This window comes from Pseudomonas sp. 3A(2025), assembly GCF_054589175.1.
In genome coordinates, this window is the sequence record NZ_BAAILM010000113.1 from 832,061 (window position 1) to 876,810 (window position 44,750).

Annotated in this window: 40 protein-coding genes; 15 read left to right on the forward strand and 25 right to left on the reverse strand. The window is 59.4% G+C overall.

Annotated elements, in window-relative coordinates; genetic code table 11:
• Window positions 1–87 precede the first annotated feature (87 nt).
• From ACYP2A_RS30450 to ACYP2A_RS30485, 8 genes are all read left to right on the forward strand, one after another.
• Window positions 88–1,467, forward strand: coding sequence for an imelysin family protein (locus tag ACYP2A_RS30450; RefSeq protein ID WP_459749629.1), 1,380 nt, complete (start codon window positions 88–90; stop codon window positions 1,465–1,467).
• Window positions 1,468–1,666: 199 nt separating this feature from the next.
• Window positions 1,667–2,545, forward strand: coding sequence for a DUF4123 domain-containing protein (locus ACYP2A_RS30455; RefSeq protein ID WP_459749630.1), 879 nt, complete (start codon window positions 1,667–1,669; stop codon window positions 2,543–2,545).
• Window positions 2,542–6,000 carry a toxin VasX gene (locus ACYP2A_RS30460; RefSeq protein ID WP_459749631.1) on the forward strand — a complete coding sequence of 1,153 codons (3,459 nt, stop codon included), beginning with the start codon at window positions 2,542–2,544 and terminating at the stop codon, window positions 5,998–6,000. The genes ACYP2A_RS30455 and ACYP2A_RS30460 overlap by 4 nt, the downstream gene beginning before the upstream one ends.
• Window positions 5,987–7,105, forward strand: coding sequence for a DUF6708 domain-containing protein (locus ACYP2A_RS30465; RefSeq protein WP_459749632.1), 1,119 nt, complete (start codon window positions 5,987–5,989; stop codon window positions 7,103–7,105). The genes ACYP2A_RS30460 and ACYP2A_RS30465 overlap by 14 nt, the downstream gene beginning before the upstream one ends.
• A gap of 164 nt (window positions 7,106–7,269) precedes the next feature.
• Window positions 7,270–8,352 (forward strand): hypothetical protein, encoded by a 1,083-nt coding sequence (locus ACYP2A_RS30470; protein WP_459749633.1) that lies wholly within the window; start codon window positions 7,270–7,272, stop codon window positions 8,350–8,352.
• A 103-nt stretch (window positions 8,353–8,455) separates the two neighbouring features.
• A complete protein-coding gene (locus tag ACYP2A_RS30475; RefSeq protein ID WP_459749634.1) occupies window positions 8,456–9,883 on the forward strand; it encodes a di-heme oxidoreductase family protein in 1,428 nt (475 codons plus the stop codon).
• Between the two features lie 28 nt (window positions 9,884–9,911).
• Window positions 9,912–10,976: an imelysin family protein gene (locus ACYP2A_RS30480; RefSeq protein WP_459749635.1), complete on the forward strand. Its 1,065-nt coding sequence runs from the start codon at window positions 9,912–9,914 to the stop codon at window positions 10,974–10,976.
• A 17-nt stretch (window positions 10,977–10,993) separates the two neighbouring features.
• A complete protein-coding gene (locus ACYP2A_RS30485) occupies window positions 10,994–12,097 on the forward strand; it encodes a DUF1513 domain-containing protein (RefSeq protein WP_459749636.1) in 1,104 nt (367 codons plus the stop codon).
• Here ACYP2A_RS30485 and ACYP2A_RS30490 read toward each other — a convergent pair.
• The 10 genes from ACYP2A_RS30490 to ACYP2A_RS30535 all read right to left on the reverse strand — a co-directional run bounded on the left by ACYP2A_RS30490 (window position 12,094) and on the right by ACYP2A_RS30535 (window position 20,461).
• On the reverse strand, window positions 12,094–12,774 hold the full coding sequence (locus tag ACYP2A_RS30490; RefSeq protein ID WP_459749637.1) for a PspA/IM30 family protein: 681 nt from the start codon (window positions 12,772–12,774) through the stop codon (window positions 12,094–12,096). The genes ACYP2A_RS30485 and ACYP2A_RS30490 overlap by 4 nt on opposite strands.
• Window positions 12,775–12,990: 216 nt before the next feature.
• Window positions 12,991–13,218, reverse strand: coding sequence for a hypothetical protein (locus ACYP2A_RS30495; protein ID WP_459749638.1), 228 nt, complete (start codon window positions 13,216–13,218; stop codon window positions 12,991–12,993).
• The gene (locus tag ACYP2A_RS30500) at window positions 13,218–13,922 is read right to left on the reverse strand and encodes a lipopolysaccharide kinase InaA family protein (protein WP_459749639.1); all 705 of its coding nucleotides are present in this window, start codon (window positions 13,920–13,922) and stop codon (window positions 13,218–13,220) included. Before ACYP2A_RS30500 ends, ACYP2A_RS30495 begins: the two co-directional genes overlap by 1 nt.
• 18 nt (window positions 13,923–13,940) lie before the next feature.
• Window positions 13,941–14,633 carry a class I SAM-dependent methyltransferase gene (locus ACYP2A_RS30505; protein WP_459749640.1) on the reverse strand — a complete coding sequence of 231 codons (693 nt, stop codon included), beginning with the start codon at window positions 14,631–14,633 and terminating at the stop codon, window positions 13,941–13,943.
• Between the two features lie 195 nt (window positions 14,634–14,828).
• Entirely contained in the window at window positions 14,829–16,118 is a 1,290-nt protein-coding gene (locus ACYP2A_RS30510; RefSeq protein WP_459749641.1) for a sensor histidine kinase, read from the reverse strand.
• Window positions 16,108–16,791: a two-component system response regulator ColR gene (gene colR, locus ACYP2A_RS30515; RefSeq protein WP_459749642.1), complete on the reverse strand. Its 684-nt coding sequence runs from the start codon at window positions 16,789–16,791 to the stop codon at window positions 16,108–16,110. Before colR ends, ACYP2A_RS30510 begins: the two co-directional genes overlap by 11 nt.
• Before the next feature lie 138 nt (window positions 16,792–16,929).
• Window positions 16,930–18,573: a chaperonin GroEL gene (groL, locus tag ACYP2A_RS30520; protein WP_459749643.1), complete on the reverse strand. Its 1,644-nt coding sequence runs from the start codon at window positions 18,571–18,573 to the stop codon at window positions 16,930–16,932.
• Window positions 18,574–18,625: 52 nt separating this feature from the next.
• Complete coding sequence (locus ACYP2A_RS30525; protein WP_004881479.1) at window positions 18,626–18,919, reverse strand: co-chaperone GroES; 294 nt, start codon at window positions 18,917–18,919, stop codon at window positions 18,626–18,628.
• 243 nt (window positions 18,920–19,162) lie between these two features.
• The gene (locus ACYP2A_RS30530; protein ID WP_459749644.1) at window positions 19,163–19,663 is read right to left on the reverse strand and encodes an FxsA family protein; all 501 of its coding nucleotides are present in this window, start codon (window positions 19,661–19,663) and stop codon (window positions 19,163–19,165) included.
• A gap of 66 nt (window positions 19,664–19,729) precedes the next feature.
• Window positions 19,730–20,461: a HugZ family pyridoxamine 5'-phosphate oxidase gene (locus ACYP2A_RS30535; RefSeq protein ID WP_459749645.1), complete on the reverse strand. Its 732-nt coding sequence runs from the start codon at window positions 20,459–20,461 to the stop codon at window positions 19,730–19,732.
• Window positions 20,462–20,576: 115 nt separating this feature from the next.
• Here ACYP2A_RS30535 and ACYP2A_RS30540 point away from each other — a divergent pair, with 115 nt between their 5' ends.
• The gene (locus ACYP2A_RS30540; protein ID WP_459749646.1) at window positions 20,577–21,335 is read left to right on the forward strand and encodes an SDR family oxidoreductase; all 759 of its coding nucleotides are present in this window, start codon (window positions 20,577–20,579) and stop codon (window positions 21,333–21,335) included.
• Window positions 21,336–21,352: 17 nt separating this feature from the next.
• Here the strand turns inward: ACYP2A_RS30540 and ACYP2A_RS30545 are convergent, their stop codons facing one another.
• Window positions 21,353–22,360, reverse strand: a complete 1,008-nt coding sequence (locus ACYP2A_RS30545) for a DUF481 domain-containing protein (protein WP_459749647.1) — start codon at window positions 22,358–22,360, stop codon at window positions 21,353–21,355.
• 149 nt (window positions 22,361–22,509) lie between these two features.
• On the opposite strand from ACYP2A_RS30545, the gene ACYP2A_RS30550 reads away from it, so the two are divergent.
• Both ACYP2A_RS30550 and ACYP2A_RS30555 read left to right on the forward strand, forming a co-directional pair.
• A complete protein-coding gene (locus ACYP2A_RS30550; RefSeq protein ID WP_459749648.1) occupies window positions 22,510–22,881 on the forward strand; it encodes an MGMT family protein in 372 nt (123 codons plus the stop codon).
• A gap of 42 nt (window positions 22,882–22,923) precedes the next feature.
• Complete coding sequence (locus ACYP2A_RS30555) at window positions 22,924–24,471, forward strand: AmpG family muropeptide MFS transporter (RefSeq protein ID WP_459749649.1); 1,548 nt, start codon at window positions 22,924–22,926, stop codon at window positions 24,469–24,471.
• 3 nt (window positions 24,472–24,474) lie between these two features.
• On the opposite strand, the gene ACYP2A_RS30560 is transcribed toward ACYP2A_RS30555, so the two are convergent.
• Both ACYP2A_RS30560 and ACYP2A_RS30565 read right to left on the reverse strand, forming a co-directional pair.
• Entirely contained in the window at window positions 24,475–25,329 is an 855-nt protein-coding gene (locus ACYP2A_RS30560) for a mechanosensitive ion channel family protein (RefSeq protein ID WP_459749650.1), read from the reverse strand.
• Window positions 25,330–25,409: 80 nt separating this feature from the next.
• Window positions 25,410–25,895 carry a YajQ family cyclic di-GMP-binding protein gene (locus ACYP2A_RS30565; protein ID WP_459749651.1) on the reverse strand — a complete coding sequence of 162 codons (486 nt, stop codon included), beginning with the start codon at window positions 25,893–25,895 and terminating at the stop codon, window positions 25,410–25,412.
• 174 nt (window positions 25,896–26,069) lie between these two features.
• Between ACYP2A_RS30565 and ACYP2A_RS30570 the strand changes: the two genes are divergently transcribed.
• The 3 genes from ACYP2A_RS30570 to ACYP2A_RS30580 are packed head-to-tail and all read left to right on the forward strand — an operon-like array spanning window position 26,070 to window position 29,653.
• Window positions 26,070–26,990: a putative 2-dehydropantoate 2-reductase gene (locus ACYP2A_RS30570; protein WP_459749652.1), complete on the forward strand. Its 921-nt coding sequence runs from the start codon at window positions 26,070–26,072 to the stop codon at window positions 26,988–26,990.
• 45 nt (window positions 26,991–27,035) lie between these two features.
• Window positions 27,036–29,072, forward strand: coding sequence for a sensor histidine kinase (locus ACYP2A_RS30575; RefSeq protein ID WP_459749653.1), 2,037 nt, complete (start codon window positions 27,036–27,038; stop codon window positions 29,070–29,072).
• 14 nt (window positions 29,073–29,086) lie between these two features.
• Window positions 29,087–29,653: a cob(I)yrinic acid a,c-diamide adenosyltransferase gene (locus tag ACYP2A_RS30580; protein WP_459749654.1), complete on the forward strand. Its 567-nt coding sequence runs from the start codon at window positions 29,087–29,089 to the stop codon at window positions 29,651–29,653.
• Here ACYP2A_RS30580 and ACYP2A_RS30585 read toward each other — a convergent pair.
• From ACYP2A_RS30585 to secA, 3 genes are all read right to left on the reverse strand, one after another.
• Entirely contained in the window at window positions 29,648–30,592 is a 945-nt protein-coding gene (locus ACYP2A_RS30585) for a Nudix family hydrolase (RefSeq protein WP_459749655.1), read from the reverse strand. The two genes, ACYP2A_RS30580 and ACYP2A_RS30585, sit on opposite strands and share 6 nt — an antisense overlap.
• A gap of 80 nt (window positions 30,593–30,672) precedes the next feature.
• Window positions 30,673–31,890, reverse strand: a complete 1,218-nt coding sequence (gene argJ / locus ACYP2A_RS30590) for a bifunctional glutamate N-acetyltransferase/amino-acid acetyltransferase ArgJ (protein ID WP_459749656.1) — start codon at window positions 31,888–31,890, stop codon at window positions 30,673–30,675.
• Between the two features lie 110 nt (window positions 31,891–32,000).
• On the reverse strand, window positions 32,001–34,736 hold the full coding sequence (secA, locus tag ACYP2A_RS30595; RefSeq protein ID WP_459749657.1) for a preprotein translocase subunit SecA: 2,736 nt from the start codon (window positions 34,734–34,736) through the stop codon (window positions 32,001–32,003).
• Between the two features lie 307 nt (window positions 34,737–35,043).
• On the opposite strand from secA, the gene ACYP2A_RS30600 reads away from it, so the two are divergent.
• Window positions 35,044–35,499: a DUF721 domain-containing protein gene (locus ACYP2A_RS30600; protein ID WP_459749658.1), complete on the forward strand. Its 456-nt coding sequence runs from the start codon at window positions 35,044–35,046 to the stop codon at window positions 35,497–35,499.
• Window positions 35,500–35,577: 78 nt separating this feature from the next.
• Here ACYP2A_RS30600 and lpxC read toward each other — a convergent pair whose 3' ends face one another.
• From lpxC to ACYP2A_RS30645, 9 genes are all read right to left on the reverse strand, one after another.
• Window positions 35,578–36,489 (reverse strand): UDP-3-O-acyl-N-acetylglucosamine deacetylase, encoded by a 912-nt coding sequence (gene lpxC / locus ACYP2A_RS30605; RefSeq protein WP_459749659.1) that lies wholly within the window; start codon window positions 36,487–36,489, stop codon window positions 35,578–35,580.
• 112 nt (window positions 36,490–36,601) lie between these two features.
• Window positions 36,602–37,792, reverse strand: coding sequence for a cell division protein FtsZ (ftsZ, locus tag ACYP2A_RS30610; RefSeq protein WP_459749660.1), 1,191 nt, complete (start codon window positions 37,790–37,792; stop codon window positions 36,602–36,604).
• A 59-nt stretch (window positions 37,793–37,851) separates the two neighbouring features.
• Entirely contained in the window at window positions 37,852–39,111 is a 1,260-nt protein-coding gene (gene ftsA, locus ACYP2A_RS30615) for a cell division protein FtsA (protein ID WP_459749661.1), read from the reverse strand.
• A gap of 14 nt (window positions 39,112–39,125) precedes the next feature.
• Window positions 39,126–39,992 carry a cell division protein FtsQ/DivIB gene (locus tag ACYP2A_RS30620; protein WP_459749662.1) on the reverse strand — a complete coding sequence of 289 codons (867 nt, stop codon included), beginning with the start codon at window positions 39,990–39,992 and terminating at the stop codon, window positions 39,126–39,128.
• A 3-nt stretch (window positions 39,993–39,995) separates the two neighbouring features.
• Window positions 39,996–40,955, reverse strand: coding sequence for a D-alanine--D-alanine ligase (locus ACYP2A_RS30625; RefSeq protein WP_459749663.1), 960 nt, complete (start codon window positions 40,953–40,955; stop codon window positions 39,996–39,998).
• Window positions 40,952–42,391, reverse strand: coding sequence for a UDP-N-acetylmuramate--L-alanine ligase (gene murC / locus ACYP2A_RS30630; protein WP_459749848.1), 1,440 nt, complete (start codon window positions 42,389–42,391; stop codon window positions 40,952–40,954). The genes ACYP2A_RS30625 and murC overlap by 4 nt, the downstream gene beginning before the upstream one ends.
• Window positions 42,392–42,404: 13 nt before the next feature.
• Entirely contained in the window at window positions 42,405–43,475 is a 1,071-nt protein-coding gene (gene murG / locus ACYP2A_RS30635) for an undecaprenyldiphospho-muramoylpentapeptide beta-N-acetylglucosaminyltransferase (protein ID WP_459749664.1), read from the reverse strand.
• Window positions 43,465–44,679, reverse strand: coding sequence for a putative lipid II flippase FtsW (gene ftsW / locus ACYP2A_RS30640; RefSeq protein WP_459749665.1), 1,215 nt, complete (start codon window positions 44,677–44,679; stop codon window positions 43,465–43,467). Before ftsW ends, murG begins: the two co-directional genes overlap by 11 nt.
• On the reverse strand, window positions 44,676–44,750 hold a 75-nt coding region (locus tag ACYP2A_RS30645), incomplete at its 5' end, for a hypothetical protein (RefSeq protein ID WP_459749849.1). The genes ftsW and ACYP2A_RS30645, both read right to left, overlap by 4 nt.

A 44,750-nucleotide genomic window follows, 5' to 3' on the forward strand; every position in this document is an offset into this window, starting at 1 on the left:
TTTACACCGAATGTGAATGTTTCGCATTATGTCGCAGCTTTTTCGGGCGCCCTCGCCACTTCCTCCTCCTAGACGCAGGATTTCGTCATGATTCGTATGCCCCTGGCTAGCGCCAGTCTGCTGGCCATCGCTATCTCTCTCGCCGGTTGCGGCGAAGGCAAGGACAAGGCAGCCGCCCCGGCACCTGCCGCAGCCCCTGCTCCGGCTGCAGCACCTGCACCAGCGCCCGCTGCGGCAACTCCAGCACCGGCTGCCGCAGCCCCCGCAGCGGCACAGACCAACGATGCTGCCGCCAAGGCCGTGGTCGCCAACTACGCCAATATCGTGCATGCCGTATTCAGCGATGCCGAGGCTGGTGCAAAGAAACTGCAGGTCGCCATCGACGAATTTCTCGCGACACCGAACGACACCACCCTCAAGGCTGCTCGCGATGCCTGGGTTGCCGCACGCGTGCCTTACATGCAGTCCGAAGTGTTCCGTTTCGGCAACACCATCATCGACGACTGGGAAGGTCAGGTTAACGCCTGGCCGCTGGACGAAGGCCTGATCGACTACGTTGCCAAGGACTACCAGCACGCACTGGGCAACCCCGGCGCCAGCGCCAACATCATCGCCAACACCGAGATTCAGGTCGGCGAAGACAAGGTCGACGTCAAGGAAATCACCGCCGAGAAACTGGCCAGCCTCAATGAGCTGGGCGGCTCCGAAGCCAACGTTGCCACCGGCTACCACGCTGTCGAATTTCTGCTCTGGGGCCAGGACCTCAACGGTAACGGTCCAGGTGCAGGCCAGCGTCCGGCCAGCGACTACCTGGAGGGCGCCGGCGCCACCGGTGGCCACAACGAACGTCGTCGCGCGTACCTGAAAGCCGTGACCGAACTGCTGGTGAGCGACCTCGAAGAAATGGTCAACAACTGGAAGCCGGGCGTTGCCGACAACTACCGCGCCACACTGGAAGGCGAGTCCGGCGAAAACGGCCTGCGCAAGATCCTGTTCGGCATGGGCAGCCTGTCGCTGGGCGAACTGGCCGGCGAGCGCATGAAAGTCGCACTGGAAGCCAACTCCAGCGAAGACGAGCACGACTGCTTCAGCGACAACACCCACAACTCGCACTTCTACAATGGCCTGGGCATCCGCAACGTCTACCTGGGCGAATACACCCGCACCGACGGCAGTAAAGTCAGCGGCCCGAGCCTGTCGTCCCTGGTCGCCAAGGCTGACGCCGCCACCGACACCACCCTGCGCAGCGACCTGGACAACACCCAGGCCAAGCTTCAGGTGCTGGTCGACCGCGCCAACAAGGGCGAGCATTTCGACCAGTTGATCGCCGCCGGCAACACCGAAGGCAATCAGGTGGTACGCGACGCCATCGCAGCCTTGGTCAAGCAGACCGGCGCCATTGAACAGGCCGCCGGCAAACTGGGCATCACCGACCTGAACCCGGACAACGCCGATCACGAGTTCTGATCACGTCGCAAGGCGCTGCACAGAATGCCGGTCAGTTCGCTGACCGGCATTTTTTATGGCTTCTTTTCGTAAAAAGCCGCATTGCATCGTGATCCGTCTGCAAATGCTGTAGGGCTATTCCGAAACGCTGTTCAGCGTATTGTTTGTCTTACCACTCCTGTCGACTATCGCGCCTTGATCCTGTTCAAGGCGCACCTGCATGTCTGATTTCGAGTCTGGTCCCGTCGACCTGCCATGGTCCAGGCCTGCCTGGCTGCTGTTCAACGGCGTCAATGTCGAGCATCTGGCCCGAACCTTGTACCGCTGCAAATCCGGCATCGACCCGCAGCCGGTTTTTCTGCAGACACGCTTCAAGGACCTGCTGAACAAGTCGCCCATGCTGGTGGCCATCGACGGGCCTTGCGATCCGCTGTACCGGATGTTTCTCAAGCATGTCTGGCAGGACTGGGGCCTGCTGCTGTTCAGTGACGCCCCGATGCAGTCCATTCTTGATCACCTGCGCTGGCTGGTGTTCGTCGACGAACCCGGGCGCAAGCCCACTCACCTGAACCTCTCCGATCCGATGGTGGCCAACGCCCTGTTCGGACTGCATCCCCGGCACACCGACAACCGCCTGTTCGGCCCCATCGACGAGGTGCATGCCGCCGACATCATCCACGCACGCTGGCATCGCCATGTGCGTCAGGGCTTGGCGCCACCTGCACAAAAAATGCCGCTGTACGGCCTCAACCCGGCGCAACTGCAAGCCCTGGGTGAGAGCAGCCTGAATATCGTGGTCATCGAACTGGAAAAGCACATGCGTCAGTTCGTTGCCGACTACCTGCCGCACGCCAGCCTGCCCGACCGTTATCAGCGGCTGCATGCCCTCGCCTGCCAGGCCTACGAGCAAGGCTTCAACACCGAAGTGGATATCTTCCACTACGCAAACGTCAGCCACTTTCTCGATACCCGGCCCATTGATGCCGACAGCGACATTCGCCAACTGCTGAACACCCCCTCGCCACTGACCCATTCCCAGCGCATCCAGAAGGCCAACTGGCTGGTCGTTGAGCGAAGCCGCACCGGAGAAACCTCATGAGTCGCAAACAACTGTCGCCCATCGAAAAGGCCCACTGGGAGTCACGTGCCCGAAGCCACGTCGATGTAAAGGACGGCGTCAGCGCCTGCCCATTGATGGGCAAGAAAGTGCAATTGATTCCGGTGCGTTACGGCCGCGTCGAGCGCTTGCACAGCAAGCCTGACGGTGATCGCTATGCCGACCTCAAACGCCCTCTGGGACTGCGTCTGGTGCGCGATGGTTATCTGTATGTGATCGATGAAGACAGTGCAGAACTGCACGAATACCGCCTCGACAATGGCCGGCCCGTCGGCCTGCTGTGGCAGGGCACACAGGTGACTCAGGATATCCGGCTGGAACCGGGCGGCACAGCGGATCTGATTTTCTCTCGCGACAGCCTTCTGCACGTGGCCTGGTCACCGATCCAGTGGACGGCAGCCAAGTGCAACCATCTATTGAACAGTTCGCCTGACCGTTATTACTTCATGCAGCAAGTGCACCTGGCGAAAGCCGACTGCGAAAAAGGCGGCCAGCACCTGCGCGTAGAAAGCCAGATCAAGCTGCAACTGGCCGAAATCGCCGAACAGCCGGCACCGCAGAACTTCACGCCGGGCATGCTCGAACAGGAAAAGCAGGATTATCACTGGGAAGACCCGCCGCTGTTTCGCGAAGCGCACATCGGTGAGCTTAAACAGGTGCTCAACCCGCTCTACGAGAACGACCATCTCTATCTGTTACTTGAAGACAGTCTTGGGATTATCGGCGATCTGGCCGATGAGCAAGACAAGGTGGTCGAGTGGATCAGTCACTGGCGCGAAGCGCACGACAATGAACAGCGTTATGTCACCGCCAGCTATATCGACACCTTGATGACGGTGGGCGAACACACCGCGCAGCAAACAGCCGGCAGCGACTCGGCACTGCTCAAGAAAACCACGCCTGATCAACGCACGTCCATTTACGCCTGGATCAATGCGCGCAACAACTGGCGCTGGGAAACAAGCAAAGGCTACCCCGCACGTGAGCACCGCTTTGATGCTCCCGACGTACCTGTACAAACCCGTTTAGCCGAACAGGAGATGACGCAGTGCAAGTATGAAATGATCAAATCGCTGGGCGACGAACGTTACAACGAGCTGAAAAACGAAATCGAAGCGCTTGAGGACAGCAGCAAAGGCACCCTGAACGGTATTGGACTGGGCGCGCGCGGCATACATGACCTGGTCCGCCATGAAGAAATGCAAGGTTACCTGAAGCGTGAACGCGCCCACCTCAAGCGCTGGCAACAGCTTCTGGAGGAAATAACCGAAGACCGCACTCACCTGCTGTGCAGCAGCGAATTTCACCGTAGCACCTGGTACTTCGACACTGAACATGTCGAGCAAATGGAACAGGCCCTGGTAGTCGAGCAGAACTGCATGCGCGATCTGTGCCGGACAGAAGAAAGCATGAGAAAGGTCGGCGAGTTCTTTCACCAGAATCCGCACTACATCCTGCCGGTGTTTCAGGGGCGGATGGATTTTGCCTTTCTCCAGGGCAGAGCCGGTGACCTGATCAAGTGGCTGGACGACATTCGTAACTTCGCGCAGGGGCTGGTCGATGCTAATAGCCGGGTAAGTGAAATCGACCGGATCATGAATAATCATTGGTCCAGAAGTCTGAGTTTGCCGCCGCATTTGCAGGGCCTGCATCAAGCAGTGTTGGCCTGTTACATCCCTGCTATTGCCAGGGACCTGAGCGAATGGATGAGCAAGCTGCAAAGCCGGCTCGACGACAGCGACCTGAGCCGCCAGTTGAAAAGGCTCACCAGCGCTACCAATCGCGCCCACCGTCTGGGCATGCTGGTGGCTCTACAGACTGAGGGGATAGTGCTGAAGGTCGCCACTCAAGAGGGTCTTGCCGAGTTCAGGGACCGCGTCATTCATTTCAATCAATTGATCGACCGAGAGGAGCATCTGAGGAAAAAGGTCGAGAAACTGAAGAAACAGGCTCGCCAACGAGGGCTGTCCCCAGATGAGAAATTGCAGCTCAAGCACGCCCAGCATGTGGCCGCTCAGGAGTTGCTGAATACACGTAACGAGCGTGCGGCGGTTCGACGCCTTATTGAGGAGAGCATTGAGCCGACCAATACATTGCCCAAAGGCTATATCCAGATACGCCTGGAGATGAGCGATGCGCAACGCGCGGGATTGCAGGAAGAAACCCGACGGATGCAGGCCGGGATGCGGGGTGGGTATGCCACGCCGGGGGCGTATAGAGCGGCATTCAAGAGTAGCTGGGCACCGTTGTTGTTGGGAACGTTGCAGATTGTGAATTTAGGGGCGGCCTTGAAGGTTTGGCGCACGGAAGAAGATGAGGGATCGGGTTTTACCAGAGCAAGTGTGTTATTGCTTGTTGCATTAACTGGCGCTACAGCAAGCACTCTGACTGCCTATCAGCTAGCCCATATTTCCATGCTGGACAGAGCCATGCAGGAAATTCTTGTCACTCATGCTGAAACGGCGGGTGGATTAAAAGCAGTGAGGATTGGAAAACTGGGATTGGGACTGGGAGGCTCTATATCTCTATTACCTTTGCTCCTTAACATGTTCGGCGCGTGGAACAACTACTCTGAAAAATGGCGAGTATCAATAGCACAAGGTACCACCGGAGAGAAGATAGGGGCATGGATCGGACTTTCTGGAGATCTTGGCGCAGTTAGCACTTCTGCAATGATTACTAGTATGGCTGCGAAAGAGTTTATTGGCTTGCGCCGAGAGGTACGCAATGCCACCCCAGCCCTGAGAAAACTAGTTGCCAGCCAAGCGTGGGCCACTCGCGGCTCACGCTTTCTAAGCTTTTCGGCACGCTTGAATATCTGGGGACTGGCTTTCTTGGCTTTGCAAATGGCCGGTGAAGCCATTCATAACTATTACCATCTGGATGATTTGCAACGCTGGTTGTCTGGTTGCCTATGGGGCAAGCAACCACAAAATTGGAGTGAGGCCGACTCAACGCAGAAACTGGCCGAATCAACTCTGCGGCCTACCGTGATCGATCAGGGTATCGTCATGAATGCTGCCACAAATGAACCGGTTCGCAGTCTCCACTTGATTCTACCGGGGATGACTCCAGATGCTTTGGAGATCGACTCTCTGCGCTGGAAAGTGATTTGGATCTGTCTTTCTGAAAAGCTGGATGTCAGTGATTTTTTCAGACATAAATTGAGTCTGATTAATGCTTCGCCCCTGACGCTAGAACTTAAGCTTCCACCTGAATATCTGGGACATCAGGTCTATTTGGATCTATGCCTAGCAGTCAAGCCGTCGATGGCAGAAAACTTCCTGAAGTTCGATAAAGGCTATCTGAATTACCACTTCCCATTAAGCATGGACACCGTCAACAAACCGATGACAGCAATGGCGCTTGCTCCCGACACCTCAGCCGCGCTGCCAGAAATAAAAATCGCCAAGAGTTTTATTGATGATCAGCAATAAATACGGACGACCTCCAAAAGCAGGGGATATTGAAGACGAAGGCGATCAGCATGCTTTCTATTTATCCCCACTTCCGCTACCCACTGGAACCAATCCCTTTAGCTCACGCAACCCTCAACAACAGACCAATGACATCTACATGGATTTCGCATTGCGCGGCGTACCGTTTGAGTTCGCCATCAGAATAATGACGACCATAATATCAGGAATAACATTTTTGCTATTTTTGATAGAACTACTTCTAGGAGCCTACTCTAACCTGAACGTTGGACGCCCCATCCTCGAAGAATCTTATCTTTCATTTATCTCCCACTGGCTTATCCCATCCTTTCTGTTAAGTGCTTCAATGCTTTACGTCGGCCCTCTCGCTTGGCAAATATTCCTCACAACCCGCACCCCCCCCATCCGCTTTAATCGTCAACGCCGAGAAATCGCCTATGTCGCTAAACGTGGACAGCCGCCTCGAATCGCTCCTTGGGAAAGCGTGGTCGCCTGTGTCAGCACTCGTACGATCATTACGGAATATGGCAGCCAGCAATACCATGCATTGATGATCTGCCTGTGCGACTCCAAGGAAGATCCGATCGTCTCGCTGACGATCGCCAGTTATACTGCGGCCGATGCTCTAAGAGAATGGGAAGCCATTCGCTTTTATATGGAAGAAGGCCCGTACACAACTAGCACGCACTATGGTCTTAGCGAGCTGGAATTTCAGGAAGGGACGGTGGAGCATTTCCAATTGTGTCGACGCGTCTATCGCAAAGATAACGGCTACCTGATGTATCTGTTTGGCTTTGTATTGCTCCAGTGTCTTGGAGGCTGGACGTTGCCTTGCCATATCACCGCCTGGATACAGCGCCTGCCCAGAACCAGTTTTCCCAAGTCGATCCGTGAGTGGTCAAAACCTCTACCCGAAGATCAATGGCAACAACCGAGTGCCGAGCTGGTTGAGCAAAGTAAGGAGGTGCGCAAGGCACTGCGCTACGGACGTACCTTGATCGACTACTGTAAAAATCCGCCCAACCCAAACACCGAACCTAAACCTGGCTCAATCACAGCCAGACGCAAACAACGCAAACAGGCCCGTTTGAAGCTTCATGAGTGATTCGCTGACCCGCATTTTCAAGGTCAACAGGCATGGAAAATCCGCGTCACACGGTGATCTTTCTGCAATTGCTGTAGGGCTATTCTGAAACGCTGCTTAGCGTCTTGTTTGTCTTGGCATGCCTGTCGACTATCGCGCCTTGATCCTGTTCAAGGTGCACCTGCATGTCTGATTTAGAATCCGGCTCTCCCCCTCAAAACGTACCTGCTCATGAAGCAGAAGACGATGAATACAGGCATATCGTCTCTCTATCATCGCTTCCTACCGGTTTTCCGGCCTACCGGTCACCGGGGCTGACCCTGCCAAAAGACAATGACGTTTATCTGGATTTCATTCCGAAAGCGCGCGAGCCTGAAAAAGTGATCCGCCGCTGCACAGGACTGGCACTCACACTGATCATGTTATGGCTGACAGCCACTCTGTTGCTCGATATCAGCGCCACGCTTACCGAGGGCCGTCCTGCGTTTGAAACCTTGCGCCTGCGGCTATCGGACAGCGGGTTCGTTCTGCGTGGTGTCGCGTTGGCAGGCATCGCAATGGCCGGTTCAATCGCGTGGGGCATCTGGTCATGGACGCGCCCTCACCCAGTGCGCTTCAACCGCCAGCGACGAGAGATGGCCTATGTCAACGACACTGACCTACCGCCTTTTTTCATGCCCTGGGAGGAGGTCCGTGCACTTGTCAGAACAGTTGAAATCGAGACAGTGTTAGGCCCGCTGCAGATACACGTCCTGAACCTTTTCCTGTTTGCAGAAGACGATGACCAAAAAAGCATACTGCTTTCATCTCATTCAAGCCTTGAGATGGCCATAGGAGAGTGGGAGAGCATTCGGCTCTTCATGGAAAGAGGGCGGAAATTCTTGCCGGATAACAAGGTGACCCATGAGGTTCCCGCCGATGCGTTTGAACTCTTTCGCATGCAGCGGCAACTGTGCCGGGAGTTTCACGGCTACCCGCGTTATCTGCTACTTTTTGTTCTGCCCAATCTGCTCTGCGGATGGACCCTGCCCTTTCATATCGCAAAATGGATAAAGAAACTGCCCCGATCCAGTCACTCAAAAGAAATGGAAGAATGGTCGCAATCTATTCCGCTCAGGTCATGGAAAAGGGCTGATGAATGGCACCTTTACCAATCCGCTGAAATGCACGAATACTTTCAGGCCGGTGGGACGCTGATGGACTATCAACGCGAGATCCTGAAGCGGGCCCGTCTGGATGAAGACTCGTCCGAAGATGCCAATTCGTAACAACAAATTGCACCAGACCCGGCAAACGCTAATCCCTCTTATTCAAACCCTGTGGGGCTGTTAAGCTTGCTCGCCCTGATTTTTGGCTGTTTGCAGAGTGCGCATGACTGTGTCGTTACGTTCATTCCCGGCTTTGCTGCTGGCCCTGGCCCTGATTGGCTGTGAGGATGCACCGCGCTTCACCCAGGCCGAGCCGGGTGAGGCCCTGTCGGGTGGTGCGACGACGGTGCAGCGCAGCGACAAGAATGCCTTTTCTCTGCCATCGGCCAATCTGCCGCCGGCCAAGCGCGTGGATTTCAGCGTCGGCAACAGCTTTTTCCGCAATCCCTGGGTGATCGCACCGTCGACCACCACCGCACGCGACGGACTCGGGCCGTTGTTCAATACCAATGGTTGCCAGAACTGCCATATCCGCGATGGTCGAGGTCATCCGCCGGAGCCTGGCGACAGCAATGCGGTGTCGATGCTGGTCAGGCTGTCGATCCCTGATCATGCAGGTTCTGCCGAGGTCGTGCAGCGTCTGGGGGTGGTGCCTGAGCCGGTGTACGGCACGCAACTGCAGGACATGGCGGTACCGGGTGTCGCGCCGGAAGGCAAGGTGCGGGTCGAGTACGATCCGCTCACTGTGCGCTTTCGCGATGGCACCGAAGTAGAATTGCGCCAGCCCACGTTGCGCATTACCCAGCTCGGTTATGGCCCGCTGCACCCCGACACGCATATTTCGGTGCGCATCGCGCCGCCGATGATTGGCCTGGGGCTGCTTGAAGCCATACCGGAAGCGGCGATTCTGGCTAACGCCGACCCTGACAACAAGGATGGCGATGCGATTTCCGGGCGCCCCAACTGGGTCTGGGACGCTGCCCGCCAGCAGGTCGCGTTGGGGCGTTTTGGCTGGAAGGCCGGCCAGCCCAACCTTAATCAGCAAAATGCCCATGCGTTTTCCGGGGATCTGGGCCTGACCACCCGCCTGCTTCCCGCCGATGACTGTACCCCGGCCCAGACTGCCTGCCTGCAAGCCCCGAATGGCAACGGGCCGCAAGGGGAACCTGAGGTCAGTGACAATATTCTGCGCCTGGTCGAGTTCTATACCCGCAATCTTGGTGTACCGGCCCGCCGCCAGGTCGACGATCCACAGGTGCTGGCCGGCAAGAACCTGTTTTTCAAAGCCGGCTGCCAGCAATGTCATACACCACAGTTCACTACGCGTGCCGATGCGGCGGAGCCTGAACTGGCCAATCAGATCATTCGTCCCTATACCGATCTGTTATTGCATGACATGGGCGAAGGTCTGGCCGACAATCGCAGCGAATTTCAGGCCACTGGGCGCGAGTGGCGCACAGCGCCGTTGTGGGGCCTGGGTCTGACCCAGACGGTCAGCGGGCATACGCAGCTGTTGCACGATGGCCGCGCGCGCAATGTGCTTGAAGCGATTTTGTGGCATGGCGGCGAAGCCCAGGCAGCACAGCGTCAGGTGCTGGCTTTCGATGCCGAACAACGGGCAGCCTTGCTGGCCTTCCTTAATTCATTATGATTGCGTCCCTTTAACCAAGGAGCCAGAGATGTTCCGTCCCAAGCTGTTGTTCACCGGCCTCGCCGCCCTGGCCCTGGGCGCCTGTGCGCCCGCCGACCCGCAAGCGGTCACGTCTGCGGCCATCGCCAAGCAGGTGATCCTGCCAACGTATAGCCGCTGGGTCGAAGCAGACCGCCAATTGGCGGCCAGTGCATTGGCGTTCTGCCAGGGCAAGACCGACCTGCAAAGTGCCCGCGCCGATTTTCTCAAGGCACAGAAAAGCTGGGCCGAGTTGCAGCCGTTGCTGATCGGCCCACTGGCCGAGGGCAATCGTGCCTGGCAGGTGCAGTTCTGGCCCGACAAGAAAAACCTGGTCGGCCGTCAGGTCGAGCAACTGGTCACCGCCCAGCCAGCCGTAAGCGTCGAAGAGCTGACCAAGGCCAGCGTTGTGGTTCAGGGCCTGTCGGCGTACGAATACATCTTGTTCGACGCCAATATCGACATGGCCAATGCCGAGCAAAAAGCCCGTTACTGCCCGTTGCTGACGGCTATCGGCGAGCGCCAGAAGATGCTTGCCGAAGAGATTCTCAGCAGCTGGAACAGCAACGATGGCATGCTCGCGCAACTGAGCAAGTTCCCCAACCAGCGTTATGCCGACTCGCATGAGGCCATTGCCGAGCTGCTGCGCGTGCAGGTCACTGCACTGGATACGCTGAAGAAAAAACTCGGTACCCCGCTGGGCCGTCAGACCAAGGGTGTGCCGCAGCCATTCCAGGCCGACTCCTGGCGCAGCCAGGCATCGCTGAGCAGCCTGCAGGCCAGCCTGAACAGCGCCGAAACCGTCTGGGCCGGCGTGGATAACAAGGGCTTGCGCGGCTTGCTGAAAAGCGACCAGAAAGCGCTGGCCGACAAGATCGATGCCGCTTACGCGACCAGCAAGAAATTGCTGTCGGAACTCACCCCGCCGCTGGCCGATATGCTCGCCAGTGAAGCCGGTCGCCAACAGTTGAATGCCTTCTACGACAGCCTTAACGTGGTTCATCGCCTGCATGAAGGTGAACTGGCCAAGGCTCTGGGCATTCAGTTGGGCTTCAACGCCAACGACGGCGACTGATACAGAGGAAAAAGATGATGTTGCGACGTCAGGCCCTGGCCCTTGGCAGTCTGTTGCTCAGCGCCTTTACGCTGGGCGGCTGGACCTTGTTTCGGCAAAAGGGCAGCAGCCCGCTGCTGCTGTCTGCCCGCGACGATGCCGACGGCAAGCACTACGCGGTGGGCTATCGACTTGATGGCAAAGAGGTGTTCGCCACCGAAGTCCGTCTGCGCTGTCACGACATCATCAATCATCCCGACTTGCCACTGGCGGTGTTCATTGCCCGGCGTCCGGGCACTGAAAGCTACCTGATCGACCTGCGCGACGGAGGTTTGCTGCAAACCATCGTGTCACCGCCAGGCCGGCATTTTTATGGCCATGCGGTCATTCATCAAGGTGGTGAATGGCTGTACGCCACTGAAAACGATACCCGCGACCCCGGTCGTGGCGTGCTGGGTATCTACCGCTTCGTCAATGAACGACTGGTGCGTGACGGCGAGATTTCTACCCACGGCATCGGCCCGCATCAGGTGTCGTGGATGCCGGACGGCGAAACGCTGATCGTGGCCAATGGCGGCATTCGTACCGAGGCCGAGAGCCGGGTCGAGATGAACCTCGATGCGATGCAGCCCAGCCTGGTGCTGATGCAACGCGACGGCACACTGCTGAGCAAGGAAACCCTGGCACAGCAGATGAACAGCGTTCGTCACCTGGCGGTGGCCACCGACGGCACCATCGTCGCCGGCCAGCAGTTCATGGGCGATGCCCAGGAGACCGCCGAACTTTTGGCAATCAAGCGACCCGGCCAGCCGTTTCAGGCGTTTCCGGTGGCCGCCGAGCAACTGCGCGCCATGAACCATTACACCGCCAGTGTCGCGATCCACAACGACCTGCGCCTGGTCGCCCTCACCGCGCCGCGAGCCAACCGCCTGTTTATCTGGGACCTGGACAGCGGCGCGCTCAGGCTTGATGCCTCGATGCCCGACTGTGCCGGCGTGGGTGCGGTGACGGATGGGTTTGTGGTGACTTCAGGCCAGGGTCGCTGCCGCTTCTATGATTGCCGTCGGGCCGACCTGCAAGCCCGCCCACTGGATCTGCCCAGTGCATTCTGGGACAACCATCTGCATATGCACGTGGCCTAACGGCTTGGCACCGTTTGCTGTGGTGTCGCCTTGATGCGTGCCAGTACCGCATGGGCGTTGGATTCATCAGGAATGACCAATGCCTCGCGCAGGCGCTTTTCCAGGCGCGGGTCACGCGTGCACAGTGCATTTCGGGCTTCCAGGTGCTCAGCCACTTCTTGCTGGCGCTGGCGAATGCCGTCGAGCGAGTCTGCCGCAGCCTGAAGACGGACATTCGTGTCGCAATGCGTGGCTGAAGGCCTGCGCGTGCGCAACACATCGATCTGCTGCTTGAGCAAACGCAGTGTGCCTTCACCACTATCCAGCGAAGTGCGCAGTGTTTCCACGCTGCCTGCGTAAAGCTGCGAGACGCGCTGGTCTTCGGCCAGTATCAGTTCAAACCTGCCAATATGGGCAGCGACATCCAGAGCAAGGTCGTTGTGCCCAAGGGCCAGGGCTTTTTCGACATTGCCGCTCAGTTCCGCCAGCCTGCCGATCGTCTGCTCGACCTCTCTGGCGGCCAGAATATTCTTGGCCATCAGATTGGCCAGACTCGAACGGCCGATACTGACCTGCTCTTCGGCCTCACGAATCTCCTGATCGAGCAGGCGCAAAGCCTGCCGGGGCATGATGACGTCATCTGCTTCATCGGTACTGCCCCGCAAGGCGATCAATATTTTTGTCCATATCAAGCCCATGGCAATTCCCTTCTGCGTAGTCGCGAGATGAATGAAAACGAGCGATTCAGTCAGGGAAAACGATGACACAGGTATGGCTGCGGATATGCCGGAAACACGCGATCAGGAAAGTAAGAAATTTCCACGCGGCTTGAAGTTTTACTCACGCAAGAAACAGCCAGACGCAAAAAAGCCCCAGGCGTCAAACGCTCGGGGCTTGTCGGGTCACGCATGGATTCAACCTCTTTGCCGGGTTCCCTGGGTCATGCTGTACAGAAACAGCAGCAGATCGTGATCGGGCTGCACCAGCGGTTGAGGCTTGGCGACACGCGGCAAGGGACAATGGCCCTCACCGTGTACGGTACTCAGAATTTTCGTGGCGGGCTGCTCCCAGGCAGCCATTGCCACGGTTGCAGTCGCCAAGGCTGCTACAACGAATAAACCTCGAGCCATTTCTAGCTTCATTACTCCAACCCCTTGAGAGCGCTGCCAAACGCTGTCTGATAAAAGTAGATGAACTTTTCCCAGTCAAGGGTGTTGAATGACGAATGGCGCCGCAATTGCTTGATGTCATGCAGCGCAGCCCGTCGCGCAGTCAGACGCTGGCGGGCTTTTTCCAGGTCCAGCAAGGCGACATGCGCACGCGCCTGCTCGCCTTCGCCACTGACTTTTACAAATACATGCTTGATATACAGGCAGCTGTGTTGCCAGCGACCGCGGTGCATGCGTGCCAGATTATCGGCGATGGCCTGCAGCATCTGGTCATGCAGCACCTCGCCATGGCGCTCACGCCCACCAGCCGCATACCAGTCGTCAATGGGCTCGTAACCGTGCAAGGCTTCAGTCACCAGCAAGGCACGCCATTGCTGCTGCGCATCACGCTCGGCACCACAGAACACGGCTTTCGGCGCGCCGACACCCAGCCGGTGCAGACCTTGCAGAGCATCGCGCTCGCGCAGCACCGTAGGCCGCCCGAACGGGTACAACCAGCTGCGGTAGATATGGCCAGTCTGGCGCTTTACATATAAAAGCTGGCCATCGTCACGCAGCACCCGCTGCACACCGCTCTCGCCACCACGGCGCAGATTGGGCGGCTCGACCCATTCACCGTGCATAGCCCAGTAATGGTCGAATTCGCTCTCAGACTCTGTCAGTACTGCTTGTCCCATGGTGTACACCTGTCCTGATTACTGCTTGCGCAACAAATAAACTCTCCACATTGCGTACAGTGGGAGGAAATCCATGCGCTGCTGAATACGAAAACCAGCCTGTTCAAACTCGGCCTCGACCGTAGCGGCTGGTAACACAAAGCGATTCTGGTAACTGTCCTCCCCATCGGCCTGCTCGCCGGAACGCTTGCGATCACGCTCCAGACGCTTGCGTTTCCAGGCTTTGAAGTTGCCATCTACCCATAACGAAACGATGACGCTGTCACGGGTCACTCGCTGAAACTCCCGTAACAGAGCGACACGATGCTCGGCTTGACCAATATGGTGCATCAAGCGCATGCAAAAGATGCTGTCCACGGCATTGTCGGGCAAATCGATCGCAAAAGCAGATGTTTGCAAAGGTTGTACCCGTTGCACGATTTCAGCAGGTTGCGACGAGCACGCCGTTCTGAGCATGTCGGCCGAATTGTCGGCGCCGATGATCAAACGGTTGGGCTTTTCCGCCAAAAGCGGCCAGAAACGCCCTGCCCCACAGGGCAAGTCCAGCACCAGCCCGGGATCACCGGCCAGACGCAGAGCCTTGCGGGCCAGTTGTTCATCACGGCGATGGGACAACTGACGCCACAATCCGTTCTGGTGTTTGCGCAAATATTGCTGGGCGTGATCGTTGTCGTATTTGCTGGAAAACTCAAGTTCGATGCGGTCGTTCATGTCAGCGATTCCCGATTCAGATGCCGGCCACAATAAGTAGCCGGGCGTCATCTTCAGGTCATGCATATGTGAAAAAAACGTACATCAGGAAACATGAATGTTTCTAGAAATTACAAGAAGTTACGATTGTTTCAGCAGTATTCCTGACATGTACGACACTTTCTCGACGCCGATACATTCCAGCCTCTATACCACTCAGGAACCGGTAACTTCAAGGCTGACCCGGAACCTGCAACCATGCGGTTCCATGGGCGTCAGGCTCACGGTCCAGCCCTGATTGGCACAAATACGCTGCACCAGCGACAGCCCAAGACCCAGCCCTTCACCGCGCTGTTCGTTGCCACGTACAAACGGCTCGAACATGGCCTCGCGCTTTTCTTCAGGAATGCCCACACCGCTGTCTTCGACCATAAAACCCTGTTCATGCAAGGTCAGGGCAATAAAGCCGTTGTCGGTGTAATGCAGCGCATTGCGCAGCAGGTTGCCCATGACGGCGAGCAAAAACGTGGCGTTGTAACTGATGTCCGGCGAGGGATCGTTTTCGCACGGGGTGTAGATCAGTTGCAGCCCCTTGCTTTCGATAGGCCCACGCCATTGGGCGATCAGCTGCTCGGCGGCGCTGTTGAGGGTCGCCTTGGGGGTCATGGTCGGGTCTTCGCGCTGGGTACGGGCGAGCATCAGGAAGGTCTGCACCAGGTCGCGCATTTCTTCGCAGGCCCGCGCAATGCGTTCGACCTGACGCCGCGCGCGCTGGTCCAGCGCCGGGTTTTCCAGCAGCAGTTCGCACGAACTGGCCAGCACCATCAACGGCGTGCGCAGCTCGTGGCTGACATCGCTGGTGAACATTCGCTCGCGGCTCAGCGCCTGACGCAAACGCCCCAGCGTGGCATCGAAGGCCACTGCCAGCTCGCCGACTTCATCGGCGGCGTAATCTGGCGCCAGCGGCGGTGCCAGGCCCAGCAACTGGTCGCGGTGCCGCACCTGACGAGCCAGGCGTGACACCGGGGCAATCACGCGCCGCGCCAGCACCCAGCCGAGAAATACGGCCAGCGCCAGGGCCATGACAAAACCGACCAGCACGACGGCGAACAGCACCCGCTCACGCTCTTCGAAATCGCTCTGGTCCTGCAACAGCGCATAGTGGCGGCCTTCGACCACCTCGATCATGGCGTGATACGACAGTGGCCCGCGAAACACCTCGTGAAAGCCGGGTTCCAGATGACGCAGGTCCTGGGGCAAGTCGAAATCGCCAGGACCGTTGCTGAAGTAGAACAACTGGTCCTGCTTGGGTCTGTGGCTCCAGTCACTGACGCTGTCGGCCAGCAGCAAGCGGTTGAGGTCACCGCCAAGGCCTGCCGAAATCAGCTTTTCTTCGACCAGGTGAACCGTGGAAATAATGCCCACGGCAAAGGATCCGGCCACCAGTGCGCTCATCAGGGCAAAGGCGATGATGATCCGTTGGGCAAGGCTCTGTTTAAACTCCATCCCGGCCCTCGGCCAAACGATAGCCCACGCCATGCACGGTGTGCAGCAAGGCTTTGGAAAATGGCTTGTCGATCACCTGACGCAACTGGTGCACATGGCTGCGCAGGCTGTCGCTGTCCGGGCAGTCGTCGCCCCACAGCGCTTCTTCGAGAATTTCACGACGCAATACATGCGGGCTTTTCTGCATCAGCACGGCCAGCAGCTTGAGGCCGACCGGGTTGAGCTTGAGCAAGCGCCCCTCGCGGGTAACCTCAAGGGTATCGAGGTCATAGATCAGATCGGCGACCTGCAAGGTGCGCCGCCCGCCCCCCTGCGCACGGCGCAGCACCGCTTCGATGCGGGCGGCCAGCTCCGAAAGGGCAAACGGCTTGAGCAGATAGTCATCGGCGCCCGAGCGAAAGCCTTGCAGGCGATCATCGAGCTGGTCGCGGGCGGTCAGCATGATGACCGGCGTGTCGCGTCGGGCATCCTCACGCAAGCGTTTGCACAGGGTGTAGCCGTCGATACCCGGCAGCATGATGTCGAGCACGATCAGGTCGTAATGTTCGGTGGCTGCCAGGTGCAGGCCCGAGAGGCCATCCTGGGCGCAATCGACGGTATATCCCTTCATCCCCAGATAATCGGCCAGATTGGCCAGAATATCGCGGTTGTCTTCAACCAGAAGGATTCGCATGGGGCTCTCCGCAACAGTTAGGGCTGGCGCAGCTTAGGGGCTGATGGCGTTACAGCGCAAGCCGCGTTAACACCCTGAAAATGGAAGAACCCCGCACAGGGCGGGGTTCTTCAGGTGACGCTAAAGGGTGAAGCAGGCTTACATCATGCCGCCCATGCCACCCATGCCGCCCATGTCAGGCATGCCGCCGCCGGCTGGCTTGTCTTCCGGGATGTCGGCGATCATCGCTTCGGTGGTGATCATCAGGCTGGCGATCGAAGATGCCGCCTGCAGAGCCGAGCGAGTCACTTTGGCCGGGTCCAGGATGCCCAGGTCGATCATGTCGCCGTACTCGCCGGTCGCAGCGTTGTAACCGAAGTTACCCGAACCTTGCTTGACCTTGTCGACCACAACGCTTGGCTCGTCGCCGGAGTTGGCAACGATCTGACGCAGTGGTGCTTCAACAGCACGACGCAGCAGAGCGATACCCACGTCCTGATCGGCGTTGTCGCCTTTCAGGCCTTCGATAGCCTGCAGCGAGCGAACCAGCGCCACGCCACCGCCAGGTACCACGCCTTCTTCGACGGCTGCACGGGTAGCGTGCAGGGCGTCTTCAACGCGGGCTTTCTTCTCTTTCATTTCGACTTCGGAGCCGGCGCCGACCTTGATCACGGCAACACCGCCGGACAGTTTGGCCAGACGCTCTTGCAGCTTCTCTTTGTCGTAGTCGGAGCTGGTGTCACCGATTTGCTGACGGATCTGAGCGATACGCGAGTCGATGTCACCTTTAACGCCAGCACCGTCGATGATGGTGGTGTTTTCTTTGTTCAGCACGACGCGCTTGGCGTTACCCAGGTGCTCCAGGGTAGTGCTTTCCAGGCTCAGACCGATCTCTTCGGAGATCACGGTACCGCCGGTCAGGACAGCGATGTCCTGCAGCATGGCCTTGCGACGGTCGCCGAAACCTGGTGCCTTGACGGCAGCCACTTTAACGATACCGCGCATGTTGTTCACAACCAGAGTCGCCAGGGCTTCGCCTTCGACGTCTTCGGCAACGATCAGCAGCGGACGGCCGGCTTTGGCAACGGCTTCCAGCACTGGCAGCATTTCGCGGATGTTGGAGATCTTTTTATCGACCAGCAGCAGCAGCGGGCTGTCCAGCTCGGCCACCATGGTGTCCGGCTTGTTGATGAAGTACGGGGACAGGTAGCCACGGTCGAACTGCATGCCTTCAACGACCGACAGTTCGTTTTCCAGGCCAGTGCCTTCTTCAACGGTGATAACGCCGTCTTTGGTCACTTTTTCCATGGCTTCGGCAATGATGTCGCCGATGGAATTGTCGGAGTTGGCCGAGATGGTGCCAACCTGGGCAATTGCCTTGGTGTCGGTGCATGGCTTGGACAGCTTTTTCAGCTCGGCAACGATGGCGATGGTCGCCTTGTCGATACCGCGCTTCAGATCCATCGGGTTCATGCCGGCAGCGACGGCTTTCAGGCCTTCGTTGACGATGGCTTGAGCCAGAACGGTTGCAGTGGTGGTACCGTCACCGGCGTCGTCGTTGGCACGGGAAGCAACGTCTTTGACCAGCTGCGCGCCCATGTTTTCGAAACGGTCTTTGAGTTCGATTTCTTTGGCAACCGAAACACCGTCTTTGGTGATCAGAGGAGCACCGAAGCTCTTCTCGATGATCACGTTACGGCCTTTAGGGCCCAGGGTCGCTTTTACCGCGTCAGCCAGGACGTTGACGCCTGCGAGCATTTTCTTGCGGCCGGCATCGCCGAACTTAACTTCTTTAGCAGCCATGATCGTTATTCCTTAAATACTTTGTAGTAGATGGAAAATGAGCGCGAAGGACTCAGCCTTCGATGACGGCAAGAATCTCGTTCTCGCTCATCACCAGCAGGTCTTCGCCGTCTACTTTCACGGTGTTGCTGCCGGAGTAAGGGCCAAATACCACTTTGTCACCCACTTTCACGGCCAGCGCGCGAACTTCACCGTTGTCCAGAACACGGCCAGTACCGACAGCGACGATTTCGCCACGGTTTGGCTTTTCAGCAGCCGAACCTGGCAGCACGATACCGCCGGCGGTTTTTGTTTCTTCTTCGCTGCGACGGATTACGACGCGGTCATGCAGAGGACGAAGCTTCATTGTCGATCTCCTGATTTTGTTGATTACGTCCGGTGATGGCACCGGCGAGTTGTTTAATCCGGTCTGGCCGGGTACGGCTCGACGTGCGAGCCGCAGAATACGGTCTGACGTTCAGTCAGAAACCTTTCGGTGACCCATACATAAGGGCACCCAAGGTGATTACAAGTGCAGCGCTTGAAAATTTTTACATCAAGCTGAAATACACACGGCACCCGAAGGTGCCGTGGGTCACGCAAACACAGGTCATTTATCGCGATGTTCGAACTCGCCTTCGATCACATCGGGCTGGCGGGTCGGCGCATGAATCGCGCTCGGGCGATCGGTGCCGGGCTGTTGCGGGGCATGCTGATACGCCTGCAGGTCATCGGCAAACGCACGCTGGCGCATGGCCTGGTCCTCAGCACGTTTGCGCAGCTTGTCGATCAGCAGGCGGCGGGTGAACGGCAACAGGCAGATGACAGCCAGAATATCGCTGAGGAAACCCGGCAACAGCAGCAGGCCGCCCCCCACCGCCATCATCAGACCTTCAAGCATCTGCTGGGCGGGCAACTGACCACGCGCCAGGCTTTCACGAGCGCTCAAGGCGGTAGCAATGCCAGCTACGCGCATGATGAACAGGCCGAGCATCGAGGTCGCCAGCACCAGCAGGAACGTCCACAGGAAGCCGATGGACATACCGACCTTGACCAGGATGAACAGCTCAAGCACGGGAAACAGTAGAAAAAGCAGCAGAAAAACACGCATCAAATCTATTCCTCTACGGAAGAACGTCTTCCAATAGACCCTATTTGCAGCCGGAAAGTCGTTAAATCAAGCCCCGGCTGTCTCAGGAGTCGGCCATTGCGAGGCGCGAGCCAGATAAACCAAGGCTTCGCGAACCTGTATCGGAGTGTTGCAGGTTTGCGCAAACGGCAACCAGAACAATGCCTGTCCGATACGCAAATGCAGGCCTTCGCTGTCGACGCCGACCATCTGCGCAGGCTCGGTCTGCGGCAGCCCCGCCAGTTGCACATAATGGGCAATGGCCTGGGCGTGATCCTGATTCATGTGCTCGACCATGCCGGTTTCGCTGGCTCCGACAAACGGATTGGCCAGGGCGACATCATCCAGCCAGTGAATCGCGCCAAAGCCACCGATGTAGCGGTAACGCACCGGGGTCAGCACCCAGAAATCGAAATCATGGGCACTGTGATAGTTCTGCGACTCGGGAAAATAGCGGTAGTAACGGCGGGCAGCCGCCTCGATGCTTTCGGGGTCGGTGAGCTTGTGCCCTTCGGCCATCAGCGTGATACGCCCTACCGCCTGGACATTGGCGGCCTCACGCTCGCCGACCAGCAGCGAGCATTTGGGGTCTTGCAACAGGTTATGGGTGTGCTGGGCGATACGGCTGATCAGGATCAGCGGCCGGCCCTGGCCGTCGAGGCAATAAGGCACTACCGAGCCGAACGGAAAGCCCGGCATCGATTTGGAGTGCGTCGACAAGACGCCGCGGTATTCGCGCAGCAGAAGCTCGCGGGCCGATCGAGAGGCTTTCACGCTCATAATGTTTCCTTTTATGGTTTTGTTGCAGACCAACGCTTGCAGGTCGACTGCTATAACTATGAGTCAGCGGCATGCCCGACATGCCATCACTATGACTTGTTCGATGGGCGTGCACATGGAATTGAAAGGCAAGTTAATCATTATTACCGGCGGATGCCAGGGCCTGGGCCTGGCGATGGCTCGTCACCTGGCGTCTCGCGGCGCCAACCTGGCGTTGCTGGACCTCGACCAGGGCAAACTCGATGCTGCGGTGGCAGACCTTACCGCGCTGGGCGTCGAGGCCCGCGCCTACTTGTGCAACGTGGCGGATGAAGCGCAGGTGGTCTACACGGTAGCGCGGATTGCCGCCGACAGCGGCGCCATTCACGGGCTGATCAATAACGCCGGTATCCTGCGCGACGGCCTGCTGGTCAAGGTCAAGGACGGGCAGATCAGCACCATGAGCCTGGCCCAGTGGCAGTCGGTGATCGATGTCAACCTGACCGGGGTGTTCCTGTGCACACGTGAAGTGGTGGCGAAAATGGTCGAGCAGAAGAGTCAGGGCGCGATCATCAATATTTCGTCGATCTCGCGGGCCGGCAATATCGGCCAGACCAACTACTCGGCGTCAAAGGCGGGGGTAGTGGCTGCGACCGTGACCTGGGCAAGGGAGGTGGCGCGTTATGGCATTCGCGTAGCGGCGGTTGCACCGGGGTTCATCGAAACGGAAATGACCGCCAGCATGAAACCCGAGGCACTGGAGAAGATGACCTCGGCCATCCCGCTCAAACGCATGGGCACTCCCGAGGAGATTGCCCATGCAGTGGCGTTCATTCTGGAAAACGACTATTTCAGCGGCCGGGTGCTGGAGCTCGATGGTGCCATGCGGATTTGAACGCAGCGATACAACGATTACCAGGTCACGCCGAAGCCTGCGGTGTAACGGGTCTTGTCGACATCGCCGTTGCTGGAGCCGCTGATGATGTCTTTTTCGGCCTTGAGGTTAAGCGAAGCCCAGTCGGTGACCTTGTAGCGCAGGCCGACTTCGACATCCAGCGCGTAGTCGGCCACGCTGCTCAGCGGTTTGCCCAGCTCGCCGTTGGTGAAGAACTCGAACTTCTTGCCCACCAGATAACGGTTGTAATCCCAGGTACCGGCCACGGCGTAGAAGTTTTCTTTCTGGCCATTGGTGAATTCGTAGTCGGTGCGGTTGAGCAAGGCACCGACCTTGAAGGCACCCAGCTCGTCGTCCCAGAACTGATAGCCAGGACCGGTACCGACCGTGCGTTCGCGGGTCAGGTCTTCGATCTTGTCGCGTTTGTAGTTGACCCGGCCATCCCAGAAAAACTTGTCGGTGATAAAGTAATCCAGCGAGTACTCGGCGCTCCAGTTGTCGGTGCTGACCACATCGTCCTGGGTTTCGCGGTTGTATTCGCCCTTGGCGTTGTGCCGCCAGCGGTTGTGGCGTGCCGAGGTCTTGAACGACAGGTTGTAGTCGTCGGTGTCGTTCTCGGCCTTCTGAAAGTCCATGGCCGCATCGATATTGCCTTTCCAGACCAGATCGGTGACCACCGGTTTCGGCTTGATGATCTGCTGGATGCTGGCCAGCTCGACGGTCTTGGGCGCAGCGCCATTGGCCAGTACTACCTTGCCCTCGTCACTGGCTTGCAGCGACTGGGCAACCTCACCGGTGTACTGGCTCTGTTTGACCAGCAACGGTTCCTTACTTTCAAGGGTCTTGACCTGTGCCCAGTCCAGCGGGATCGATCCGCCGTAGTCGGTCTGCAACAGCAGCTTGCCGCCGTCGAACATCTTGATCGTGCCGGTCAGGCGATCACCATTCTTCAACCAGACAGTGTCGGCAAGCAGTGGCGTTGAAGCGCAGGTTACAGCGAGGCACAACAGGGTTCTGGACAACATAAGCAGCTACCGGGCTCTGGCGAAAATTCAGGCATTATCCGTCTGGCGCGCTTCAGGAAGAACGGCCAGGGGGCGCGACTACCACTGACCCCTGGAATATTCTGTAGTTCAAATCCCACAGACCTTACGTCGAATAAAGTCGAATAAACATGAACAAAACCGCACCCTCATCTGTCGACGATCCCACGGGCCTTTCTCCAGCCGAGGCCCGGCGCACTGCGCTGTACCTGACCCTCAGCCAGATTACGCCAGGCCATGTCATCAGCTATGGCGAACTGGCGCACCTGGCCGGGCTGGGACGTGCTGCACGCTGGGTCGGGCGCACTTTGAGCCAGTTGCCGGAGGGTTCGAACCTGCCATGGCACCGGGTGCTGGGCGCCGGCGGTCGGCTCAGCCTGCAGGCCGGCACCGCCTCAGGGGACGAGCAACGCGCCCGGCTGCGCGCCGAAGGTATTACCATCCGTAATAATCGTGTGGATATGCAGCGTCATGGCTGGCATCTGATGCAGCACAGCGGTTAGAGTGCGCCCTTTGTTTTAGTTACCTGAGGCAGTTCCCAGCTCATGCCCCGTAAAACCTGGCGCGCCGCGCTCGCCGCTTATGCCAGCCCGTCGACCTTAGTGCTGTTGCTGCTCGGTTTCGCTGCCGGTCTGCCTTACATGCTGGTGTTCTCCACCCTCTCGGTCTGGTTGCGCGAAGCCGGAGTCGCCCGCGAAACCATCGGCTATGCCAGCCTGATCGGCCTGGCTTACGCATTCAAATGGGTGTGGTCGCCGTTACTCGACCAATGGCGTCTGCCATTTCTCGGCAAACTGGGGCGCCGCCGCTCCTGGCTGGTGTTGTCGCAGACACTGGTGATCCTGGGCCTGATCGGCATGGGCTTTTGCGACCCTCAACAGCATTTATCTTGGCTGATCGCGATTGCCGTGGTCGTCGCCTTTGCTTCGGCGACGCAAGACATCGCCATCGATGCCTACCGCCTGGAAATCGCCAACGACACTCAGCAAGCCGCACTGGCGGCCAGCTATATGTCCGGCTATCGGGTTGCCGCCCTGCTGTCGACCGCCGGCGCCCTGTATTTTGCCGAAGGCTTCGGCTCCACCGGCTTTGCCTACAAACACTCGGCCTGGACCGGCACCTATGTGCTGTTCGGGCTGTTGATGCTGCCCGCCCTGGCGGTCACCTTCATCATGCGCGAGCCACCGGTGCCGATGCGCACCCAGCTGTCGGCGGCGCGCTATGGCTTTACCCATCAACTGGCGTCGGTGTTCGTGCTGATTGTGCTGTTGGTCTCGGTGCCGGCGATGTTCACTCAGTTGTACAACACCGATTTTGCCAGCGTGCTGTTCGGCACCACCGGCTGGACCGACCTGCTGCTTGAAGACCGCGCCTTTTTGCGCGCCATTCTCTACACCCTGCTCACCGTGGCCTGCCTGTCATCGATGGGGCGTCGCGGACTGGCGCCGGTGCTGACGCCGATCAACGACTTCATCATGCGCTATCGCTGGCAGGCGCTGCTGCTGCTGGGGCTGATCGCCACGTACCGGATGTCAGACACGGTGATGGGCGTCATGGCCAACGTGTTCTATATCGATCAGGGCTTTACCAAGGATCAGATTGCCAGTGTCAGCAAGATTTTCGGTCTGGTCATGACCCTGCTGGGTGCCGGCGCCGGCGGTCTGTTGATCGTGCGTTTCGGCATCATGCCGATTCTGTTCATCGGCGGCCTGAGTTCGGCGGCGACCAATATCCTGTTCCTGCTGCTGGCCGACATGGGGCCGAACGTGCAGATGCTGGTGCTGACCATCTCGCTGGACAACTTCAGTTCGGGGCTGGCGACATCGGCGTTCGTGGCCTACCTGTCGAGCCTGACCAACCTGCGTTTCTCGGCTACCCAATACGCACTGCTCAGCTCGATCATGCTGCTGCTGCCACGCTTGATCGGCGGCTATTCAGGGGTGATGGTGGAAAAACTTGGCTATCACAACTTCTTCCTGATCACGGCCCTGCTGGGGGTGCCGACCCTGATCATGATCATCCTGCAGTGGAATCGGGAGATTCAACCGCAGGATGAGGACGCGATAGCGCAAAACGAAAAGGGCCAGGCCTGACGCTTAAACCCTGGACAGATCCTTCGGCGCGTCCTGTACCACGCGAATCACGCGTTGCGGGTAAGGAATCTCGATACCGGCGGCCTTCAGGCGGTCGCGGGCCTCGATGTTGAACTTCGACAGCACCTCGCCGAGGTCGCCGGTCTTGGTCCAGACCCGCAGCTGCAGGGTAATCGCGCTGTCGCCCAACACCGTCACCACCGCCTGTGGCGCCGGGTCCTTGAGCACCCGTGGGTCATCGGCCATGTCCAGCAGCACCTGCAGCGCTTTTTTCAGGTCGGCGTCGTAATCGACGCCCACGTCGAACGCGATCTTGCGGGTTGGCTGGCGGTTGGTGTTGGTGATGATGCCGTTGGACAGAATGCCGTTGGGCACGATCACCGTGCGATTGTCGCCGGTACGCAGGATGGTGTGGAAAATCTGGATATTGTCGACTGTGCCCGACACATTCTGGGCCTCGATCCAGTCACCGATACGAAACGGGCGAAACAACAGAATCAGCACGCCGCCGGCAAAATTCGACAGGCTGCCTTGCAGGGCCAGGCCGATGGCCAGACCGGCAGCACCGATGGCGGCCACGAACGAGGTGGTTTCGACGCCGATCATCGAGGCGACGCTGATGATCAGCAACACCTTGAGAATGATATTGGCCAGGCTGCTGACAAAGCCTTGCAGTGCCTGATCGGCATTGCGCAGCGCCAGCAAGGCGCCGACCCTGTTGGTCAGGCGGTTGATCAGCCACCAGCCGATGCACAGGGTCACCAGGGCCAGCAACACACGACTGCCATATTGCATGATCAGTGGAATCCAGGACTGGGAAGCTCTCCACAGGTGATCCACTTCAGCATTCAAATCCATCAGTTACTCCTTGAAAACGGTCAATCGACAACACTTGAACCCAACCAGGCCGCCAGGTTCCCCAAGCGGCCTGGTGACCATCAATCGCGGAAGTTGTTGTATTGCAACGGCAGCTCGGCATCGAAGGCGCGCAGCAGAGCGATGGCGTCCTGCAGGTCGTCGCGTTTTTTACCGGTAATGCGCAGTTGCTCACCCTGGATGGCGGCCTGGACCTTGAGCTTGGCGTCCTTGATGTGCGCGACGATTTTCTTCGCCTGCTCTTTGTCGATCCCTTCGCGCAAGGTCACCTCCTGCTTCACCAGCTTGCCCGAAGCGTAGGCATCCTTGATGTCCAGGCATTTGGCGTCGATCTTGCGCTTGACCAGCGACAGCTTGAGAATCTCGACCATCGCTTCGAGCTGGAAGTCCGCTTCGGCGGTGAGGGTGATCGCCAGGTCCTTTTCCTTGAACTCGAAAGTCCCTTTGCCTTTGAGGTCGTAACGGCGGTCCAGCTCTTTGATCGCGTTGTCGACGGCATTAGTGACTTCGTGTTTATCCAGTTCGGACACTACGTCGAACGAGGGCATGTCTATTCTCCAATTGAACGGCGTGCACGAAAAAACGTAACGGGCACGCATGACTTGACGGTTTGAAAGAGCGGTCATTATAACGAGACTTTTCCAGCCTTCACTGCGAGCCTTGATGTCTGACCCCGATTTGCTGCACACATTTGCCCCGCACAGCGCTTGCAGGCGCTGCCAATGACGACCTGGCACATTCTCGGCGCCGGCAGCCTGGGCGGGCTGTGGGCGGCGCGACTGGCACGGGCAGGCCTGCCGGTGCGCCTGATTTTACGCGATGCGGCGCGGCTGGCCGCCTACAACGCTCAAGACAGCCAGTTGACCCTGATCGAACCGGATCGTTGCGAACAGCTGTCGATTCAAGCCCAGACCTACGACAGTGGCGAACCTGTCGAGCGCCTGCTGGTGGCCTGCAAGGCCTATGACGCCGAACAGGCCATCGCCCGCCTGACGCCACGCCTGAGCGCGAATGCCGAAGTCATCCTGCTGCAGAACGGCATGGGCAGTCAGGAGGCCGTGGCGGCGCTGATCCCGACACGGCGCTGCATTTTTGCCTCCAGCACCGAAGGCGCCTTTCGCGAGTCCGACTGGCGGGTACGCTTTGCCGGGCACGGCTTCAACTGGCTGGGTGATGTACGCAACCCCGCAGCGCCTTCGGCATTGCTTGCCGACCTGCACAGCAGCGGCATCAGCCACGAGTGGACGCCAGACATACTGACCCGCCTGTGGCGCAAGCTGGCGCTCAATTGCGCGATCAACCCGTTGACCGTGCTGCACGACTGTCGCAACGGCGGCCTGCTTGAGCACCCGTGCGAAGTCGCGACCCTGTGCGCAGAACTGTCCGAACTGCTGGAGCGCTGCGGCCAGCCCGCAGCGGCGCAGGACCTGCACAGCGATGTGTTACGGGTCATTCAGGCAACAGCCGCCAACTATTCGTCGATGTATCAGGACGTCGCTCATGGCCGGCGTACCGAAATCGCTTATCTGCTGGGCTACGCCAGTGCTGCCGCTTTACGTCATCAATGCACCACACCGCATTTGCAGCAGTTATACGAGCGGTTGTGCCGGCATCTGAGCACCAAGGGTTTGCGTAGCGACTAGCCCGCGCTACCCTGCTGGCACAAACCGTCGCCGTGTGATCTGCCCATGCCCTTGCGTCAGCGCCTAGATAACCTGCCCGTAGGCCAGAAGCTGCTGGCGGCCTTGCTGGTCCTGCTGACCACAGTGCTGCTGGTGGCCAACCTGACCTTTATCGGCGCGGCCTATTACATTTCTCAGGAAGCCATGGCGCCACAGGCGCTACAGACCATCGGGCGCCTGATCAGTAGCGCCAACCTCAACGAACGGGCACTCAACTCAAGCGATGATGCCCGGGCACTGCTGAGTGAACTCAGAAGCTACGGCCCGCTGCGCGCTGCCGCGATCTACGACAACGACGGTCAGCGTCTGGCGCAACTGCAACAGGGCGAGGTGCTGGACCTGCCGACCCACTACAGCGGCATCGAGAACTGGCGGCTGACCGAGTTTCGCAGCACCCAGGTGATTACGGTGCCCAAGGGCGATCAGCCGCCGGGGCATTTGCTGCTGGTCGCCAGCAGTGAGTTGCCCGCCGCGTTCTACAGCGGCACCCTGACCGCAAGTCTGGGCATTCTGGTGTTCAGCATCCTGTTGTGGGTAGTGGTCGCCCGGCAGATTCGCCGGCTGATCACAGAGCCGATCTATCAGCTTGAAGAACTGTCGCGCCAGGTGACTCGCGAGGAAAATTACGCCCTGCGCGTCGGCCCCGGCAACAAAGACGAAATTGGCAGCCTGGCCTCGGCCTTCAATACCATGCTGGCGCGCATCGAGGCGCGCGAGCAGCAGCTCAAGCGCGCCCGCGACGAGTCGCAGGAAGCTTACGATCAAGCCCGCGGGCTGGCCGAGGAAACCCGGCGTACCAACCGCAAGCTGGAGCTGGAAGTGCAGGTGCGCGGCAAGATCGAAAAGAAACTCACCGGTTTTCAGAACTACCTCAACAGCATTATCGATTCGATGCCCTCGGCCATGATCGCCCTCGACGAGCAGCTTTACGTCACCCAGTGGAATCAGGAGGCAACCACGCTGTCTGGCACGCGGCTGGATGAAGCCCTCAACCAGCCGATCTTTATCGCCTTCGAGCCGATGCGCTCGTTCATGCCGCAGCTCAAGCAGACCGTCGAACAACACAGCGTCACCAAGATCGAGCGGGTGACCTGGATCAAGCAGGACGAACCCCGCCACTATGCGCTGACCTTTTATCCGCTGACCGGTGACGCCGGGCGAGGCGTGGTGATCCGCATCGACGACATCACCCAGCGCATTTCGCTGGAAGAAATGATGGTGCAGTCGGAAAAAATGCTCTCGGTCGGCGGCCTGGCTGCCGGTATGGCGCATGAGATCAACAACCCGCTGGGGGCGATTCTGCATAACGTGCAGAACATTCGCCGCCGACTGTCGCCGGACCTGCCGAAGAATCTCGAACAGGCACAAAGCGACGGTCTCGACCTGGAACAGGTCAACCGCTACCTGACCGGCCGGGAAGTGCCTGCCCTGCTCGACGGTATCCAGCAGGCCGGCGCCCGGGCAGCCAAGATCGTCAGCCATATGCTCAACTTCAGCCGCCTGAGCAACCGGCAACTGGCGCCATGCGATTTGCCGGCGCTGATCGATCAGGCGCTGGAAATCGCCAGCAACGACTTTGACCTGAGTATCGGCTTCGACTTCAAAGGTCAGCACATCATTCGCCAGTTCGACCCAGCGCTGGAGCCGGTGCCGTGTATCGCCAACGAGCTGGAACAGGTACTGCTCAATTTGCTCAAGAACGCAGCGCAAGCGATTCACCAGCGCAACGATGACCAGGAGCCCGGGCGCATTACCCTGCGCACCCGGCTCAATCCGCCATGGGCAGAAATCCAGGTCGAGGACAACGGTATCGGTATGTCGGAGAACGTACGCAAGCGCACCTTCGAGCCGTTTTTTACCACCAAGGAAATCGGCCAGGGCACCGGCCTGGGTCTGTCGGTGTCCTATTTCATCATCACCAACAACCACAAAGGCCAGATGGAAGTGCAGTCATCCATCGGCCTGGGCACCTGCTTTACCCTGCGCCTGCCGCTGGTGGCCAATCAGGTCACCGAGCCGGCATCTGTCATAAGCAAGTCTTGAACGGAGCGACACACATGGGCTTTCGCCTGTCGAAAATCTATACACGTACCGGAGACAGCGGCGAAACCGGGCTGGGCGACGGCCGCCGGGTGGCCAAGGATCATCCGCGCATCGAAGCGATTGGCGAGGTCGATACGCTCAACAGCCAGTTGGGGGTATTGCTGGCCGGGCTGAACGATGCAGCGCTGACCGAGCTGATCGAGGTGCTTGCACCTTGCCAGCACCGTTTGTTCGATCTGGGTGGCGAACTGGCGATGCCGGCTTATCAGGCGTTGAATGCGCTGGAAATCGAGCGTCTTGAAGCAGCGATCGACCTCTGGAACGAAGAGCTGGGACCGCTGGAAAACTTTATCCTGCCCGGCGGCTCGGCCCTGATCGCTCAGGCCCATGTGTGCCGCAGCCTGGCCCGCAGCGCCGAGCGCCGCTGCCAGCAGCTCAATGCCGTCGAGCCCTTGCAAGGCGTGGGGCTGGCGTACATCAACCGGCTTTCGGATTTGTTGTTCGTGGCGGCACGGTTGATTGCCAGGCGCCAGGGCGTGGCCGAGATTTTATGGCAGGCGGCGGCAAAGCCGGTCTTATAAGACCGGCCAGAGCGCGCGGATGCCGGCGATACCCTGGGCGCCGCTGTCCCAGGCTTGCTGGCGGTGGTCGGGGCCGACACCGCCGAGCAGGAACACCGGTTTTTTGCAGCCTGCAATCAATTGTGTGGCCTGCTCCCAGCCCAGCGGTTGGGCATCCGGGTGAGTCTGGGTCGGTTGCACCGGTGACAGGGTGACGAAGTCGACGCCCATCTGCTCGGCCAGGGCCAGTTCTTCGGCGTTGTGACACGAGGCCGCCAACCAGCGCTCGGTCGGGAACGGCCGGCCACGGCTGGCGTATTTGCGCAGTTGGGCGGCAGTCAGGTGCCAGCCGGCAGCCGGGAAGTCGCCCAGCCACTCCAGCGGCCCCTTGAGCATCAATTGCGCCTTGCCGGCACACAGACCGACCGCATCCACCGCCAGATCGCGGTAGGCAGGGTCATAGCCGCCCGGTGCGCGCAGCTGGATCAATTTCGCGCCTTGGGCAACAGCACGCTGGATGCCGCGCAGCAGCTCACCGTTTTCAAGGCCTTCGGGGGTAATCAGGTACTGGTCGGGCAGGCGCGCAGCCGCGACGATCGGCTGGTTGGCCGCCGGAAATTCGTAGTCGGGCAACTCGCGTGGCGTGACCCAGGCCAATGGCTGGCCTTCGGCGCCATGCGGCTCGCCGCTGAATGCCGAGACTTCCCAGACATCCAGCAACACGTGTTTGTCCGGGTAATCGTGCTGCACCTTGATCAGCGGACGCGCCGCCTGAATCTCGATACCCAGCTCTTCCTGCAATTCACGCCCCAGTGCGAGACAGGGCGCTTCGCCCTCCTCGACCTTGCCACCGGGAAATTCCCAGAGACCGCCCTGATGCTGGGTATCGGCGCGCCGGGCGATGAGAATCCGGCCATCGTGGCCGCGAATCACGGCCGCTACTACGTGGATACGTTTCATTGCACGGGTTCCTCTTTATGCCTTCGCGACTAAAGCGGATCGCCGCCCGGCCGCTCCTGCGACGGAGCGGCCGCGCGGGATCAGGTGCGGTATTCGGCGTTGATTTTTACGTATTCGTGCGACAGGTCGGTGGTCCAGATGGTCTCGTTGCACTCGCCACGGCCCAGCTCGATGCGGATGGTGATTTCTTCGCGGGCCATGACTTCGGCGCCCTGTGCTTCGGTGTAGGTCGCCGAACGGCCGCCCTTGCTGGCGATGGACACTTCACCGAGGAACACGTCGATCAGGCTGACGTCGAGGTTCGGCACGCCGGCACGGCCGACAGCAGCCAGAATACGGCCCCAGTTGGGGTCAGAGGCAAACAGCGCGGTCTTGATCAGCGGCGAGTGAGCCACGGCGTAACCGACGTCCAGGCATTCCTGATGGTTGCCGCCGCCGTTGACCTGAACGGTCACGAACTTGGTAGCACCTTCGCCGTCACGCACGATGGCCTGGGCCACTTCCATGCACACTTCAAAGACCGCCTTTTTCAGTGCTTCGAACAGCGGGCCACTGGCTTCGGTGACTTGCGGCAGGTTGGCCTGGCCGGTAGCGATCAGCATGCAGCAGTCGTTGGTCGAGGTGTCGCCATCGATGGTGATGCGGTTGAACGACTTGTTGGCACCATCGAGAATCAGGTCTTTCAGAACGCTTTGCGAGACCTTGGCATCGGTGGCGATGTAGCCAAGCATGGTCGCCATGTTCGGACGAATCATGCCCGCGCCCTTGCTGATACCGGTCACGGTCACGGTCACGCCGTCGTGCTGGAACTGGCGGCTGGCGCCCTTTGGCAGGGTGTCAGTGGTCATGATACCGGTGGCAGCGGCCGCCCAGTTATCCACAGACAGGTCGTCCAGCGCAGCTTGCAGAGCGCCTTCGATCTTTTCGACCGGCAATGGCTCGCCGATCACGCCGGTAGAGAACGGCAGCACGGCCTCGGCCGGCACGCCGGTCAGCTCGGCCAGCTTGTCGCAGGTACGCCTGGCGGCAACCAGGCCTGGCTCGCCGGTACCGGCGTTGGCATTGCCGGTGTTGGTCAGCAGGTAACGGACGGTGCCCTGTACGCGCTGCTTGGCAATGATGACCGGGGCGGCGCAAAAAGCGTTGAGGGTGAAGACACCGGCGACGCTGGAGCCTTCGGCGCAGCGCATGACCACCACGTCCTTGCGGCCGGGTCGCTTGATACCGGCCGAGGCAATACCCAGTTCAAAACCGGCAACCGGGTGCAATGTAGGCAAAGGACCAAGACCAACAGCCATGCGTGCGCTCCTTGAGCTATCTCTGCGCCGTCCGCCTATCGGTACGGCGATCAATGAAAAAACGCCGCGACGGCAAGGCCGGTCGCGGCGTGGTGTTCACGGGCAGCGGCTTAGCCGATCTGACCGTGGCAGTGCTTGAACTTCTTGCCCGAACCACACCAGCAGACTTCGTTGCGACCCAGCTTCTGGTCGTTGCGTACCGGGTCTGCGGCGGTGACCGCCAGCTCTTCGGTGTCTTCGGTTGCAACCTGCTCGATGCCAGGCGCCTCGGCATGCTGGAACTGCATGCGCTGGGCCAGCTCTTCGGCGTCGCGACGCAGACGGGCTTCTTCTTCCTCGGGGTCTTCGCGACGCACCTGGACGTGGGACAGCACACGAATGGTGTCGCGCTTGATCGAATCCAGAAGCTCCTGGAACAGGGTAAACGACTCGCGCTTGTATTCCTGCTTCGGGTTTTTCTGGGCATAACCGCGCAAGTGGATACCGTGACGCAGGTGATCCATGGTCGACAGATGGTCTTTCCACAGGTCGTCGATCACGCGCAGCAGAATCTGCTTCTCGAAGGTGCGCAGGGCGTCAGCACTGGCCTGCTCTTCCTTCTCGTGGTAAGCGCCGAGCAGTTGTTCGAGCAGCTTGGCGCGCAGGCCTTCTTCGTGCAGGTGATCGTCTTCGTCCAGCCACTGCTGGACCGGCAGTTTCACCGCGAAGTCCGAGTTCAGTGAAGCCTCCAGACCGGCCACGTCCCACTGCTCGGGCAACGATTGCGGCGGAATGTGCTGGCTGATCAGGTTGTTCAGCACTTCCTGACGGAAGTCGGCAATGGTGTCGCCGATATTGGTCGCTGCCAACAGGCTGTTGCGCATGTGATAGATCACTTTGCGCTGCTCGTTGGACACGTCGTCGAATTCCAGCAATTGCTTGCGGATATCGAAGTTGCGGCCCTCGACCTTGCGCTGTGCTTTCTCGATGGCGTTGGTGACCATGCGGTGTTCGATGGCTTCACCGGACTGCATGCCCAGCGCCTTCATGAAGTTTTTCACCCGGTCAGAGGCGAAAATACGCATCAGGCTGTCTTCGAGCGACAGGTAGAAACGGCTCGAACCGGTATCGCCCTGGCGACCGGCACGGCCACGCAACTGGTTATCGATACGGCGCGATTCGTGACGCTCGGAAGCGATCACATGCAGGCCGCCGGCCTCGATGACCTGTTGGTGACGCTTCTGCCAGTCGGCCTTGATCTGCGCGATCTGCTCAGGTGTCGGGTCTTCCAGGCTGGCCACTTCCACTTCCCAGTTACCGCCCAACAGGATGTCGGTACCACGACCGGCCATGTTGGTGGCGATGGTCAGTGCGCCAGGGCGACCGGCCTGGGCGATGATCTCGGCTTCTTTTTCGTGGAACTTGGCGTTGAGAACCTTGTGATCGATACCCTCTTTTTTGAGCAGGGCCGACATGTGCTCGGAGGTTTCGATGGTCGCCGTACCCACCAGCACCGGACGATTTTCGGCCAGGCAGGCCTTGATGTCGGTGACGATGGCCGCGTACTTCTCTTCGGCGGTCAGGTACACCAGATCGTTGAAGTCTTTACGCGCCAACGGCTTGTTCGGCGGGATGACCATCACCGACAGGCTGTAGATCTGGTGGAATTCGAACGCTTCGGTGTCTGCGGTGCCGGTCATGCCCGACAGCTTGTTGTACAGACGGAAGTAGTTCTGGAACGTGGTCGATGCCAGGGTCTGGCTTTCGGCCTGGATATTGAGATTTTCCTTGGCTTCGATGGCCTGGTGCAGGCCTTCGGACAAACGACGGCCCGGCATGGTACGACCGGTGTGCTCGTCAACCAGCAATATCTGACCGTCCTGGACGATGTACTCAACGTTGCGGTTGAACAGTTTGTGCGCACGCAGGCCGGCATACACGTGGGTCAACAGACCCAGGTTATGCGCCGAATACAGGCTTTCGCCTTCGGCCAGCAGGCCTGCTGTGGTGAGCATTTCTTCGATGAACTGGTGACCGGCTTCATTGAGTTCGACCTGGCGGGTCTTTTCGTCAATGGTGTAATGGCCTTCCTGAGTGACCTGGCCTTCGACTTCCTCGACATGCTGCTTGAGGGTCGGAATCAGACGGTTGATCTCGGTGTACAGGCGCGAGCTGTCTTCGGCCTGGCCGGAGATGATCAACGGGGTACGGGCTTCGTCGATGAGGATCGAGTCGACTTCGTCGATGACCGCAAAGTTGAGCTCGCGCTGGAACTTGTCCTCCATGCTGAAGGCCATGTTATCGCGCAGGTAATCGAAACCGAACTCGTTGTTGGTACCGTAGGTGATATCGGCAGCATAGGCGGCGCGTTTTTCTTCCGGCGGCTGGAACGGCGTGACGATCCCTACGGTCAGGCCGAGGAATTCATACAGCGGGCGCATCCAGTTGGCGTCGCGGCGGGCCAGGTAATCGTTGACCGTTACGACGTGCACGCCCTTGCCGGACAGTGCGTTGAGGTACACGCCCAGAGTACCGACCAGGGTCTTGCCCTCACCGGTACGCATCTCGGCGATCTGCCCTTCGTGCAGGGTCATGCCGCCAATCAGCTGGACGTCGAAGTGACGCATGCCCATCACGCGCTTGCCGGCCTCACGGGCTACGGCAAAGGCTTCAGGCAGCAGTTGATCGAGGGTTTCGCCTTTGGCTATGCGGGCCTTGAACTCTTCGGTCTTGGCACGCAGTTGCTCATCCGAAAGGGCCACCATTTGCTCTTCGAAGGCATTGACGATCTGTACCGTCTTGAGCATGCGTTTGACTTCACGCTCGTTCTTGCTTCCAAAAAGTTTTTTTAACAAAGGCGCAAACATATCGACAGGATCTTCCACACATAGGAATGGAGGGCGGCCCCGTGAGTCGCCCGTGCGACCCTCATGGTCGCATGCGAACGAGCATTCTACCCGGAAACGGTGGTGAGGAAAGTGGCGTTATTCCACGATGCTGGCACAGCGCTGTAAGGGGGCGCAGGTTCAATGGGGGCTTTTTGTCCGACTTCAACCCTCCCCAAAGGTGAAACTTCACGTGTGGCAGGCGGTGACAGCCGTGGAGTTGCGCCATGCAGGACGCGCGACACTTTCTGTTAAGATTGCCGCCTTGTGACCCTTGGCATTGCACTTCATGGCTTTTCGTCCTATCGACGCCCGACAACCTGCGGTATTGCTGCGCGATGCCAAACCGCTGCGGGCACTCATTCGCCAGGCCGAGCGCCTCAGCCACCTGCAACGTCTGGTCGAAAGCCAGTTGCAACCGGCGGCGCGCGAGCACTGCCATGTCGCGTCATGGCGCGAAGGCTGCCTGCTGCTGGTGGTCACCAACGGCCACTGGGCCACACGCCTGCGCTATCAGCAACGGCGCCTGCAACGCCAGCTGGTGATTTTTGACGAGTTTGCCAGCCTGACCCGCATTCTGTTCAAAGTGCAGCCGCCGCACGTGCAACAAGGGGCAGCGACGCACACCATCGACCTTTCGCTGACGGCAGCAGAAAACATTCAGGCCACCGCCGAAGGTATCAGCGACCCCAAACTGCGCGCTGCCCTGGAGCGCCTTGCGAGTCATGGCAAGGCCGGCAGTTGAGGCCGTTTGATTTCCAGCATAAAAAAAAGACCGCCCGAAGGCGGCCTTAAAAGAAAGGAAAGAGAGTAAAGCGTTACCTTATGCTGCCGCTACAGGGCGCATATAGGAGATAGGTGCGGTACTGGCGTCCTCGAAAGTCACGACTTCCCAGGCATCTTTCTGTTCGATCAGCGTGCGCAGCAGACGGTTGTTCAGCGCGTGGCCGGATTTGAAGCCACGGAATTCGCCGATCAGGCTGTTGCCCAGCAGGTAAAGGTCGCCAATGGCGTCCAGGATCTTGTGCTTGACGAATTCGTCCTCGTAACGCAGGCCGTCTTCGTTCAATACGCCTTCCTTGTCGACCACGATGGCGTTTTCAACGCTGCCGCCGAGTGCGAGGTTGTGCTTGCGCAGGTACTCGATGTCACTCATGAAGCCGAATGTACGGGCGCGGCTGACTTCCTTGACGAAGGAAGTGCTGGAAAAATCCACGCTGGCGCTTTGGGTCCGATCACGAAATACCGGGTGATCGAAGTCGATTTCGAAACTCACCTTGAAGCCTTCGAAAGGCACGAAAGTGGCGCGTTTACCGCCCTCTTCCACAGTGACTTCGCGCAGAATACGGATGAACTGCTTGGGTGCTTCCTGCTCTTGCAGGCCGGCCGATTGAATCAGGAACACGAAAGGTCCGGCGCTACCGTCCATGATTGGCACTTCGGAGGCGGACAGCTCGACATAGGCATTATCAATGCCCAGGCCAGCCATGGCCGACAGCAGGTGCTCGACCGTATCGACCTTGATATCGCCCTGGACAAGGGTGGTCGACAAAGTGGTCTCGCCGACATTTTCCGCCCGCGCAGGAATCTGCACGACAGGGTCCAGGTCGGTGCGGCAAAACACGATACCGGTGTTCACAGGTGCGGGCTTCAGGGTCAGGTAAACCTTTTCCCCGGAATGCAGACCGACGCCTGTGGCACGGATGATATTTTTCAGGGTACGTTGTTTGATCATGGCATGGGCCGCTTCAGCGCTAGTTGCGAACGGATATCAACAAAGGCTGGGGATGATAGCAGACCCAGCCCGTGCTGAACACCAATTACCCGAATCCCCCTGATAGACATAATCAATCGGCCTGGCGACGCAGGAAGGCCGGGATATCGAGATAGTCCAAATCATCGTTAGGATTCAGTTTAGCCGCTGCAGTCGCGCCGGCATGGGCCTGGTTGCGCATCACGGTTGGACGGTCCAGGTCACGGTAGTTGACGGCAGCAGGTTCACGAACGGCCTGCTGATGCACCGGCGCTTGTGGCGCTGCGCCTGGCAGGGTGTTGTCGATGATCTTGACCGGCTTCTCGATGCGCGCGCCCAGGCCTGTGGCCACAACGGTAACGTGCAGTTCGTCGCGCATGTCCGGATCGATAACGGTACCGACCTTGACCATCGCATGATCCGAGGCGAAGGCCTCGATGATGCTGCCCACGTCCGAGTATTCACCCAGCGACAGGTCAGGACCTGCTGTGATGTTGACCAGGATGCCGCGTGCACCTTGCAGGTTGACGTCTTCGAGCAACGGGTTGCGGATGGCCGCTTCGGTCGCTTCACGCGCACGATTCGGACCGCTGGCGCAGCCGGTACCCATCATTGCCATGCCCATCTCGCTCATCACGGTACGCACGTCGGCGAAGTCGACGTTGATCATGCCGGGACGTTTGATGATGTCGGAGATACCGCGAACGGCACCGGCCAGAACATCGTCAGCCTTGGCGAACGCCGACAGCAGGCTGGCGTCTTTACCCAGGATGGTCAGCAGCTTCTCGTTGGGGATGGTGATCAACGAGTCGACGCTTTCAGCCAGCATGCGAATGCCTTCGTCGGCGATCTGCATGCGCTTGCGGCCTTCGAACGGGAATGGACGGGTCACCACCGCAACGGTGAGGATGCCCATTTCCTTGGCCACTTCGGCAATGATTGGCGCAGCACCGGTACCGGTACCGCCACCCATGCCGGTGGTGATGAAGACCATGTTGGTGCCCTGCAGGACTTCCGCGATACGCTCGCGGTCTTCCAGTGCGGCCTGACGGCCCACTTCAGGGTTGGCACCGGCACCGAGACCTTTGGTCACGCCGGCACCCAGTTGCAGAATGGTCCGTGCACCGATGTTTTTCAGTGCTTGAGCATCGGTGTTGGCGCAGATGAATTCGACGCCTTCAATGCTGCTCTTGACCATGTGATTGACGGCGTTTCCGCCACCACCACCTACACCGATAACCTTGATTACCGGGCTCTGCGGGACGTTGTCTACGAGTTCGAACATTTTCCCTCTCCTTCAGCTCTCTAGTTGTTACTGCCCGCTACCACTTAGAAGCGTTGAACTTAGAAATTACCCTGAACCCAACGCTTGAAGCGCTCTAGCACGGGAGCCTTTGGTTCATCGCCATAGTTACTGCTGCTCACGCCCAGACCGGACAGCGAAATGCCGTCGGACTGCTTCTGCAAGCCGTACTGCAACAGGCCCACGCCTGTGGAGTAAATCGGATTGCGGATGACGTCACTCAATCCCTTGACACTATGCGGCACGCCCAGGCGCACCGGCATGTGGAAGATTTCTTCGGCCAGTTCGACCGCACCTTCCATTTTCGAGGTCCCGCCGGTCAGCACAATGCCCGCCGGGATCAGATCTTCATAACCGCTGCGGCGCAGCTCGGCCTGGATCAGGGTGAACAACTCGTCGTAACGAGGTTCGACCACTTCGGCCAGGGCCTGGCGCGACAGTTCGCGAGGCGGACGATCGCCCACGCTCGGCACCTTGATGGTTTCGCCGGCACCGGCCAGTTTGGCCAGGGCGCAGGCATAGCGAATCTTGATTTCTTCGGCGTACTGGGTCGGGGTGCGCAACGCCATGGCGATGTCGTTGGTGACCTGATCGCCGGCAATCGGAATCACCGCCGTGTGGCGAATGGCGCCTTCGGTGAAGATCGCGATGTCGGTAGTGCCGCCACCGATGTCGACCAGGCACACGCCCAGCTCTTTCTCGTCGTCGGTCAGCACGGCATAGGCAGAAGCCAGTTGCTCAAGAATGATGTCATCGACTTCCAGGCCACAACGGCGCACACACTTCTCGATGTTCTGCGCAGCGTTCACCGCGCAGGTGACCACATGCACCTTGGCTTCCAGGCGCACGCCCGACATGCCCAGTGGCTCACGTACGCCTTCCTGGTTGTCGATCACATAATCCTGCGGCAGGGTGTGCAGCACACGCTGGTCGGCAGGAATGGCAACGGCCTGGGCCGCATCGAGCACACGCTCAAGGTCCGCCGAGCTGACTTCACGGTCGCGGATTGCCACGATGCCGTGCGAGTTGAGGCTGCGGATATGGTTGCCCGCCACGCCGACGAATGCCGAGTGGATACGGCAGCCAGCCATGATCTGCGCTTCTTCGATCGCACGCTGGATCGACTGCACGGTGGACTCGATATTGACGACGACGCCCTTCTTCAGACCGCGCGAAGGGTGGCTGCCAATTCCGACGATTTCCAGCGAACCATCGGCCGCGACTTCGCCTACCAGCGCCACCACCTTGGAGGTACCGATATCCAGCCCGACGATCATTTTGCCGCTTTGCACATTTGCCATGGTTCTGCCTCTAGTCAATTCTTCGCGACAGCGGGCTTCGCCGCCGTCGGCGCTGCCTGATCACGCCATCCGACCGCAAGGCCGTTGGAATAACGCAGGTCAACGCGTGCAATATTCGTTATTTGTTCTTTGAGCGTTTTGTCGTAAATCGAAATGAAGCGGCGCATTTTCTCAACCAAATGATCGCGACCCAGCAACAACTCGATTCCAGGCCCTGCACTGCTGGCACCCGTCGTCAAAAACCAACTGCCCCGCTCACGTAATTCAAGACGCACTATCGAAAAACCCATAGGGCGCAACATCTGACTCAATACCTGGTATTGCTGCATCACCTGCTGCTGGGCTCGTTGAGGACCAAACAGCTGGGGAAGATGTTCGTAATTGGATAACTCACGTGGCGTGAAGGCCTGTCCCTGGTTATTCAACAATGCTTCATCACCCCAACGGGCTACCGGTAACTGTTCTTCGAGGCGAATCACCACTTGATCCGGCCAGACCCTGCGCACTTCGGCGTGGGCAATCCATGGCATTTGTTCAAGTTCGGTGCGCATACCGGCCAGGTCGATGGTGAAGAAGCGAGCGGCCACATAAGGCGCAATACGCTGCTGCACGGCCTGCTGACTGATATAACTCAAATCACCCTGCACATTGATGCGACTGATCGGGCGATCGACATAAGGCAATAGACGCTGCGCGCCTTCATAAGTGCCAAAGCCCAACCCAACCAATAACACCGGCCACAACAAATATTTTAAAAACCCGGTTCCAGGTCTGGGTACACGCGCCGACAGCGGCTCTTTGGCCACCATCCGGCTTGCCCCACGCGGTACCGGCTTGCGGCCGGGAACCGGTGGTTGCTGACGTGCCGACGCGCCGTTCATGCCTTAACCCCTCGCCTGAACGCTGTCGGCCAGAATCGCCAACACCAGTTGCTGAAAATCAAGCCCCGCCGCCCGCGCCGCCATAGGCACCAGGCTGTGATCGGTCATGCCGGGGACAGTATTGACCTCCAGCAACCAGAACTTGCCCTCGGCGTCCTGCATGACATCGGTGCGCGCCCAGCCGGTGATACCCACAGCGTCACAGGCACGTACCGTCAATGCTTCAAGTTCGCGCTCTTGTGCAGCATCAAGTCCTGACGGAATCCGGTATTGGGTATCGTCAGCCAGGTATTTGGCATCGTAATCATAGAAACTGTGTGAAGTGCCCAGGCCAATCGGCGGTAAGACCCGGCCACGCAAACACGCCACGGTGAACTCCGGACCTTCGATCCATTGTTCGACCAACACGTTTGAATCATAGGTACTGGCGGCTTTCCAGGCGGCAATTAATTGTTCCGTGTCGCTCACCTTCGCCATTCCAATACTTGAACCCTCATGGGCCGGTTTGACGATTAAAGGAAAGCCCAGTTCCGTCGCTGCACAAATACAGTCATATTCATTTTGCAACACGGCATGTAAAGGCGTCGGCAAATTCAGGCTAGACCAGATCTGTTTGGTGCGCAGCTTGTCCATTGCCAGTGCCGAGGCCAAAACACCACTGCCGGTATAAGGAATGCGCAGGCATTCCAGCAGGCCCTGCATCGTGCCGTCTTCACCACCACGGCCGTGCAGCACGATAAAAGCCCGATCGATCTTTTCGCCGCTCAGTTGTTGCAGCAGGTCATCGCCGACATCGATCCCGAACGCATCCACACCGGCGCTCAGCAAGGCATCCAGCACGGCCCCACCGGACTTCAGCGAAACCTCACGCTCAGCGCTGTTGCCGCCGAACAGCACAGCCACCCGACCGAAAGCCTCAGGCGTCAAGGTGCTGTGCAATGAGGATGCGTTCAGGTCAGTCATTTCAGCTTACCTTCGGTGGACGCGGCCACGGCGCCTGCAAACAGCGGGCTGCGCAGCAGTTGCGGGGCCAGGCCGCCGATATCGCCGGCGCCCTGGCACAGCAGGATGTCACCGGCACGCAGCAACGGCTTGACCAGCGGCGCCAGCTCGGCGCCACGTTCGATGTAAATCGGGTCCAGTTGGCCGCGCTGGCGAATGCTGTGGCACAGGTTGCGACTGTCGGCACCGGGAATGGGCTCTTCACCGGCCGGGTAGACTTCCATCAGCAGCAGCACGTTGGACTCGGCCAGCACCTGAACGAAATCGTCGTACAGGTCGCGGGTGCGGCTGAAACGGTGTGGCTGATAGACCATCACCAGACGGCGATCCGGCCAGCCACCCCGTACGGCGTTGATGACCGCAGCCACTTCACGCGGGTGGTGACCGTAGTCGTCGACCAGCATGACATGACCGCCCTCGACCGGCAGTTCGCCATACACCTGGAAGCGTCTGCCGACGCCCTGAAAGCCCGACAACCCCTTAACGATGGCTTCGTCACTGATGCCTTCGTCGGTGGCAATGGCGATGGTCGCCAGCGAGTTCAGGACGTTGTGGTTGCCCGGCATGTTCACCGAAACGTCCAGCGGCTCGCGGTCGCGACGCAACACGGTGAAGAAGGTGCGCATACCGTCCTGACGGACATTGATGGCGCGAACATCGGCGTTTTCGCTGAACCCATAGGTCACGGCTGGGCGCTTGACCTGCGGCAGGATCTCGCGCACCACCGGGTCGTCGATGCACACCACCGCCAGACCGTAGAACGGCAGGTTGTGCAGAAATTCGACGAAGGTTTTCTTCAGTTTGTTGAAGTCGCCTTCGTAGGTCGCCATATGGTCGGCGTCGATATTGGTGACGACGGCGACCAGCGGCTGCAAGTGCAGGAAGCTGGCGTCGCTTTCATCGGCTTCGGCGATCAGGTAACGGCTGGTGCCCAGTTGCGCATTGGTGCCGGCAGCATTCAACCGGCCACCGATCACGAAGGTAGGGTCCAGGCCGCCGGCGGCAAAAACCGAGGCCAACAGGCTGGTGGTGGTGGTCTTGCCGTGGGTGCCGGCGACGGCGATGCCATGCCGGTAGCGCATCAGTTCGGCGAGCATTTCGGCGCGTGGCACGATAGGAATGCGTCGCTCCAGCGCCGTGGCGATTTCAGGGTTCGAGGTATTGATCGCGCTGGACACCACCAGTACATCGGCGCCTACGGTGTTCTCGGCCTGGTGGCCGATGAAAATCTGTGCACCGAAGGCGGTCAGCCGGTCGGTGACTGCCGAGTTTTTCAGGTCGGAGCCGGACACTTCATAGCCAAGGTTCAACAGCACTTCGGCAATGCCGCACATGCCGACACCGCCGATGCCGACGAAGTGGATGCGGCGGATACGGCGCATTTCCGGTTGTGGCATGGCGCGTTGATTCTCAACCACGGGCCACCTCCACACAGACATCGACCACGGTACGGGTGGCATCGGGTTTGGCCAGACGGCGGGCAGTACGGGCCATGCTGTTCAACTGTTCGGGCTGCATCAAAACCTCTTTCAGGCGGCTGGCCATCTCGGCGGCGCCAGTTGTCGCTTGCGGCATCACGAAGGCTGCGCCTTCACGGGCCAGATAATCGGCATTACGCGACTGGTGATCGTCGATCGCATGCGGCAGCGGGATCAGCAACGACGGCAGGCCGGCCGCCGCCAGTTCGCTGACTGTCAGAGCACCGGCGCGGCAGACCACCAGGTCGGCCCAGGCATAGGCTTGCGCCATGTCCTGAATGAACGGCGCAACCTGCGCCTCGACACCGGCTGTGCGATAGCGCTCGGCAGTGATCTGGTCATGTTGCTTGCCGGCCTGGTGAAACACCTCTGGACGCACATCGTCGGCAATCAGTGCCAGCGCGTCGGGCAACAGCTTGTTCAACGGCTCGGCACCCAGGCTGCCGCCCAGAATCAGCAGGCGCGCCTTGCGCCCGGCCAGGGGTTGGCGCGGTGTTTCGAAAAACAGCTCGGTGCGCACCGGGTTGCCGGTGGTACGACGCTTGTCCGAGGCGGCGAAGGTGTCCGGGAACGCTTCGCAGATGCGGCTGGCGAACGAGGACAGGCTGCGATTGGCGGTACCGGCCACGGCGTTTTGTTCGTGGATCACCAGCGGTACACCGGCCAGTTTTGCCGCCAGACCACCGGGGCCGGTGACATAGCCGCCGAAACCGACGACGAAGGCCGGCTTGAGCTGGCGCATTACCTTGCGCGCCTGCCACAACGCCTTGAGCAGCATCAACGGCGCCTTGAGCAGCGAAAGCTTGCCCTTGCCGCGCAGACCACTGGCATCGATACGATGCAGGGTCAGGCCGGCCTGGGGCACCAGTTCGTTCTCGATGCCACGGGGCGTACCCAGCCAGTGCACTTTAAAGCCACGCGCCTGCAACTCGCGGGCACAGGCCAGCGCCGGGAAGACGTGCCCGCCGGTGCCGCCGGCCATGATCAGCACGTTAGCGTCCATGGGGTGGCTCCTCGGCAAAATCGCTTTCGTTGAATTCGGCCTCTTCGCTGCCCATGTTGTTGCGCGACTCCCACTCGATACGCAGCAACAGCCCGAGGCTGGCGCAACAGATCACCAGCGAGCTGCCGCCATAGCTGAGAAATGGCAGGGTCAGGCCCTTGGTCGGCAGCAGGCCGACGTTCACGCCGATGTTGATCAGGAACTGGCCGATCCACAGGAACGAAAGGCCATAAGCGGTGTAGGCACCGAAAAACTGCTTGGCGCGCTCGGCCCAGAAGCCGATGTACATGCCGCGAATACTAACGAACAGGAACAGGCCGACAGTGAGCAGCGAACCCACCACGCCCAGTTCTTCGGCCAGTACCGAAAATACGAAGTCGGTGTGCGCTTCAGGCAGGTAGAACTGCTTCTGCACGCTGTTGCCCAGGCCCACACCCAGCCACTCGCCGCGACCAAACGCGATCAACGCCTGCGTCAGCTGATAACCGGAACCGAACTGGTCGGCCCACGGGTCGGTGAAGTTGGTCAGACGCGCCATCCGGTACGGCTGCGCCTGCACCAGCACGAACACCGCCGCCACCGCCAGAACCACCATCAACGAGTAGCGGAACAGGCCCACGCCGCCCAGAAACAGCATCGCGGCGGCGGCGCCCATCATGACGACGGTGGCACCGAAGTCGGGCTCCATCAGCAGCAGGCCGGCCATGGGCAACAGCACGATGAACGGCTTGAAGAAGCCCATCCAGCTCTCGCGCACTTCCTGCTGGCGACGCACCAGGTAACCGGCCAGGAACAGCACCACAAAGACCTTGGCGATCTCCGAGGGCTGGACGTTGAACGCCCCGAAACCGATCCAGCGCATAGAGCCGTTGACCTCGCGGCCGATGCCCGGCACCAGTACCAGCAAGAGCAGGCCGAACGCGCCGATCAGCATCAGCCAGCCCATGCGTTGCCAGGTGGCGACCGGCACCATCATGGTCGCGCCACACGCGCCCAGGCCGATGATCAGATAGACCAGGTGACGAGTCATCATGTACAGGGTGTTGCCCGACTGCGCCGCAGCCACTTCGGAGGAGGACGAGGTGATCATCACCAGTCCCAGCCCCAAGAGTGCCAGGCAGCCCGCCAGCATCGGGAAATCGACGTCAATGCCCCGGCCGCTGATCAGCGGCGACGGATAAGGCTTGAGGATGCCGAAAATCATGTCAGCTCCTCCACGGCGCGAGCGAACAAGCGCCCGCGCTCTTCATAGTTCTTGAACATGTCCAGGCTGGC

Bases quoted from the DNA above. Each gene is read 5' to 3' on its own strand.
- ACYP2A_RS30450 (WP_459749629.1), top strand. From the start codon at position 88: ATGATTCGTATGCCCCTGGCTAGCGCCAGTCTGCTGGCCATCGCTATC.
- ACYP2A_RS30455 (WP_459749630.1), top strand. From the start codon at position 1,667: ATGTCTGATTTCGAGTCTGGTCCCGTCGACCTGCCATGGTCCAGGCCT.
- ACYP2A_RS30460 (WP_459749631.1), top strand. From the start codon at position 2,542: ATGAGTCGCAAACAACTGTCGCCCATCGAAAAGGCCCACTGGGAGTCA.
- ACYP2A_RS30465 (WP_459749632.1), top strand. From the start codon at position 5,987: ATGATCAGCAATAAATACGGACGACCTCCAAAAGCAGGGGATATTGAA.
- ACYP2A_RS30470 (WP_459749633.1), top strand. From the start codon at position 7,270: ATGTCTGATTTAGAATCCGGCTCTCCCCCTCAAAACGTACCTGCTCAT.
- ACYP2A_RS30475 (WP_459749634.1), top strand. From the start codon at position 8,456: ATGACTGTGTCGTTACGTTCATTCCCGGCTTTGCTGCTGGCCCTGGCC.
- ACYP2A_RS30480 (WP_459749635.1), top strand. From the start codon at position 9,912: ATGTTCCGTCCCAAGCTGTTGTTCACCGGCCTCGCCGCCCTGGCCCTG.
- ACYP2A_RS30485 (WP_459749636.1), top strand. From the start codon at position 10,994: ATGTTGCGACGTCAGGCCCTGGCCCTTGGCAGTCTGTTGCTCAGCGCC.
- ACYP2A_RS30490 (WP_459749637.1), bottom strand. From the start codon at position 12,774: ATGGGCTTGATATGGACAAAAATATTGATCGCCTTGCGGGGCAGTACC.
- ACYP2A_RS30495 (WP_459749638.1), bottom strand. From the start codon at position 13,218: ATGAAGCTAGAAATGGCTCGAGGTTTATTCGTTGTAGCAGCCTTGGCG.
- ACYP2A_RS30500 (WP_459749639.1), bottom strand. From the start codon at position 13,922: ATGGGACAAGCAGTACTGACAGAGTCTGAGAGCGAATTCGACCATTAC.
- ACYP2A_RS30505 (WP_459749640.1), bottom strand. From the start codon at position 14,633: ATGAACGACCGCATCGAACTTGAGTTTTCCAGCAAATACGACAACGAT.
- ACYP2A_RS30510 (WP_459749641.1), bottom strand. From the start codon at position 16,118: ATGGAGTTTAAACAGAGCCTTGCCCAACGGATCATCATCGCCTTTGCC.
- colR (WP_459749642.1), bottom strand. From the start codon at position 16,791: ATGCGAATCCTTCTGGTTGAAGACAACCGCGATATTCTGGCCAATCTG.
- groL (WP_459749643.1), bottom strand. From the start codon at position 18,573: ATGGCTGCTAAAGAAGTTAAGTTCGGCGATGCCGGCCGCAAGAAAATG.
- ACYP2A_RS30525 (WP_004881479.1), bottom strand. From the start codon at position 18,919: ATGAAGCTTCGTCCTCTGCATGACCGCGTCGTAATCCGTCGCAGCGAA.
- ACYP2A_RS30530 (WP_459749644.1), bottom strand. From the start codon at position 19,663: ATGCGTGTTTTTCTGCTGCTTTTTCTACTGTTTCCCGTGCTTGAGCTG.
- ACYP2A_RS30535 (WP_459749645.1), bottom strand. From the start codon at position 20,461: ATGAGCGTGAAAGCCTCTCGATCGGCCCGCGAGCTTCTGCTGCGCGAA.
- ACYP2A_RS30540 (WP_459749646.1), top strand. From the start codon at position 20,577: ATGGAATTGAAAGGCAAGTTAATCATTATTACCGGCGGATGCCAGGGC.
- ACYP2A_RS30545 (WP_459749647.1), bottom strand. From the start codon at position 22,360: ATGTTGTCCAGAACCCTGTTGTGCCTCGCTGTAACCTGCGCTTCAACG.
- ACYP2A_RS30550 (WP_459749648.1), top strand. From the start codon at position 22,510: ATGAACAAAACCGCACCCTCATCTGTCGACGATCCCACGGGCCTTTCT.
- ACYP2A_RS30555 (WP_459749649.1), top strand. From the start codon at position 22,924: ATGCCCCGTAAAACCTGGCGCGCCGCGCTCGCCGCTTATGCCAGCCCG.
- ACYP2A_RS30560 (WP_459749650.1), bottom strand. From the start codon at position 25,329: ATGGATTTGAATGCTGAAGTGGATCACCTGTGGAGAGCTTCCCAGTCC.
- ACYP2A_RS30565 (WP_459749651.1), bottom strand. From the start codon at position 25,895: ATGCCCTCGTTCGACGTAGTGTCCGAACTGGATAAACACGAAGTCACT.
- ACYP2A_RS30570 (WP_459749652.1), top strand. From the start codon at position 26,070: ATGACGACCTGGCACATTCTCGGCGCCGGCAGCCTGGGCGGGCTGTGG.
- ACYP2A_RS30575 (WP_459749653.1), top strand. From the start codon at position 27,036: ATGCCCTTGCGTCAGCGCCTAGATAACCTGCCCGTAGGCCAGAAGCTG.
- ACYP2A_RS30580 (WP_459749654.1), top strand. From the start codon at position 29,087: ATGGGCTTTCGCCTGTCGAAAATCTATACACGTACCGGAGACAGCGGC.
- ACYP2A_RS30585 (WP_459749655.1), bottom strand. From the start codon at position 30,592: ATGAAACGTATCCACGTAGTAGCGGCCGTGATTCGCGGCCACGATGGC.
- argJ (WP_459749656.1), bottom strand. From the start codon at position 31,890: ATGGCTGTTGGTCTTGGTCCTTTGCCTACATTGCACCCGGTTGCCGGT.
- secA (WP_459749657.1), bottom strand. From the start codon at position 34,736: ATGTTTGCGCCTTTGTTAAAAAAACTTTTTGGAAGCAAGAACGAGCGT.
- ACYP2A_RS30600 (WP_459749658.1), top strand. From the start codon at position 35,044: ATGGCTTTTCGTCCTATCGACGCCCGACAACCTGCGGTATTGCTGCGC.
- lpxC (WP_459749659.1), bottom strand. From the start codon at position 36,489: ATGATCAAACAACGTACCCTGAAAAATATCATCCGTGCCACAGGCGTC.
- ftsZ (WP_459749660.1), bottom strand. From the start codon at position 37,792: ATGTTCGAACTCGTAGACAACGTCCCGCAGAGCCCGGTAATCAAGGTT.
- ftsA (WP_459749661.1), bottom strand. From the start codon at position 39,111: ATGGCAAATGTGCAAAGCGGCAAAATGATCGTCGGGCTGGATATCGGT.
- ACYP2A_RS30620 (WP_459749662.1), bottom strand. From the start codon at position 39,992: ATGAACGGCGCGTCGGCACGTCAGCAACCACCGGTTCCCGGCCGCAAG.
- ACYP2A_RS30625 (WP_459749663.1), bottom strand. From the start codon at position 40,955: ATGACTGACCTGAACGCATCCTCATTGCACAGCACCTTGACGCCTGAG.
- murC (WP_459749848.1), bottom strand. From the start codon at position 42,391: ATGCCACAACCGGAAATGCGCCGTATCCGCCGCATCCACTTCGTCGGC.
- murG (WP_459749664.1), bottom strand. From the start codon at position 43,475: ATGGACGCTAACGTGCTGATCATGGCCGGCGGCACCGGCGGGCACGTC.
- ftsW (WP_459749665.1), bottom strand. From the start codon at position 44,679: ATGATTTTCGGCATCCTCAAGCCTTATCCGTCGCCGCTGATCAGCGGC.